The 56,819-nt window shown below is 31.5% G+C and carries 68 protein-coding genes, 1 tRNA gene, 2 rRNA genes and 1 pseudogene (2 of these 72 running past the window's edge); 55 read left to right on the forward strand and 17 right to left on the reverse strand.

From position 1 onward, the window contains the following. From SM9_RS03360 to cgi121, 4 genes are all read left to right on the forward strand, one after another. Positions 1–81: ribosomal RNA gene (locus SM9_RS03360) — 23S ribosomal RNA — on the forward strand; it begins 2,913 nt to the left of the window's first position. Positions 82–219: 138 nt separating this feature from the next. Continuing rightward, positions 220–337: ribosomal RNA gene (rrf, locus tag SM9_RS03365) — 5S ribosomal RNA — on the forward strand. Between the two features lie 80 nt (positions 338–417). Further along, complete coding sequence (locus SM9_RS03370; RefSeq protein ID WP_058738792.1) at positions 418–1,887, forward strand: (R)-citramalate synthase; 1,470 nt, start codon at positions 418–420, stop codon at positions 1,885–1,887. Between the two features lie 8 nt (positions 1,888–1,895). Beyond that, a complete protein-coding gene (gene cgi121 / locus SM9_RS03375; RefSeq protein ID WP_058738793.1) occupies positions 1,896–2,378 on the forward strand; it encodes a KEOPS complex subunit Cgi121 in 483 nt (160 codons plus the stop codon). Here cgi121 and SM9_RS03380 read toward each other — a convergent pair. Genes SM9_RS03380 through SM9_RS03400 form a run of 5 tightly spaced genes read right to left on the reverse strand, consistent with a single transcriptional unit; the run spans position 2,356 to position 6,290 of the window. After that, positions 2,356–3,321 (reverse strand): DegT/DnrJ/EryC1/StrS family aminotransferase, encoded by a 966-nt coding sequence (locus tag SM9_RS03380; protein WP_058738794.1) that lies wholly within the window; start codon positions 3,319–3,321, stop codon positions 2,356–2,358. The genes cgi121 and SM9_RS03380 overlap by 23 nt on opposite strands. A 4-nt stretch (positions 3,322–3,325) precedes the next feature. Beyond that, the gene (locus SM9_RS03385) at positions 3,326–4,495 is read right to left on the reverse strand and encodes an Nre family DNA repair protein (RefSeq protein WP_058738795.1); all 1,170 of its coding nucleotides are present in this window, start codon (positions 4,493–4,495) and stop codon (positions 3,326–3,328) included. Positions 4,496–4,530: 35 nt separating this feature from the next. Then, complete coding sequence (gene guaA, locus SM9_RS03390; protein ID WP_058738796.1) at positions 4,531–5,457, reverse strand: glutamine-hydrolyzing GMP synthase; 927 nt, start codon at positions 5,455–5,457, stop codon at positions 4,531–4,533. A 9-nt stretch (positions 5,458–5,466) separates the two neighbouring features. Next, on the reverse strand, positions 5,467–5,724 hold the full coding sequence (locus SM9_RS03395) for a hypothetical protein (protein ID WP_058738797.1): 258 nt from the start codon (positions 5,722–5,724) through the stop codon (positions 5,467–5,469). A gap of 8 nt (positions 5,725–5,732) precedes the next feature. Continuing rightward, positions 5,733–6,290, reverse strand: a complete 558-nt coding sequence (locus SM9_RS03400; protein WP_058738798.1) for a GMP synthase subunit A — start codon at positions 6,288–6,290, stop codon at positions 5,733–5,735. A 97-nt stretch (positions 6,291–6,387) separates the two neighbouring features. On the opposite strand from SM9_RS03400, the gene SM9_RS12155 reads away from it, so the two are divergent. The 5 genes from SM9_RS12155 to trxB all read left to right on the forward strand — a co-directional run bounded on the left by SM9_RS12155 (position 6,388) and on the right by trxB (position 9,741). Then, entirely contained in the window at positions 6,388–6,537 is a 150-nt protein-coding gene (locus tag SM9_RS12155; protein WP_198144427.1) for a hypothetical protein, read from the forward strand. Positions 6,538–6,638: 101 nt separating this feature from the next. Then, positions 6,639–7,403, forward strand: coding sequence for a 4Fe-4S binding protein (locus SM9_RS03405; RefSeq protein WP_058738799.1), 765 nt, complete (start codon positions 6,639–6,641; stop codon positions 7,401–7,403). Between the two features lie 312 nt (positions 7,404–7,715). Continuing rightward, a complete protein-coding gene (locus SM9_RS03410; RefSeq protein WP_058738800.1) occupies positions 7,716–8,168 on the forward strand; it encodes a MarR family winged helix-turn-helix transcriptional regulator in 453 nt (150 codons plus the stop codon). Positions 8,169–8,253: 85 nt separating this feature from the next. Next, positions 8,254–8,793: a glutathione peroxidase gene (locus tag SM9_RS03415; protein ID WP_058738801.1), complete on the forward strand. Its 540-nt coding sequence runs from the start codon at positions 8,254–8,256 to the stop codon at positions 8,791–8,793. Positions 8,794–8,829: 36 nt separating this feature from the next. Beyond that, positions 8,830–9,741 (forward strand): thioredoxin-disulfide reductase, encoded by a 912-nt coding sequence (gene trxB, locus SM9_RS03420; protein WP_058738802.1) that lies wholly within the window; start codon positions 8,830–8,832, stop codon positions 9,739–9,741. Positions 9,742–9,772: 31 nt separating this feature from the next. On the opposite strand, the gene gatE is transcribed toward trxB, so the two are convergent. The 7 genes from gatE to SM9_RS03455 are packed head-to-tail and all read right to left on the reverse strand — an operon-like array spanning position 9,773 to position 18,082. Continuing rightward, a complete protein-coding gene (gene gatE, locus SM9_RS03425) occupies positions 9,773–11,638 on the reverse strand; it encodes a Glu-tRNA(Gln) amidotransferase subunit GatE (RefSeq protein ID WP_058738803.1) in 1,866 nt (621 codons plus the stop codon). A 9-nt stretch (positions 11,639–11,647) separates the two neighbouring features. Further along, entirely contained in the window at positions 11,648–12,958 is a 1,311-nt protein-coding gene (gatD, locus tag SM9_RS03430) for a Glu-tRNA(Gln) amidotransferase subunit GatD (RefSeq protein WP_058738804.1), read from the reverse strand. Positions 12,959–12,967: 9 nt separating this feature from the next. Further along, the gene (locus SM9_RS03435) at positions 12,968–14,416 is read right to left on the reverse strand and encodes a 2-oxoacid:acceptor oxidoreductase family protein (RefSeq protein ID WP_058738805.1); all 1,449 of its coding nucleotides are present in this window, start codon (positions 14,414–14,416) and stop codon (positions 12,968–12,970) included. A gap of 12 nt (positions 14,417–14,428) precedes the next feature. After that, positions 14,429–15,544, reverse strand: a complete 1,116-nt coding sequence (locus SM9_RS03440; RefSeq protein WP_058738806.1) for a 3-methyl-2-oxobutanoate dehydrogenase subunit VorB — start codon at positions 15,542–15,544, stop codon at positions 14,429–14,431. Then, a complete protein-coding gene (locus SM9_RS03445; RefSeq protein ID WP_058738807.1) occupies positions 15,545–15,832 on the reverse strand; it encodes a 4Fe-4S dicluster domain-containing protein in 288 nt (95 codons plus the stop codon). A 9-nt stretch (positions 15,833–15,841) separates the two neighbouring features. Then, positions 15,842–17,509 carry an AMP-binding protein gene (locus tag SM9_RS03450; protein ID WP_058738808.1) on the reverse strand — a complete coding sequence of 556 codons (1,668 nt, stop codon included), beginning with the start codon at positions 17,507–17,509 and terminating at the stop codon, positions 15,842–15,844. A 12-nt stretch (positions 17,510–17,521) separates the two neighbouring features. Then, positions 17,522–18,082 carry a helix-turn-helix domain-containing protein gene (locus SM9_RS03455; protein ID WP_198144429.1) on the reverse strand — a complete coding sequence of 187 codons (561 nt, stop codon included), beginning with the start codon at positions 18,080–18,082 and terminating at the stop codon, positions 17,522–17,524. Between the two features lie 258 nt (positions 18,083–18,340). Between SM9_RS03455 and SM9_RS03460 the strand changes: the two genes are divergently transcribed. Beyond that, entirely contained in the window at positions 18,341–18,520 is a 180-nt protein-coding gene (locus SM9_RS03460; protein WP_058738810.1) for a hypothetical protein, read from the forward strand. Here SM9_RS03460 and SM9_RS03465 read toward each other — a convergent pair whose 3' ends face one another. Next, positions 18,521–19,486, reverse strand: coding sequence for a tetratricopeptide repeat protein (locus SM9_RS03465; RefSeq protein WP_058738811.1), 966 nt, complete (start codon positions 19,484–19,486; stop codon positions 18,521–18,523). A gap of 333 nt (positions 19,487–19,819) precedes the next feature. On the opposite strand from SM9_RS03465, the gene SM9_RS03470 reads away from it, so the two are divergent. From SM9_RS03470 to SM9_RS03495, 9 genes are all read left to right on the forward strand, one after another. Next, entirely contained in the window at positions 19,820–20,623 is an 804-nt protein-coding gene (locus SM9_RS03470; RefSeq protein ID WP_058738812.1) for an FHA domain-containing protein, read from the forward strand. Positions 20,624–20,720: 97 nt separating this feature from the next. Beyond that, the gene (locus SM9_RS03475; RefSeq protein WP_058738813.1) at positions 20,721–21,524 is read left to right on the forward strand and encodes an FHA domain-containing protein; all 804 of its coding nucleotides are present in this window, start codon (positions 20,721–20,723) and stop codon (positions 21,522–21,524) included. A gap of 29 nt (positions 21,525–21,553) precedes the next feature. Then, a complete protein-coding gene (locus SM9_RS03480) occupies positions 21,554–25,090 on the forward strand; it encodes an Hsp70 family protein (RefSeq protein ID WP_058738814.1) in 3,537 nt (1,178 codons plus the stop codon). 29 nt (positions 25,091–25,119) lie between these two features. Beyond that, complete coding sequence (locus SM9_RS11915; RefSeq protein ID WP_157064651.1) at positions 25,120–25,275, forward strand: hypothetical protein; 156 nt, start codon at positions 25,120–25,122, stop codon at positions 25,273–25,275. 123 nt (positions 25,276–25,398) lie between these two features. Then, entirely contained in the window at positions 25,399–27,639 is a 2,241-nt protein-coding gene (locus tag SM9_RS03485) for a RyR domain-containing protein (RefSeq protein WP_058738815.1), read from the forward strand. Positions 27,640–27,739: 100 nt separating this feature from the next. Then, positions 27,740–30,067 (forward strand): RyR domain-containing protein, encoded by a 2,328-nt coding sequence (locus SM9_RS03490; protein WP_058738816.1) that lies wholly within the window; start codon positions 27,740–27,742, stop codon positions 30,065–30,067. A gap of 434 nt (positions 30,068–30,501) precedes the next feature. Then, the gene (locus tag SM9_RS11920) at positions 30,502–30,699 is read left to right on the forward strand and encodes a hypothetical protein (RefSeq protein ID WP_157064652.1); all 198 of its coding nucleotides are present in this window, start codon (positions 30,502–30,504) and stop codon (positions 30,697–30,699) included. 78 nt (positions 30,700–30,777) lie between these two features. Next, the gene (locus SM9_RS11925) at positions 30,778–30,945 is read left to right on the forward strand and encodes a hypothetical protein (RefSeq protein WP_157064653.1); all 168 of its coding nucleotides are present in this window, start codon (positions 30,778–30,780) and stop codon (positions 30,943–30,945) included. Positions 30,946–31,254: 309 nt separating this feature from the next. After that, the gene (locus SM9_RS03495) at positions 31,255–31,626 is read left to right on the forward strand and encodes a hypothetical protein (RefSeq protein WP_058738817.1); all 372 of its coding nucleotides are present in this window, start codon (positions 31,255–31,257) and stop codon (positions 31,624–31,626) included. On the opposite strand, the gene SM9_RS03500 is transcribed toward SM9_RS03495, so the two are convergent. Then, a complete protein-coding gene (locus SM9_RS03500) occupies positions 31,623–32,561 on the reverse strand; it encodes an NAD-dependent epimerase/dehydratase family protein (RefSeq protein WP_058738818.1) in 939 nt (312 codons plus the stop codon). The genes SM9_RS03495 and SM9_RS03500 overlap by 4 nt on opposite strands. Positions 32,562–32,698: 137 nt before the next feature. Here SM9_RS03500 and ehaA point away from each other — a divergent pair, with 137 nt between their 5' ends. The 31 genes from ehaA (at position 32,699) to SM9_RS03655 (ending at position 52,654) form a co-directional block, all read left to right on the forward strand. Beyond that, complete coding sequence (ehaA, locus tag SM9_RS03505) at positions 32,699–33,073, forward strand: energy-converting NiFe hydrogenase A subunit EhaA (protein ID WP_058738819.1); 375 nt, start codon at positions 32,699–32,701, stop codon at positions 33,071–33,073. After that, positions 33,066–33,563 carry a hypothetical protein gene (locus SM9_RS03510; RefSeq protein ID WP_058738820.1) on the forward strand — a complete coding sequence of 166 codons (498 nt, stop codon included), beginning with the start codon at positions 33,066–33,068 and terminating at the stop codon, positions 33,561–33,563. The genes ehaA and SM9_RS03510 overlap by 8 nt, the downstream gene beginning before the upstream one ends. A gap of 6 nt (positions 33,564–33,569) precedes the next feature. Then, positions 33,570–33,818: a DUF2109 domain-containing protein gene (locus SM9_RS03515; RefSeq protein WP_058738821.1), complete on the forward strand. Its 249-nt coding sequence runs from the start codon at positions 33,570–33,572 to the stop codon at positions 33,816–33,818. Between the two features lie 9 nt (positions 33,819–33,827). Next, the gene (locus tag SM9_RS03520) at positions 33,828–34,097 is read left to right on the forward strand and encodes an EhaD family protein (RefSeq protein ID WP_058738822.1); all 270 of its coding nucleotides are present in this window, start codon (positions 33,828–33,830) and stop codon (positions 34,095–34,097) included. After that, positions 34,090–34,350 (forward strand): EhaE family protein, encoded by a 261-nt coding sequence (locus SM9_RS03525; protein ID WP_058738823.1) that lies wholly within the window; start codon positions 34,090–34,092, stop codon positions 34,348–34,350. The genes SM9_RS03520 and SM9_RS03525 overlap by 8 nt, the downstream gene beginning before the upstream one ends. Further along, a complete protein-coding gene (locus SM9_RS03530) occupies positions 34,347–34,928 on the forward strand; it encodes an EhaF family protein (protein WP_058738824.1) in 582 nt (193 codons plus the stop codon). The genes SM9_RS03525 and SM9_RS03530 overlap by 4 nt, the downstream gene beginning before the upstream one ends. Continuing rightward, a complete protein-coding gene (locus SM9_RS03535) occupies positions 34,928–35,623 on the forward strand; it encodes an EhaG family protein (protein WP_058738825.1) in 696 nt (231 codons plus the stop codon). The genes SM9_RS03530 and SM9_RS03535 overlap by 1 nt, the downstream gene beginning before the upstream one ends. Before the next feature lie 7 nt (positions 35,624–35,630). Beyond that, on the forward strand, positions 35,631–36,302 hold the full coding sequence (locus SM9_RS03540) for a hypothetical protein (RefSeq protein WP_058738826.1): 672 nt from the start codon (positions 35,631–35,633) through the stop codon (positions 36,300–36,302). A gap of 70 nt (positions 36,303–36,372) precedes the next feature. Further along, on the forward strand, positions 36,373–36,522 hold the full coding sequence (locus tag SM9_RS03545; RefSeq protein WP_232299168.1) for a hypothetical protein: 150 nt from the start codon (positions 36,373–36,375) through the stop codon (positions 36,520–36,522). A gap of 7 nt (positions 36,523–36,529) precedes the next feature. Further along, positions 36,530–37,390, forward strand: a complete 861-nt coding sequence (locus tag SM9_RS03550) for a respiratory chain complex I subunit 1 family protein (protein WP_058738828.1) — start codon at positions 36,530–36,532, stop codon at positions 37,388–37,390. Between the two features lie 13 nt (positions 37,391–37,403). Beyond that, positions 37,404–37,661 (forward strand): hypothetical protein, encoded by a 258-nt coding sequence (locus tag SM9_RS03555; RefSeq protein WP_058738829.1) that lies wholly within the window; start codon positions 37,404–37,406, stop codon positions 37,659–37,661. Between the two features lie 9 nt (positions 37,662–37,670). After that, positions 37,671–37,973, forward strand: a complete 303-nt coding sequence (locus SM9_RS03560) for an energy-converting hydrogenase subunit EhaL family protein (RefSeq protein WP_058738830.1) — start codon at positions 37,671–37,673, stop codon at positions 37,971–37,973. A 10-nt stretch (positions 37,974–37,983) separates the two neighbouring features. Continuing rightward, a complete protein-coding gene (locus tag SM9_RS03565; protein WP_058738831.1) occupies positions 37,984–38,370 on the forward strand; it encodes an EhaM family protein in 387 nt (128 codons plus the stop codon). Between the two features lie 11 nt (positions 38,371–38,381). Continuing rightward, complete coding sequence (locus SM9_RS03570; RefSeq protein ID WP_058738832.1) at positions 38,382–38,831, forward strand: NADH-quinone oxidoreductase subunit B family protein; 450 nt, start codon at positions 38,382–38,384, stop codon at positions 38,829–38,831. Next, positions 38,828–39,952: a hydrogenase large subunit gene (locus tag SM9_RS03575; RefSeq protein WP_058738833.1), complete on the forward strand. Its 1,125-nt coding sequence runs from the start codon at positions 38,828–38,830 to the stop codon at positions 39,950–39,952. The genes SM9_RS03570 and SM9_RS03575 overlap by 4 nt, the downstream gene beginning before the upstream one ends. A 1-nt stretch (position 39,953) precedes the next feature. Next, a complete protein-coding gene (locus tag SM9_RS03580; RefSeq protein WP_058738834.1) occupies positions 39,954–40,982 on the forward strand; it encodes a 4Fe-4S binding protein in 1,029 nt (342 codons plus the stop codon). Then, positions 40,979–42,346 carry a 4Fe-4S binding protein gene (locus SM9_RS03585; RefSeq protein WP_058738835.1) on the forward strand — a complete coding sequence of 456 codons (1,368 nt, stop codon included), beginning with the start codon at positions 40,979–40,981 and terminating at the stop codon, positions 42,344–42,346. Before SM9_RS03580 ends, SM9_RS03585 begins: the two co-directional genes overlap by 4 nt. A 4-nt stretch (positions 42,347–42,350) precedes the next feature. Further along, complete coding sequence (locus SM9_RS03590) at positions 42,351–43,397, forward strand: hypothetical protein (RefSeq protein WP_058738836.1); 1,047 nt, start codon at positions 42,351–42,353, stop codon at positions 43,395–43,397. Position 43,398: 1 nt separating this feature from the next. Then, on the forward strand, positions 43,399–44,289 hold the full coding sequence (locus tag SM9_RS03595) for a formylmethanofuran--tetrahydromethanopterin N-formyltransferase (RefSeq protein WP_058738837.1): 891 nt from the start codon (positions 43,399–43,401) through the stop codon (positions 44,287–44,289). Between the two features lie 9 nt (positions 44,290–44,298). Further along, on the forward strand, positions 44,299–45,234 hold the full coding sequence (locus SM9_RS03600) for a carbohydrate kinase family protein (protein ID WP_058738838.1): 936 nt from the start codon (positions 44,299–44,301) through the stop codon (positions 45,232–45,234). Positions 45,235–45,259: 25 nt separating this feature from the next. Beyond that, positions 45,260–46,087 carry a 4Fe-4S binding protein gene (locus SM9_RS03605; RefSeq protein WP_058738839.1) on the forward strand — a complete coding sequence of 276 codons (828 nt, stop codon included), beginning with the start codon at positions 45,260–45,262 and terminating at the stop codon, positions 46,085–46,087. 11 nt (positions 46,088–46,098) lie between these two features. Next, positions 46,099–46,734, forward strand: coding sequence for a CBS domain-containing protein (locus SM9_RS03610; RefSeq protein WP_058738840.1), 636 nt, complete (start codon positions 46,099–46,101; stop codon positions 46,732–46,734). 86 nt (positions 46,735–46,820) lie between these two features. Next, positions 46,821–47,105, forward strand: a complete 285-nt coding sequence (locus SM9_RS03615) for a putative quinol monooxygenase (RefSeq protein WP_232299170.1) — start codon at positions 46,821–46,823, stop codon at positions 47,103–47,105. A 24-nt stretch (positions 47,106–47,129) separates the two neighbouring features. Then, positions 47,130–47,202: transfer RNA gene (locus SM9_RS03620), tRNA-Thr, on the forward strand. 57 nt (positions 47,203–47,259) lie between these two features. Further along, entirely contained in the window at positions 47,260–47,613 is a 354-nt protein-coding gene (locus SM9_RS03625; RefSeq protein WP_058738842.1) for a hypothetical protein, read from the forward strand. 362 nt (positions 47,614–47,975) lie between these two features. After that, a complete protein-coding gene (locus SM9_RS03630) occupies positions 47,976–49,355 on the forward strand; it encodes an MFS transporter (RefSeq protein WP_058738843.1) in 1,380 nt (459 codons plus the stop codon). A gap of 252 nt (positions 49,356–49,607) precedes the next feature. Next, positions 49,608–50,723: a tocopherol cyclase family protein gene (locus SM9_RS03635; protein ID WP_058738844.1), complete on the forward strand. Its 1,116-nt coding sequence runs from the start codon at positions 49,608–49,610 to the stop codon at positions 50,721–50,723. Beyond that, positions 50,723–51,397, forward strand: a complete 675-nt coding sequence (locus SM9_RS03640; RefSeq protein WP_058738845.1) for a diacylglycerol/polyprenol kinase family protein — start codon at positions 50,723–50,725, stop codon at positions 51,395–51,397. The genes SM9_RS03635 and SM9_RS03640 overlap by 1 nt, the downstream gene beginning before the upstream one ends. 124 nt (positions 51,398–51,521) lie before the next feature. Beyond that, positions 51,522–51,788: a 2TM domain-containing protein gene (locus SM9_RS03645; protein ID WP_058738846.1), complete on the forward strand. Its 267-nt coding sequence runs from the start codon at positions 51,522–51,524 to the stop codon at positions 51,786–51,788. Next, on the forward strand, positions 51,785–52,225 hold the full coding sequence (locus SM9_RS03650) for a LytTR family DNA-binding domain-containing protein (protein WP_058738847.1): 441 nt from the start codon (positions 51,785–51,787) through the stop codon (positions 52,223–52,225). The genes SM9_RS03645 and SM9_RS03650 overlap by 4 nt, the downstream gene beginning before the upstream one ends. 9 nt (positions 52,226–52,234) lie before the next feature. Next, the gene (locus tag SM9_RS03655; RefSeq protein WP_058738848.1) at positions 52,235–52,654 is read left to right on the forward strand and encodes a DUF3021 domain-containing protein; all 420 of its coding nucleotides are present in this window, start codon (positions 52,235–52,237) and stop codon (positions 52,652–52,654) included. A 138-nt stretch (positions 52,655–52,792) separates the two neighbouring features. Here the strand turns inward: SM9_RS03655 and SM9_RS03660 are convergent, their stop codons facing one another. After that, positions 52,793–53,197: a DUF3795 domain-containing protein gene (locus SM9_RS03660; RefSeq protein ID WP_058738849.1), complete on the reverse strand. Its 405-nt coding sequence runs from the start codon at positions 53,195–53,197 to the stop codon at positions 52,793–52,795. A 78-nt stretch (positions 53,198–53,275) separates the two neighbouring features. On the opposite strand from SM9_RS03660, the gene SM9_RS03665 reads away from it, so the two are divergent. From SM9_RS03665 to SM9_RS03680, 4 genes are all read left to right on the forward strand, one after another. Then, positions 53,276–54,016, forward strand: a complete 741-nt coding sequence (locus tag SM9_RS03665) for a hypothetical protein (RefSeq protein ID WP_058738850.1) — start codon at positions 53,276–53,278, stop codon at positions 54,014–54,016. Further along, positions 54,017–54,424 carry an HIRAN domain-containing protein gene (locus SM9_RS03670; protein ID WP_058738851.1) on the forward strand — a complete coding sequence of 136 codons (408 nt, stop codon included), beginning with the start codon at positions 54,017–54,019 and terminating at the stop codon, positions 54,422–54,424. It abuts the gene before it with no gap. Between the two features lie 127 nt (positions 54,425–54,551). Then, entirely contained in the window at positions 54,552–55,109 is a 558-nt protein-coding gene (locus SM9_RS03675; protein WP_058738852.1) for a 50S ribosomal protein L15e, read from the forward strand. 33 nt (positions 55,110–55,142) lie between these two features. Next, positions 55,143–55,565: an RNA-binding protein gene (locus tag SM9_RS03680; RefSeq protein ID WP_058738853.1), complete on the forward strand. Its 423-nt coding sequence runs from the start codon at positions 55,143–55,145 to the stop codon at positions 55,563–55,565. Here the strand turns inward: SM9_RS03680 and SM9_RS03685 are convergent. Together SM9_RS03685 and SM9_RS11640 are read right to left on the reverse strand one after the other, a co-directional pair. Beyond that, the gene (locus SM9_RS03685; RefSeq protein ID WP_058738854.1) at positions 55,562–56,131 is read right to left on the reverse strand and encodes a sugar O-acetyltransferase; all 570 of its coding nucleotides are present in this window, start codon (positions 56,129–56,131) and stop codon (positions 55,562–55,564) included. The two genes, SM9_RS03680 and SM9_RS03685, sit on opposite strands and share 4 nt — an antisense overlap. Before the next feature lie 100 nt (positions 56,132–56,231). Beyond that, positions 56,232–56,471 (reverse strand): annotated as a pseudogene (locus tag SM9_RS11640) (acetolactate decarboxylase); the annotation flags it as partial. A gap of 161 nt (positions 56,472–56,632) precedes the next feature. Here SM9_RS11640 and SM9_RS03690 point away from each other — a divergent pair. After that, positions 56,633–56,819, forward strand: partial view of an MATE family efflux transporter gene (locus tag SM9_RS03690; protein ID WP_058738855.1) — the start only. Its footprint extends 1,151 nt past the window's final position; the window shows 187 of its 1,338 coding nt (coding positions 1–187); its start codon is at positions 56,633–56,635; its stop codon lies beyond the right edge, outside the window.

Raw genomic sequence — 56,819 nt, forward strand, 5'->3', positions numbered from 1 at the left:
TGATGGGGTAGGGATGTAAGCTTCGAGGTTTTTTTCCGAGTTGTTTAGTCCGCTACTTCCAATTGTTCGCTTGCATTATTTTAATTGTTAGTAGACTTATACCACTTCTATATTAATGGTATGGTGTAGTAGCAATTTGGTTAGGTGTTAACAGTTTGGGTGAAATTTGCGCTGATAATTATTATCATTATTTTTCATTTTCATGTGTGATAGAGTAAGTATTGCGGTCATAGCATGGGGGTTATACCTGGTCTCGTTTCGATCCCAGTAGTGAAGTCCTTTTGTGTTTTGTTTGTGTACTATGGTTTTCTATGGGAATTTCATTTCGCTGCAAGCTTTCTCTATTACATTAATTACTATTTTTTTTGATTTGTTTTTTTCTTATTTATTATTATTTTTATAATCTTTGGTGATTTTATGCAGATTAAAGTTTTAGATACAACTTTACGAGATGGAGAACAAACACCAGGTGTTTCATTAACTTCTAAAGAGAAATTAAGAATTGCTTCCAAACTTGATGAGATAGGTTTAGATTATATTGAAGCAGGATCTGCAATTACTTCTGAAGGTGAAAGAGAATCTATTAAGGAAATTACTTCTCAAGGTTTTAATGCTGAGATTTTAAGTTTTTCAAGACCATTAACCAGAGATATTGATTACTGTTTGGATTGTGATGTTGATGCTGTCAATCTTGTTGTTCCCACTTCGGATTTACATATTTTTGATAAATTAAAAATCACTAAGGATGAACTTATTGAAATGTCCAATTCTGCAGTTGATTACTGTAAAGATCATGGGCTTACTGTTGAACTTTCCGCTGAGGATGCATCTAGAAGCAGCATTGATTTTTTAAGGAAAGTATTTTTAAATGCTATTGACCAGGGTGCTGATAGGGTTTGTGTATGTGATACTGTCGGAATATTAACTCCAGATACATCTTTTGAACTTTTCAATAATTTGAGAGATATCAATGCACCTATTTCATGTCATTACCATAATGATTTTGGTTTGGCGGTTGCAAATACATTGTCCGCTATTAAGGCAGGTGCATGTGAGTTTCATTCTACAGTAAACGGTATTGGAGAACGTGCAGGAAACACTTCTTTTGAGGAATGTGTTGTTGCAATTAATAGATTACTTCCAGATTTTTCTACTGACATTAAAATTCATGAAATTTATAATATCTCTAAATTAGTGGCTCGTTTAACTGGAGTATATATTCAACCCAATAAGGCAATTGTTGGAGAAAATGCTTTTGCTCATGAATCAGGAATTCATTCTGATGGAATCATCAAAAACTCTGCAACTTATGAACCTATGACTCCTGAGCTTGTTGGCCGTACCCGCAGGTTTATTGTAGGTAAGCATATGGGTACTCATGGGCTTGATTCCAGATTGAAGGAGTTGGGCTTGGATGTCGATAAGGTACAGCTTCAGCAAATTTGCGATAACATCAAGGAACTTGCAGATAAGGGAAAAACAGTCACTGATGTTGATTTGCAGGCAATTGCAGATAATGTTTTGGATATTAATCATGAAGATAGGATTAAACTGGAAGATGTTACTATTGTTTCAGGTAATAGGGTCATGCCTACCGCTTCAGTAAAACTGAATGTTGATGGTGAAGAAATATTAAATGCGGGTGTTGGTATAGGTCCTGTTGATGCTGCAATAAATGCAATAAAATCTCTTGAAATATTCGATGACATAGATTTCATAGAATATCATGTAGATGCAATTACTGGGGGTACTGATGCACTTATTGATGTTATTATCAAACTTCAAAAGGGAGATCGCATTCTTTCCGCTCGCGGTACTGAACCGGATATTATTGATGCCAGTGTTAAAGCATATATTTCAGGAGTTAATAGACTTCTTCAGGAATAGGGTTATTTATGAATTTACAGGTTTTAGGTTTTAAAGGAGAAATCTCTTCTGTTGGTGATACTTTAAGTCAAATCAATTCCATAAAAAAGGATGATGAAATTATTCAATTGCTCAATGCTGATGCCGTTGCAGGCAGGCGCCATATTGAACATGGAGTCAATCAGGCATTTTTAGCATTCAGTCGTGGTGAAAATCTTGCAAATGATTTGAGTGTTGAAATATGTCTAAGATGTTCTGCCCAAAGGCAAATTTCCAAGGCTTTTGATATTCTGGGTTTGAAAGAAGGCCCTATGAATTTATGTGCTGTTTTAATTGATTGTGATGATTATGCTGATGATTTATCTTCAGTATTTGAATTGGATGAAAGTGTTTTAATTCCGAATACTGAAAAATTAAAGGGTATTTATTCTATCAGTGATGATGAGCTGGGTATTATTGATGTTGAAGATATTCTTATTGATCGGATATCTAAACTTGTTGTTGATTATTGATTGCTCTAATTATCTCATCCAAATATTCTTTTTTAAGGCAGTTATAACTTAAGTTTTTAATTTCTATTGAAACTGCTTTTGTTTTTACTCTATTGTAGTTAGGACATCTGTTTATAAATCCGCTCTTATTTATGGGTAGTTGTCTTTTCAGTCCCCATGTTTTTTCCTTTGGATTATCATGAGGTATAATTAAATTGACGCCTCTTTTTTTGCTATGTATTGTTGTTTCTATATGTTTTTTTAAATACTTTGTTGCATTTATTGTATCCTTTAAATTTTCACGAACACATTTAAGTTCTTCATATATACCACTTGATATTATTTCATTAGTTTTGCTTAATTTTAATGGAAGTGATGTTTCTTTAAACAGGTTTTCATCTTTTGTCGCGATGAATCCTCCCATTCCAACATTAATTATTTTTGGCTGTCCTGTAGATGCAATGACAATATTTGAATGATTACAGTTTCCCAATATTCCGTTTTCATCACCAATGCCTGCTGATGCATCTTCAATAGTTAGTATTCCATTATTTTTACAGTATTTGGAAATTGATTTAATATCCTGTTCGGCGGTATAGCCTGCAAAACTAGTAAATATTAATGCCGAATCATCTTTGATTTCTATATTATCCAATTCTTCAGGATTAATGAGTCCCAATTCTGTTTTTATTGTAATGATATTTTTTCCTAAAAATTTAGCAATCTGTTTAAATCCATGCCATCCTCCCTGATCGGGAATTATCACATCACCTTTTATGGAACTCAATGCAACAAAAATGCTGTTGTTTCCGCTGGAAGTTATTTTTACATGTTCTCCATTGGTCAAATCACTGATTTTTTCTTTGCATTTTTCTTCAAAATTGCTGTTTTCTAATTTTCCTGATGCGACATCAGACATTATTTTTAATGTTTCATCTTTTGGTGTTTTGAATTCGAATTGCATAATATCATTTTTTAAAGTACATGTCTAAAGTAGTCTGTTTTGAATGGAGCATTTCATTTAAGAGTGTACCTTGGTTAACAAATTCCTTAATAGGTATTCTAAGTTTTGTCCCGGCATATTTCAAGCAGTCTTCTAATGTTTCAAATTCAAGGTATGGTCTATTCATTGCTTCTTTGATGTTTTCACGAACATTGAAAACGCCTAATGGAACATAGTTTTCATATGCTTCCCTTAAAATTACCAAACCTGATTGTTTTTTAATTTTTGAAAGGTAATCCAGAACAACCATTTTTGCAGTGTAATAGCATCCACCCACTCTAGAATATTCTTTTTTACCTCCATTTGTTTCATAATCTGAAAATATTAGTCTTTCATTTTTTAATATTTTAATAAATGCTTCATACCATTCATACTGCCATTCGCTTGGTGTTAGAATAATGACGTAATAGGTATTCAGTGCGCCAAATTCAAAGACTCTATATGTATCTAGCTGTTCGTATTTTCTTACGTCCTTTAAGAATTCATCTGCAAGTGTTGAATCACAAGCAGTAATTGACCATCGCGTTGGAACTAATTTTCTTTTGTTTTTAGTACCTATAGCTCCAACAGAAAATGCTTTTTGCATTGCAGTAAATGGAACATCCTTGTCATGAAGATTTACAACCGCATCAACTGCTTTCAGGTCAGTGTCATAAAAAGTTTTTTCAAGTTGCTTATCCCATCTTACAGCATCAATATCAAATTTTTCAATGACTGCGCTTGGACCATGTGGTGTGCTGTCTTCAGTAAACATGGATCCTGTTGGAGTTTTCCCGAAGGTGGCTTCACTGTCAATTGATTTTGATGCAAGTGAAATGTCTTGCAATTTTTCTACAAAAGGATTTTCCAAATCATCAATTTTAATCAGCTGCTTTCCGCGAACAAGATTCATTCTATAATTAATAATGTCTTCCTGCTGTTTGTTCTGACCAATCCATGATTCCGGCGAATCCATTATTGATGTGTCTCCGGCTTCGCCTACCATCATAGGTCCTGCATAAACCTTAGGATATGACCATCTTCCGATAAAAACTGATGGGGGTGTGCTTCCTTCAATATTTTTTCCAACTTTAACAGATTTCATTTGAATTTGTTCTGTTAATTTGGCTAAATATGCATTTTTAGTAGTTTTCATAATAAATAAAAAAAGTTAAGAGATTAATCTCTTATTTAACAAAATTCTATAGTTGCAGGCGGTTTGTCACTTATGGACAATGCAACATGAGTTACTTCTGAAATTTCAGAAGTTATTCTTTTTGAGATGGTTTGAACAACTTCCCAAGGTAATTGTGGAACATAAGCAGTCATTGCGTCAACTGAGTTCACGATTCTTACGATAACCAGGTATCCAAAGTCTCTTTGATCTCCTTTAACGCCTGTAGCTTTACTGTCAGTCAATACAGCAAAGTATTGCCATACTTCCTCATCAAGGCCTGCCTTTTCAACTTCATCACAAACAATCTTATTTGCTTTTCTACAGATTTCAACATTTTCTCTTGTTAAATCACCGATGACTCTAACACCAAGCCCTGGTCCTGGGAAAGGTTGTCTGTAAACAGTGGTTTTTGGTAAATCTAGTTCATCACCAATTTCCCTTACTTCATCTTTGTATAAATCACGGATTGGTTCACATAATTCCAATTCCATTCCGCTTGGAAGAGCTAGATTATGGTGTGATTTGATTTTTCCATCACTTTCAATCCAATCAGGTGCAATTGTACCTTGAACTAAAAATTTAGCTCCTGATTTAATTGCTTCTCTTTCGAACACTTCAATGAAAACTCTTCCTATGATTTTTCTTTTTTCTTCAGGGTCTTCAACTCCTGCAAGCTGATCCATAAACTCATCTGAAGCATCAATGAATTTAAAGTTTAATCTGTCTTTAAAAGTATTAGTTACTTGTTCAACTTCACCTTCTCTTAAAAGACCATGGTCAACAAAAACAGCAGTTAAGTTATCGCCGATAGCTTTTTGAACGAGTACTGAACATACTGAACTGTCAACTCCGCCGGAAAGTGCTATTATAGCTTTTTCATCACCAATCTGATCTTTAATTTTTTGGATTGCATCATCAATAAATTCTTTTGGACTTAACATCATAATCACTTATTCTTCATCTTCTTCTTCATAATCTTCAATAATCTGTTTAATCATTGACTCTAAACCATTATCATTACCTGCTTCAATAGCCTCGAATATTTCATCATATTTGACGAATTTTTCTAATTTTACAGATTTAGCTCCAATTCCAGAAATCCTAAATCCATATTCTTCGTCACCAATTGGTATGTTAACATACTGTTTTTTCAAACCTGCTTTATTGTCTTGTGCTTTTTGTGCTAAGTCTTCTGCATTGTCAATCATAATTACACCTATCTTTTACATATTTTATAGAAGTTTTCAAATATCTGTGATCCTTTAGGAGTATGATGTACTTCAGGGTGGAATTGTATTCCATATACATCTTTATCTTTATGTTTAAAGGATTCAATATCACATAATTTTGAATTGGCTAAAATTTCAAATTCATCGGGAACACTTTTAACCTCATCTTTGTGTGAAGACCAAACTGCCATTTCTGGAGCTAGGCCTTCAAATAAGTTTTCATCATTTTGAATATTAATTGTAACTTGAGCATAACTTTCGGTATTTGATGTAGATACTTCTCCACCATATGTCTTAGCAATTAATTGATGGCCTAAACATATTCCTAAAATTGGTATGTCGAAGTGTTTAATGTAGTCTTCACTATTGCCTGCTCCTTCAAGTGAAGGACCTCCACCTAAAATTAAACCTGTTGGGTTTTTAGATTCAATTTCATCAATACTTAATGTATTTGAAACCAGTTCGGATTCAATTTTAAGATACTGCAAACTACGTTGAATTCTATGATTATATTGGCCTTTATTATTAACTACTATAATTGTCATATTATGCTCCAAAATATTATATTATTATTTTTGGTTTTTTTCATTTATTATGTTTTGTATCAAAACTTTATATACTATTGAAAATATAAGATTTTATATGGAACTTAGAGATTTGGCATTCATAATTATTGCGATTTTGGTTGCTGTTGTAATATTTAAGGTATTTATGTGGTTATTGCCACTTATTGTTGTTTTATTGATTGCATTTTTCATTTATATCTTCTTATCTGAAAGATATAATTATTAATACTTTTTTTATTTATTTTTAATAATGAATTCTTTTTGGTTACATTTTAGTTACAAAATCATTAAATATATATTTTTTTAACAGTTAAGCAAGGTGATATAATGTTATCATTTGATAAAGTTTCAAAAATATATTTTAGTCCATCTGGAACTACAAAAAGAATTGTGGATGAAATAGCTCGTAATTTCAATCTTGATAATGAAAATTATGACTTATTGAGTTTTGATGATGATAAATCATTTGAAAATGAGCTTGTTATTGTAGGTGTTCCTGTTTTCGACGGCAGAATTCCTGAAATGGCAAAAAACCGTTTGTTGCAAATGAAAGGTAATGGCACTAAGGTGATTGCTATAATTAACTATGGTAATTTAAGTTATGGAGATGCACTATTGGAATTGGTGGATTTATTAAAAGAAAATAATTTTGATGTTGTTGGAGCAGCTGCTACTGTTAGTAGGCATTCTTTGTTTAATGAAATTGCTCCGTCACGACCGGATAACTTGGATATGAAAATGATTAATGAGTTTTCACATAAAATTATTGAGAAATTGGAATCTGAAAATTCAAATGAAATCTTTGTTGCAGGACAAAAACCTTTCATGGATTATGTAAACCATTCATTTAATGTTAACTGTGATGATGATTTATGCGTTTATTGCAATGATTGTGTTTATACATGCCCTACTGATGCAATAGAAGAGGATAATCCGACTGACACAAATTTAGATTTATGTAACAGTTGTAGTTTATGTATTGCTATTTGTGGTGAAAATGCACGATCTTTTGATGGCATGAATTATTATGATGAAAAGCAGGTTGCATTAGATAATGATATGTCTAGAAAAGAAGTTGAGTTTTTCATGTAAAAAAAGAGATAATATGAGGTGTTTAATTCGCACAGTTAAACACCTTGTACTTTGGAAAATTATTTGGCAGATAATTTTTCCGAGATATTAAATTAGAAAATTGTGGAAAACTAATTTAATATGTTTGAAGAGTTATACGGACAATAATGTATATAAGTAATGTGTTTTTTAGGTTCTCCTAAACTTTACATCACTATTTATAATGTTGTACTTGGTAGTATATAAAGCTTTCTATTTTTTTAGGTACTCCTAAATTTTAAAAAATTTTAAATATCTGATTTGTTAAACTTTTAATTAGTTGGGGGTGTTATTGTGGTTGAAAAAAATTGGAAAGATGATCGGATTGTTCTAACTCCCATAAATCTCTATATGGAATATATTCTTTTGAGTTATAATAATTTTTTAAAAGAAAAACTCGATGATGTTTCCATTACCTATGGTGAGCTAACATATATCTATAATATTAAATATTATCCATCAATTTCTCAGCGGGAGCTTGCAGAAACGTTATTCGTATCTGAAGCAAATGTTGCAAAAATGATTAAAAAGTTGGTGGATAAAGGTTTGGTAAAAAAACAAAAGGATGAAAACAATAAAAGCCGAAATATTCTGACATTGACAGATAAAGGTGAGGATGTTTTTGTTAAGATTAATGTTTTAACATGCGGATGGGAACGTAAAATTACCAAAGATTTGTCTAATGATGATCTTTTTGATTTGAAAGAAAAATTATATCATTTGACTCATGAATCAGCAGATTTGTAAAATGGTAAATTTTATATATGCAATTATTTAATATAATAACAAGTCTTAACCTGGTTAAGTCATAAGAAAGTTAGGAGATAAAACTATGTCAATTTATGATTTTGAAGTAAAAGATGGTGAAGGAAACATGGTTTCCTTAAAAGAATACGAAGGAAAAGTATTGTTGATTGTTAATTCAGCAACAAAATGTGGTTTTACTCCACAATACACGGAATTAAATGAAATTTATGCTGAATTCAATGAACAGGGTTTTGAAATCTTGGATTTCCCATGCAATCAGTTTGGAAGTCAAGCTCCAGGTTCAACTGAAGAAATCACTGAAGTTTGCCGTAACAAATGGTTAGTGCCTTATTCAATCTTTGAAAAAATTGATGTAAATGGTGAAAATGCAGATCCATTATTTGAATATCTTAAAAACGAACAGCCATTTACTGAAATTACTGGAAAAGGTGCAACAAAACTTAAATTAGTTTTAAAAGCAATAGACAGACATTATAAAGATAATAACGACATTAAATGGAACTTCACTAAATTTTTAGTTGACCGAGAGGGTAATGTTGTTCGAAGATTCGAACCGACTGAAGATTTGGGTGATGTAAAATCATCTATTAAAGATTTATTATAATTTTTAATCTTTTTTTTAATTTCAGGTTATGTTAATATGGAAAAATATGACATTGTAATTGTAGGTGCAGGACCTGGCGGTTTAACCGCGGGAATTTATGCAGGCCGTCAGGGCACAAAAAATTTGATAATTGACCGTGATCTTGCAGGAGGAATCGGTCGTGAAGTTCCAGAAATGGAAAACTATCCTGGTTTTGATAATATTTCCGGTTTGGAACTGATTGAAAAAATGAAGGCACAGGCTGTAAAGAACTGTGAACTTCATGAAAATGAAAATGTCCTTGAAATCATAAAAAACGATGATGAATACAGATTCACAATCAAAACAGATAAAGATTCTTATTTAAGTAAAACTGTAATTCTTGCAACAGGAAGCTCCCATAGGGAACTCAATGCCAAAGGCGAAGAAGAGTTTAAAGGAAAAGGAGTAAGTTACTGTGCAACCTGTGATGGATTTTTCTTCCAGGGAAGAGATATCATCATGGTTGGCGGAGGTAACAGCGCTCTGCAGGAAGCATTATACCTGAATAATTTAGGTGCCAATGTTACAGTAGTTCACAGAAGAGATGAATTTAGGGCTCAAAAGCACTTACAAGAACAAATTAATGAAAAAGGCATAAATATTATTTATAATGCTACTGTTGAAGAGATAAAAGGAGACATGCTTGTCGATACTGTTGTTTTAAAAGACACACAAACCGGCGAGCTATCTGAATTGCCTATAAGTGGTATATTTATAAGTGTAGGTTACATTCCACATACTGAACTTGCAGAACAATTGGGCGTTAATTTGGATGAATCAGGACATATAATAATCGATAAAGAACAAAAGACCAATATTGATTATGTATATGCAATCGGTGATGTCTGTGTTGGTCTAAAACAGTGGGTTGTTGCATGTGGCGAAGGTGCAGTTGCTGCAACTTCTGCATATCATGACTTAAAATAAAAATAAGATAATAAAACTCTTTAAAAGAGTTTTATATTAATTTTTGAATTTCTTCACGAACAATTTTGTTAACCATACCACCATCGGCTTTACCTTTAAGTTCTTTCATACACATTCCCATTAAAGGTCCCATAGCTCCCATTTGACGTTCTTTAACCATAGATTCATTGTTTTGAACAATTCCTGCAATGATTTCAGCAACATCACTTTCACTAAGCATGGTTAAATTGTTTTTCTCTGCAATTTCTGATATTTTCATATCTGGGGCTTTGATTGTTTCAACAGCTAATTTACGCACACTGTCCTTTGCAATTTTACCTTCAGATAAAAGAGTGAATATTCCCTTAAGGTGATCTATGGTTAAAACATTGATGTCATATCCTTCTCTTTTGATTTCACGTAAGTCGTATGCAAGAAGTGATGCTACTGGTGTTGCATCTACATCAACATCTGCCAAAACAGCTTCAAACATGTCTGCTTCCTGTCTTTTAACAAGTTGTGTTGCTAAATCTCCACTTAAAGAATATTCTTTTATGATTCTTTCCTGTTTCACATCAGGCAATTCTGGCAAATTGTTCGCTATAGGTTCTATTCTGTCTGATGTAATTTTAAATAATGGAATGTCTGTTTCAAGATACATTCTGTTTGCAGTAGGAAGAGGTCTCATATATTCTGTGTTACCGTCATCCAATGCCTTACGGGTTTCTTCAACAACTCCTTCTAAACCTAAGTTTGCTCTTCTTTTAACTTCTTCTAAAGCGGATACTGCAATGTCTTCATCATGAGCTACGATAATGAATGCATCATCTTCGCCAATATTTAAGAATTCGGATACCTTATCAACTTCATCTTGAGTAATTCCATAAGCAGGCAATTCATCTGAATGGAAAATACCTGAAACGCCACGTTTTTTAGCATAGCTTGCAATTTCAGTACCGAATCTTCTGCCAGGCTGTACTTCACGACCAATCAAACCATTGTATCCTTTTAATACAACTGCCTTAATTGTTTCAGCGGATTTTAGGATTTTTGATTCAGTGTCTTCAAATAATTCATCCAAATCATGGATTTCCTCTAACACTTCAGCATTTCTGTTAATTAATTCTTTTTTAATGTCAATTAAAACTAATTGTCTTTGAACTTCTCTTTCAACAATTTCTGACATTAAATCCAAGTCCTGAACACCTTTAATTTCGACACGTGCTCCTTCAGCAATAGAAATGTTCAAATCCTGTCTAATAGTTCCAAGACCTCTTTTTACATTTGTACTTCTCAATATTTGTCCAAGCATATATGCAACTTCATGGACTTGGGCAGGATCATGCATTGAAGGATCTGTTGTAATTTCGGCTAAAGGAATACCTAATCTGTCTAATCTGAATTCTGTAAATCCATTTTTGGTTTCAATTCTTCTTGCAGCGTCTTCCTCTAAACCTAAACTTTCAATAACAACTCTCCCATATGGTGTATCCAAGTATCCGTCAGTTGCAACCATACCGGTTCTCTGAAATCCTCCGGTGTTACTTCCATCAATAACCTGTTTTCTCATTGTATGGAACTCATCTACAATATGCATATTCATCAAGCATGCAATTGTAATACAAATGTCCAATGCTTCTTCGTTTAAACTGTGTGGTGGTTCATCGTCGTTTTCAACAAGACATGTATGTTTTTCGAAGTTTTCATATTTGAAGTTAAGTCCTCTTAATGATTCCTGGAGAGCTGCACGGTCAATTTCTCCAAGTTCTGACTGTGTTGGCCTTAATTTTCTTTGAACTAATTCACTGTAATCATCATCAACAAGTTCTGTTTTACATGGACAGAATAATTTATGCTCACTGTTTAATTGTTGGTGAATTTCAAGTCCCATTTTTAATCCTAATTTATCATAATCCATGTTATCACCTTAATTCAAGAAATCCTTAATGGAGGATTTTTCTCCAAATTCACCTGCAATGTTTGTTTGCATAATTTCATTTACTTCTTCACGGCTGTCGCTTTGACCTAATGCCCAGCATAATTTAACATACGCTGTTTCGGGAGTCATGTCTAAAGCAGATATTACTCCTGCATCAATGATGTTACGTCCTGTTGAGTAGACATTCATGTTTACTCTTCCGTAGAGACATTGTGATGTCATAACTATTGGGATATTTTCATCAGTTGCTCTTTTGAATGAATCAATTAATTCATTTGGAACATGTCCCAAACCGGTTCCTTCAATAACAAGACCTTTATATCCTTTATCAATATGATATTCAATGAAATCTTTGGAAATTCCGGGGAAACTTTTGATAAATCCGACTTTTTCTTCAATAGCAGTATTCAATTCAAGCTCATTAACTCCTCTTTTGGTGTAGCTGTAGTCAGGATTAATGCTGACTTTCTTGTTTTGGATTTTAGCTATTGGCTGTGCATTTATGCTTCTGAATGTATCTCTTCTTGAAGTATGCATCTTTCTTACTTTTGTACCATTATGCAAGTAAGTATATTCATCATTCAGACTTCCATGCATACAGACACAGACTTCAGCAATATCAGATTTTGCAGCAATAACCGAATCAATTAAATTAATATTAGCATCGCTTGATGGTCTGTCTGAACTTCTTTGAGCTCCGGTAATTATGATTGGTACTGGTGTTTTCAGCATGAAACTGAGTGCGGCTGAAGTATAGTGCATTGTATCAGTTCCATGAGCTATTACAACTCCATCAGCACCATTGGAAATATCATTAGCTATTTCTTCTGCAGCTTTAACCCAGTATTCAGGTTTCATGTCTTCACTTAAAATGTTGTATAATGCTTTAACATTATAATTTGCATAATCCAATAATTCAGGATTAGCCTTCACCAAATCAGATGCAGTAAATGCAGGGTGAACCGCTCCGGTTCTGTAATCTATAACGGATGATACTGTACCTCCTGTTGAAACAATTGAAATGTTTTGTTTGGATGGATCAGTTGGAATTTCAGTTTCTCCAAATCCTATTTTTGGTTTTTCTCCTTTCTCAAGAAGTTCTGCTGTGGTATCTTCAATAGCTATACCAATGTTATAACCACTGGACAATTTCAAAACCAAATATCCGTCATCAGCATCTTCAGGTCTATCAAGTAAGATTCCTGTGTAGGAGATGTCCTCTTTATTAACTTTGATTTTATCTCCTATTCCTAAATTGTAATTTTCTATATATTTTTTTGCATTTTCTTTATATGTCATTAAATCACACTATGAATTGTTTTTAATCCATTCTGCTCCAGCTTTTAATACTTCAATGTTAACATCTATAACTTTTGGTTTTGATGCAAACATTTCTCGGATAGCATTTTCATAGGATTCACGTTTTAAAACATCACCTAATTCTGTTAAAGCACCTAAAAGTGCGGTATTTGCAGTTCTAGCATTTCCATGTTCTTCTGCAATATCCACGCATGGCATTGCAATAACTTTAACGTCCCTATCAGTTTCAAAATCACCAATTTTTGCATCGTAAAGTATAACTCCTCCATCTTTAACATCCTGTGAGAATTGTTCTAATGAAGGTTTGTTCAAAGCAATGAGAATGTCAATATCGTCAACTACGGGAGTTCCTATTGTTTCATTTGAGATTACAACAGAACAATTGGATTTTCCTCCTCTTTGTTCAGGTCCGTAACTAGGATACCAGGACACGTGTTTTCCTTCAGCACATGCAGCCTGAGCTATTGTGAGTCCTGCACTTAAAACTCCTTGACCACCAAATCCAGAGACTTTAATGCTTACAGGTTCAATCTCATCATCAACATAGCCAGAATCATCCTGCCTATTCACGTTAAATATTTTGTCAAGTGATTCTGTAGTAAAGTCACTTTCGGGTCTTTTAACAGGATCTTTTTTGTATAAGTTATTTCTGAAGTTTTTAACAGGGAATTCTTTTTCCATCTGGTTTTCAATAAATTCTTGAGCTCTTTTAACGTCTTGTTTTAGGTTTGTAGGGCAAGGGGATAAAATTTCAACAAAGGAATATCCTTTACCTTCTTTTTGAACGGTTAATGCCTGTTTGATTGCATATTTTGCAAGCCTAATTTTTAATGGATTGGCAAGAGATACTCTTTCAATAAATACAGGTGCTTTTAATGTATTGATTAATTCACACATGTGGGTAGGATGTCCTGCATAATCGGGATCTCTTCCAGTCTGACATGTAACTGTTTTTTCACCTATTAGTGTTGTTGGAGCCATTTGTCCACCAGTCATTCCGTAAACTGTATTGTTTACAAAAAATACTGCTATTTTTTCTCCTCTGTTAGCAGCCTGTAATGTTTCATTCAAACCGATGGATGCTAAATCTCCGTCTCCTTGATAGCTCATTACGATTGCATTATCTTCGGCTCTTGAAATACCTGTAGCTACAGCAGGTGCTCTTCCATGAGCAGTTTGGAAGTTTCCACAGTTAAAGTAGAAATATGCATATACTGAACATCCGACGGGTGAAATCATAACACATCTCTCCTGGATTCCAAGCTCGTCCATACATTCAGCAATTAATTTATGTATAATTCCATGTCCACAACCGGCACAATAATGGGTTGATGTTGTGTTTGTTCCTTTTCTAGGATAATCTTCTAAAAGGGATTGTGGATTTCTACGTATTTGCAATTCATAATCTTTATTGTTTTTTAAATCTTCAATATTCATTTTTCCACATCCTTAATCTATTATATTGGGGCTTGCTTTTTCGTCACTTCTTTTAGATGTATCTATTGTTTCATCTTCAAATCCAGCAATTTCATAAATTTTTGCAAGCACATGCTTTAGCTCAATTAAATTTCCACCCATCCTATTGACGAGGTGTGTGTCTTCTTTTCTTAAAGCTGCAAACTGAACATCAGCTAATAATTGGCCGTTACTCATTTCCACGGATATGAAACTAACTCCTTTATCAGCAAGTTCTTTTACTCTTTCTGCTGGGAATGGGGATAATGTAATAGGTCTTAAAAGTCCAACTTTTAATCCATTTTCACGGCTTTTGTCAACAGCAGATCTTGCAATTCTACTGCTAATACCATATGATACTAATACAATGTCCGCATCTTCAACTTGATACTCATCAACAATAACTTCTTCTGCGTCAATTTTCGCATATTTTTCCTGAAGTTCATAGTTGAAATCTTCCAAATCATTAAAGTCATTGAAAATTGAAGTAATAAGATTTTTCATGGTTTTTTTATTCCCTCTAACTGCCCATGATTCATCAATTTCAGGTTTAATAGCTTTTTTTGGGAATTCTAATGGTTCTGCCATTTGTCCAAGAGTACCGTCTGCTAAAACAACAACAGGGTTTCTCCATTTATCAGCAAGCTCAAATGCTTTCATTGTTAAATCACACATTTCCTGAACACTGTTTGGAGCAAGGACAATGTTTTTGTAGTTTCCATGCCCACCACCTTTAACAATCTGGTTGTAATCTCCTTGTTCAGGTCCGATATTTCCAAGACCCGGTCCAGCTCTCATGATATCAACTATGACTGCAGGTAATTCAGCACCGGCTAAGTAAGTAAAACCCTCTTGCATTAAACTGATACCAGGGCCTGATGAAGCAGTCATAACTCGGTGTCCAGTACCTGATGCACCATAAACCATGTTAATTGAAGCTTCTTCACTTTCAGCTTGAACAAAGTTTCTTCCAACCATTGGGAAATATTTTGATGCTTCGTGCAAGATTTCACTTGCAGGAGTTATCGGGTATCCAAAGAAACAGTCACAGCCAGCATACATTGCACCAATGATAACCGCAGTATTTCCTTTAACCATTTGATTTGTCATTTATTTTCCCCCTTTGTTAGCTACTTTAGCTTTAATCATTTTTCCAACTTTATCATCAACAACTTTTTTAAATTGATGTACTTCAAGCGCTAATGGTTCTGGGCATGTAAAGTAACAATCTTTACATCCGGTACAACCATATCCACTGTAGTAAGCATACTGATATCCTGCATTGTTCATTTCATCACTTAACAGGATTGCATTTTGGGGACATCCAACTATACATCTTTGGCATCCTTTGCATTCTTCTAAGTTAATTACAGGAAAAGATATCTCTTCATCTGCCATTTTAATCTCCTATTGATTTTTGTCTTTATCTCTTATTTCTACTCTTCTTATTTTACCACTGATTGTTTCTGGAATTTCATCCACATATTCAATCATTCTTGGGTATTTATAAGGAGCTGTAACACGTTTAACATGATTTTGTATGTCTTTTGTAAGTTCTTCTGAAGGTTCGAAACCTGGTTGTAATATAATAGTTGCTTTTACAATTTGACCTCTAACTTCATCGGGATATGCTGTAATTGCACAGTTAGAAACTGCTTCATGTGATAAAACTGCACTTTCTACTTCATAAGGTCCAATACGATAACCTGATGATTTGATAATGTCATCATTTCTTCCAACAAAGTGAACATATCCATCTTCATCTATCCATGCTGTATCTCCGCAGTGGTAATATCCATGATGGATTTGTTTTTTGTATTTTTCTTCATCGTTAACATAATCTTTGAACAATCCTGGATTTGGACCATCATTCATTTTAAAACAAAGTTCTCCTTCTTCCCCAATTTCAACTCTGTTGTGATCTTCATCTAGTAATTGTAAATTAAATAATGGGGAAGGTTTTCCGATAGAAGCAACTTTTGCATCTAACCAAATGAATGTACCAATGGATAATGTTGTTTCTGTTTGTCCGAATCCTTCTTTAATTCTAAGACCGGATATGTCATAAAATCTTTCAGATACTTCTGGTGGGAGTGGTTCACCTGCTGTTGTAACATATTTTAAATTTGAAAGGTCATAACCTTCAATGTTCTCTTTAATTATGAATCTGTAAATTGTAGGTGGTGCACAGAAAGTATCTACTTTATATTCAATGATTTTATCAAGTAATTTTATTCCATTGAATCTTTCGTAATCATAAATGAATACTGCGGTTCCGGCAATCCATTGTCCATAAAGGTTTCCCCATACGGCTTTCCCCCAACCTGTATCTGCTGCAGTATGATGAATTCCATCTTCAACAACATTATGCCAGTATTTAGCTGTTGGGATATGTCCTAATGAGTAAGTATGTTTATGTGAAACCATTTTTGGAAGTCCGCTGGTTCCTGATGTGAAGTAAATTAAAAATATTTCTTCCGCATATGTCTTATCTTCTCCAGTTGGCCTTTCAAATACAGGGCTTTGCTCTTCAATTGATTTATTGAAGTTAATCCAACCTTCTCTGTCAGTTTCAATTACTAATTTTTTCAAATCAATATCTAATTCTTTTTGAGCTTCTTCATAATCAGGGAGCAATGAATCTTCTTCTACAGACACTACCATTTTCACATTTGCCTGTTTTAGTCTAAAATCAATATCATGAAGTTTTAACATATGAGTTCCGGGAATAGCTATTGCTCCGATTTTGTGCAATGCCACCATACAGAACCAGAATTCATATCTGTTTTTCAAGGTAAGCATTACACAATCGCCTTTTTTAATTCCTAAACTTTTGAATAGATTTGCGGTTTTATTGGAATATTCTTTCATTTCTTTGAAAGTGAAAATGTGTTCTTCATTATTGTCATTAGTCCAAATTAAAGCGATTTTGTCCGGATCAATTTCAGCATATTTGTCAACTACGTCAAACCCAAAATTATATTCTTCATCATATTTGAGTTTAAAATTCTTGTAAAAATCTTCATATGAGTTAAAATCAACTCTTTCAACAAAATCTCCTATTACAGATGTCATACTTATTACCTTCTACATTAGTACAGCTAAAAATTTAGCGGGTTTGTCATTAAGTGCTACCATTGCATGTCTATGTGTTGAATCAAAAAATATTGAATCACCCTCATTTAAAATAATTTCGTTATTGTGAATGTAAATTTTAACTGTTCCTTCAAGAACATAATTGAATTCTTGTCCTGGATGTGCATTTAATGAAGGAATTGGATTTTTTTCAGGATCTACTGTAACTAAAAAAGTTTCTGCTTTTTTGTGAATAAATTTAGAACATAAATTTTCATGATTATATTCTTTTCTTCTCTCTACTGAAACACCTTTGTTTGCACGTGTGACATCAAAGATGCTCATCCTACTTTCTTCACCAGTTAAAAGTAAACTTAAATCTACTTGGAATTTATTAGCAATTTCGTAAATAAAACTTGCAGGAATGTCAACTTCCCCAGTTTCATATTGGGTGTATGTTTTCGCATCAACATTTAATTCTTGTGCGATATCTTGTACTGAAATATCAGAAAGTTCTCTTAATTCTTTAATTCTATTTCCAATATCTTTGTTATATTCATTCATGATTAACACCTTAAGTCTATAACATATAATAGTTATATATTATATTTTATATAAGTCTTGTTAAAAACGGTTATAATTTACCTAAATTTATTTATTTTTTCCAAAATATGTTTATTTTTATCAAAAATTATTTTTTAATGTATGAAAGTAATGTATTTTGAATAAAGGTGTGATGTATTTATTTGTTTTCAGTGTTATAAACTGTCTATAAATGTATCAAAAAGATATAAATTAAATACATCTGTTAACTATTCAAATGTGATATTTATGAATGATAAAACAAAACGTGCATTGGAAATTATAATGTTGAATTCTGGCAAAAATTTTAAAAAAATTGATAAAATATATTATAAACTTTCTGCTGAAGATTGCAAATTAATCAGACAGGAATTAAAAAAGGAATATCCATATTTTGATTTGATTAAATGGATGAATAATAACAAATAACTAATTTAATTTTTTATTATTTTCTTTTATTTTTTCTAAAATCTCTAGTTTATATGGCTTTATATTAATGGAATTTTCTTCATTTTCTGATAATCTATCAAAGCAATTGAATGATTCCTCTAAATTATTTATTCTTCTTAAAACTAATCCTTTATTAAATAATGCATATTTATAATTTTTCTTCAATTTTAGGCATTTATTGAAGTAATCTATAGATTCATCGTATTTGCTAAATAAAAATAATGTACATGCTTTGTAATTTAAAGTGCTGACGTCATTTTGATTAACGTTTAACAGATTATTCATTAATTTCAATGCTTTTTTTGGATTTTCATTAATCGCTAATTCTTTCAATGCTTGAATTTTTAATTTCTCTTTCATTGTTTTTTTAGATGTGGGTATTTCAAATATAAATTCATTAAATATAATATTATCTATTTCTTTAATCAATGCACGAACTGAATTTTTGCAACGTTCATCTTCAACTATTGCTTTTTCAAAAAATGTTAAAGCATCCCAGATTTTATCTTCATTCTTATAATCCAAACCCTTTTTAATACATCTATTAGCTTTTTTAGAATAATTATTATGCAAAGTATTAATATCTATAAGTTCAAAAATTTCATTTTTAAAAATAGATACAATTTTATTCATTTCACAGTCCATTCCAATGGCTTTATTAAAATAATAAATTGCGTTCTGATAATCCTTTTTATTTTTTAATATTATTCCTTTATTGATTAATGCAGAGGTATTTTCACTAATGGTCAGTGATTTATCAAAACACTTTTCGGCATCATCAAAATTATTTAATTTTATCAATGCTGATCCTTTACCGTTCAATGCATCGATATTATTAGGTTCATTTTCAAGTATTTCATTAAAAATTTTTAATGCTTCTTCACTATTGTTTTGTAATAATAGTATGGCTTTATCAATTTTTTTTTGAATACTTTTGTTAAACATGTTATCAGTGTTTTTATTTTTATAACATGTCGTTATTAAATCACATAAAGGAATTTATTGTAAAGTGTTTACTTTATATTTGATTTTTGATTATTGAAAATAATGTATATTATTTGATATTTTTCTATAAATAAAATTAAATAAAGATTATATATCTATATTTTATTTAATTAATTATTATTTTAATTGAATATATTTTACATATTTTTTTATAAGAAATTCATTTTTTCTAAAAATAATTGGAAATTATTATATATATTTATCATAAATAGATATTATTGTGTTATTTAATTGAGGATAAATATAATATCTTTTTTAATATGGGGTTTTAACATGGAAAATTTAGAAGCCGTTAAATCTGCGATATTGGGGTTGGATGATGAAAATAGCACATCTAGTAAAATAGCTGCTGTTAATAATAAAGTTCGATTGTCAATATTGGAAATTTTAAGAAATTTTTATAATTGTGGTCATTCTGAAAATAATGTCTTTAAAAAAAATCCACTTTATTCACGTGAAATCAATTCAATACTTTTGAATAATTATGGTATTAATATCACCCCACAGATGTTGGGCCAACATATAAAACAGCTTATCGAAGCGGATTTAATTGAAGAAGTCTCTATTAAAAAAGAGGTTCCTAATAAAATTGGTCGAAGAAAGGTGAAAGGATATGTTTTAAAAAATGATGCCTTTGATAATATTTTTTTGGATATAAATTTCCTGTCTGATGAGCTTTTATCATTCTTTGGATTATATAAAATTAATCAAAAATTTAATGATGGTGAACACTGTGTTTTAACAATATTTAATGGTATGGATAAAGGAAAAACATTTAAAATACATAAAAATGAAACAATTTTAGTTGGACGAAAAGGTGATTTTAAAGAATGTGATTTGGCTTCTTTTACAATTCTTTTGGATAATAGTTATAGGAGTGTCTCCAATGTATCCAAACCACATTTAAAACTCTTTTTTAACCATGATTCATGGTGTATTGTGGATAATAATAGTTCAAATGGAACTTTTCTCAATGATAAACTGGTTAAGAAGGGTATTGTTACAAAATTAGAAAAAAATTCCTTTTTAAAATTATCTAAAGGTGATGGTGGAGCTGTTATTTATTGTTCCTATTAATTAAATGTTCATTAACAAAAAAACAGAAAAACTATGTATTTAGATTAATATTAGATTTAACATATCGTGTATATTTTTTAATGGATGGAGGTTTTACATGAGTAAATTGGAAAATATTGAAACAGAACTTGTTGATTTAAATGATTCAAAAATAATATCTACTAAATTGGCTGCAGTAAATAATAATGTTAGATTTTCTATTTTAGAAATTTTACGTGATTTTCAGGTTACATTTAATGAAAAAAATACTAATTTTAAAAAAGAGCCACTTTACTATCGTGAAATAAATAGTTATCTTGCAGATAATTATAATATCAATATTACTCCTCAAATGTTGGGTCAACATTTAAAACAGTTGTTAAAAGCAGATTTGATAGAAGAAGTTAATGTTAAAAAAGAAATTCCTAATAAAGTTGGTCTTAGAACAGTTAAAGCATATAAACTAAAAGAGGATGCATTTGAAGATTTATTTTTGGATATAAATTTTTTATCCGATGAATTGTTATACTTTTTTGATTTGTATTGTGTTAATCAAAAGTTTAAAGATGATGAATGTTGTGTTTTAACAATATTTAATGGTGTCGATAAAGGTAAATCATTTAAAGTTAATAATGATGAAACTGTTTTAATTGGAAGAAAAGACAACTTTGAAAATAGTGATTTTTCTTCTTTGGTGGTTCTTTTGGATAATGATTATGTCAGTGTTTCTAGCATTTCAAAGCCTCATTTAAAAATATTTTATGAAGATGATTTTTGGTATGTTTTGGATGAGGCAAGTACAAATGGAACATTTGTTTCAGGAAAAAAGATTCCGCAAGGTATAGCTACAAAATTAAAAAATAATTCCTTTTTAAAATTATCTCGGGGTAATGGTGGAGTGGTTATTTATTGTTCCTTTTAATTTTGCACATTATTTATTCGGTGAGTTAATTGGATTTTAATGAATCAAAACTAATGGTAGAAGAATTTTTTAATGGACAGTATGAAGTCAAAAAATTCTTGGGAGAAGGATCTTTTGCAGAAGTTTACTTGGTCAAACATGTTTTTTTAGATGACTTACGTGCAATGAAAGTAATTAAACAGCCATTAAATGAAAATTTTGATAATAAAAATGTTTTTAATGAAGTAATGCTTGCAACTCAGTTAAGGCATCAAAATATTATTAGTATTTATGATGCAGGAATAATTTCTCAAGATTCTGGAATAAATAAGGCTTATTTTGTAATGGAATATGTTCCTGGGGGAGATTTACAACAGTATCTTAATTCTTTCATAAATTCAAATCTTTCATTGTCAGTTCATCGATGCTTAAATTTAATGAAACAAATTCTTCAAGGATTAAATGTATTGCATTCATCAAATCCAGTTATTGTTCATAGGGATTTAAAATTAAATAATATTTTATTGAGTTATAACGAATGTGGAGATATTGTAATTAAAATCTCCGATTTGGGTTTTGCAAAAGAAGTAAGTACTGAAATTTCAGATATTGATGTTGCAGGTACACGGCCATATATGGCTCCAGAGTCATTTAGAAAAGTTATTTCAACAGCAACTGATATTTATGCAGTAGGTGTTATTTTTTATCAGTTATTAACTAATAATTATCCTTATGATATTGAGAAATTTAGTTTGGAAGAAATTATTCGGGGAAAGCCTTGGAATGTTTCTTTAAAAGCTCCGAGTGACTATAATGATAATGTTCCTAAGAAATTAGATGAAATTGTCTTTAAATCTTTAGATTCAAATCCTGAAAATAGGTATCAAAATGCATCAGAATTTTTAGATGATATTGAATTAATCATGACTGAATTTTCAGATGATAAAATCCCAATCATTAAAGAGGATTATGTTGATGAAAATTCTGAATATATTATTAATGAAAATCTTAAAAAGGCTTTTAAGCTTGCAAAATGTGAAAATAGATTAAATGATGCTATTGAAATATTGGAAAAGGAAATAATTGGAAATTATGATGTTCGTCAGTGTTATGGTGAAACTTTACGGATGTGGAAATCTAAGCGTCCTGACCTTAAATTAATTTCAAAGGCTTTTAGTATAAACTTGAGGGGCGATAATTATGTGTTATCGTCTAATCTTTTAAAAGAAGCTATTGCATATAATCCTGGGATGAAGAATAAATATGGTCATTATCTTGAATTGTGGAGAATATTCATTGATTTGTCAAAATATGGTAATTTAATAAAAGCAGTAATGTCTCTTGAGGAGCTGATGGATTCAAATAATGAGATTAATGAAGGTTATATTAATATTATTGATATATTGAAAACATTTTCTATAGATGTAATGGTCAATGAATCGATTCGTTTAGTGAATTTAAACAATCTTGATGATGGAAGTAAATTGATGGAGTTTGCGATTGTTTGTGATTCAAGGTTAAAATCAAAATATGCTTATAAACTTTCATTATGGAAACAGAATATGAATTTGCATTTCAAGACAATAAATGATTTTAATAATTGCAATACGGTTGATTATGCAATTGATTTAGGTACTGTTGATTCTACAGTAGCATATTGTAATAATGGTAATCCAATAATTATAAAAAATTATAAAACAGGTAATGAAATTACTCCATCGGCTATTTTAATTGATGAGGAGAATAATCTTAAAGTAGGAGAAATTGCTAGAACTGAAATAATAAATAATTCAAAAAATGCCGTATCTGAATTTAAAGGCAATATGGGGTTTTCCATTCCATTTAAATTTGAAAAATCATCAAGGGTTTTGTTTCCAGAAGAGCTATCTGCAGAAGTTTTAAAAGAATTAAGAGTATCTGTTTTTAATCAATGTCGTGTAAATCTTGAAGATGTTGTTATTTGTTGTCCTGCAAATTCGAATCCTATGAAAACAAAAGCGATTAATGATGCTATAGACCTTGCGGGTTTTAAATCACATAATCTTATTTTGGAGCCAATTGCCGTAGCTTTTGCATATAATTTAAAATCCTCCCATAAAGATAATGGAATATGGATGATTTATGATTTAGGTGGTGGTACATTTAATGTATCTCTTATTGAAGACAACGGGGATGAAATTGAAAAACTTGCAACTACTGGTTTAGATAATTTGGGTGGAAAAACATTAGATTGGAAAGTTGTAGAAGATATTTTCATACCAAAAATTAGTATGGATTTAAATTTAAATGATTTTAATTTGAATAATTCCAAATATTCTGAAATATTTTCAAAACTTAAGACTGCTGCAGAAAAATCTAAAAAAGATTTGTCTATTTCAACAAAATCCAATATATGTATAAATAATCTTTTTGATAATTATGATTTCATATTTACTTTAACTAGGGATGACTTTAAGGAAGTAATTTGTCCTTTGATTAAAGTTACATTAGATTTATGTAAAAACTTATTAAATGAAAAGGATTTTTCAAGCAAGGACATTGATAAAATTATTTTGGTGGGGGGATCTTGTTTAAGTCCTGTTGTTAAGGATTTGATTAAAGAAGAATTTGATATTCCACTTGAATATAGTATTGACCCATTAACAGTTGTTGCAAAAGGTGCAGCTATTTATGCAGGCACTATAGAGAAAACTATAATTGAAACTACTGTAAATGAATTTTCATTGATATTGAACAAAGAAAAAGATATTATTTCGGGCAGAGCATTCGCTTCAGATAATAAATTCTCATTTTTAGGATTTGATATAGAATTTTTAAATCAAAAAACGGCGGAATCTTTAAAAATACCTTTAAACATTGATGGGGAGTTTATGGTAAAATTAAAAGAGGGGGATTATTCAATAAATATTTATGATTCTGGTGATATCGTAAATATTGATGAAAAATCACCTAATCAATTAATATCTGGTGAAATGTTAATTCCATATTTTAAACATACTTTTAGCTTAAAATATAGTGAAATAACCTATAAGAAATTATTTAAGCAATATATTGAATTATTAAAACAGGTTAATTTTTTAAAAGAAAATGATTCATTTAATGAAAATGATATTTTGGAATATATTGAAAGGATGTTTGAAATAGCTCAAAAAGATAAAAGAGCGCTTAATCAAGTAGAAATTTATTTAAATTATATCAAGAAAACATCTTCGGATTTGTTAAATAATCTTAATTTTTCTAATCTTTTGGATAATGTCATTAATAAGATAAATATTGCTAAAAGAGATAGTTTATTTTATGTTGATGATTTGAAAGATAAACTTAAATTGGCTGTTGATGATAAAGATATCAATATTTTAAATGATATTCATTATCAATTGATTGAAAGATATGTTTTGTTAAATAAAAACGATGTAATTAAGGAATGTTTTTTTAATTTAATTTATGATGGTATATACTCCCAATATCCTGATGAATTAATAAAAAGGGCTATTGCTGCTATTAATGATTCAGATTATAATTTATTGAGTGTTTTGGTCAATGAGTTATATGAACTTGATGGTAGAAATTCTCTGTTGGATAAATAAAAAACTTTAATTGACTTATATGTTTTTAAATGGCATATATAGAATATATGATTATTATGACTAAAAAGGATACAAAATCTACAATAATATTAAACAACATTAAATCAGATGATTTTTTAGATTTTAGTTCTTCGTATGATTTAAAACAGATAATTGAAGTATTAAGTAAAATAATGGATGATTGATATTGAATATTATGATAATCTTGGAATTATGTAAATATATGATTTTTGAATGAAATAGTGATTTCGTTGCTTTTAGGTGATTTTATTCCAGATATTTAAAAGATTTAATAATTGGTGCTTAAAATGGATGAGAAAAGTTTAAAAAGTTATGTAAATGATTTTTTTGATGAATTGATTTTATATGATGATTATAATAATAATCATTATTATAAAGATTTGTTAAAGGCAGGAATCGATGTATTTTTGGATAATGAAAATTCATATAATGCATATGAAATTTATAGGACATTTTTCATGATATATCAAATTACTGCAGAAGATAAATCCACTAAAAGCTCAGACAAAATTTCGATTACTAAAGAGCCAAATACTCTTCTTAATTTAGTAAGAATAATGAAAAAATATGAAGAAAATACTGGTGATTTGGTTGAAAAGCAAAGAGATCATTTTATTCACTCGATTAATGTTTTTCTTTTAGGTTTGGCCATTTATTCTCAAAATAAAAATTATAGAAATTACTTTAAACAGTATATTTTGAGAAGTCCATATGAAAAATATTATAAAATAAATGATGAATTTTCTCATGAAGAATTTTTATATCGTTGGGGTATAGCTTCTCTTTTCCATGATATAGGTTATCCTGTTGAAATTATTGGAAAACAATTAAGTAAATTTATTAATGGGGGTATTAAGTCTATTTCAAGCAGTTATGGTGTAGATACCGCAATTGATTTTAAAGATTTCAATGAGTTTAATACTATTATAAAAATAGACCCTGATTTTTCAGATAACTATACTGATGTTTTTCCAAAATCCAAGTTTTTAAACTTATTTAAGCCTACTGACATCATGGCTCATAAAATTGGGACAGATTTTACGGAAATTGATGTAAATGATGTGGCAAAACATCTTGATTCTTTTGTTGATATTATGGGGGAAAACGGATTTTTGGATCATGGGTTTTTCTCATCTATTCTGGTTTTAAACTCATATGGTTATTTAATTCAAAAATATGCTAAAAACCATGATTTTTTCTTTTATCCGATTGTAGATAGTGCAACAGCTATTTTATTGCATAATTACTATAGAAATGTGTTGCAGAAAAAACCTTTTAATTTAAAACAGTTGCATCCTAGTAATTCTCCATTGGCATTCTTATTAATTTTATGTGATGAGCTTCAGGAGTGGAACAGGCAACCATTTGGGGTTATGGATAAAAAGAGAAGTCATGTTAATGATTTGATTTTAACAATTGATGATAGGGGAATGGATGTGGAATATGTTGTTAGGAGTGGTTCTATTGGACTTGGATTTTCTGAAGATAAGTTGGAGTTGCTTAAAAATGTTTTATCAATTTCCAGCATTTTTGAATTAGGTTTAAGGATAATTACAGATATTAAACAAGATGATGTTTTAAGAGAAATTGTTTACTCTGAAGCTGAAGCTCCAGATATTTTGCTTAGAAATGTTGAAAAATTAGCTATTAATATTCATCAGCACTATTTGAACTCTATGGAGGAAGAATATAAACAAAGGGATGCTGATAATAGGCTTGATGATGAATTTCTTAGAAAATATGGAGATTTGTCTTCTTATGATGAATTGTCTCCACAACTTAAAATAGCTAATATACGGCAGGCAAGGTCAATTCCACTTAAATTAAATATTATTGGATGTGAGCTTGCAGACTTGTCTGATGAAAGACTCGCTATTACTGAGTTTTTAGAAGATGAAGTGCTTGATTTGGCTATATTTGAACATAATGAATGGTGTAAGGAGAAAATACGTACCGGATGGGTTTATGGTGAGGTGAGGGATGATTCTAAATTGATTCATGATTGTTTGGTTCCTTGGGAGGATTTAACTCCTGAAATGCAGAAATTGGATATTGATCCAGTTAGGAATATTCCTTCTTTAGTTGATTCATTAGGACTTAAGATTGTACGATCAAAACAGAGATTGCTTACCTTTGAAATGCATAAATTTTATACTCAAAAAGATGATTTTGATGAATTGCCTGATTATATAAAATATTCTAACTATAAACAGACTGACTTTTTAGTTAAAATATTGGCTGAACTTGGTTATGAAATGGTTGATACAGCATCTAAAGAAAATGCCATTGTTTCATTTGATGAAGATGAAATTAATTATTTGGCTAAAAGAGAACATGCTGCTTGGTATAAGCTTAAAATTAATTTAGGTTGGAAATATGGTTCTATTAAAGATGAAAATGAAAAAACTAATCCTAATTTAATTCAATGGGATGAGTTGGATTATAATATTCAAGAACTGAATAAGAAGACATTTAGGGATTTGCCTGTTTTATGCCAAAATGTTGGTTTAAAAATTGTTAAAAACTAATTTTTTTAATTTATTTTTTATTTTTTATATACTTTTCAATTTTTAATGTAAATTTTATTTAATATAATTTGTAAATAGTTTATATAATTGAGGTGGGATTATGAGTATCAAAACAACAAATAATATCAAAGATTATGTTGATGATTTTTTTGATAATTTAGAATTATATGATGATTATAAAAATAATCATGATTATAAAGGTATTTTAAAATCAAGTATTGATGTATTTCTTAATTATGAAAATGATTATACTGCTAAAGAGGTTTACCATAATTTTTTCATGATATATCAAATCACTCCTGAAAGGAAATCTAAGGAAAAATATAATGATAATAAACTTGTAAGTGAACCAAATACTCTTTTGGATTTGGTTGAAACTATGGAAAAATATGAAAAAAATACTGGGATGTTAATTGAAAGGCAAAGGGATCATTTTATTCACTCGGTTAATGTTTTTATTTTAGGTTTGGCTATTTATTCTCAAAATGAAAATTATCGGGAAGTATTTAAAGAGTATATTGAAACAAGCAAATATGGAAAATATTATAAAACTGAGAGTGGAGAATTATCTCATGAAGAGTTCTTATATCGTTGGGGTATAGCTTCTTTGTTCCATGATATAGGTTATCCTTTTGAAATTATTGGAAAGCAGTTAAATAAATTCATTAATGATGGTGTTAAATCAATTTCTAATGCTTATGATGTAAATGTTACTATTGATTTTGAAGATTTTGATGAATTCAATTCTATTGTAAAATTATCTCCTTATTCTTTTGCAGATGATTATCGTGAAGATTATCCTGAATCAAAAGTTTTGGATTTATTCAAGCCTACTGAAATAATGGCTCATAAAATTTCTAGAGATTTTGATTTTGATAAGGAAAAGTTTAAACTATTATTGTCTCACTTAAACAATTTTGTTACTTATATGAAAAAGAATAATTTCATTGACCATGGATTTTATTCTTCAATTCTGGTTTTAAACTCTTATGGTAGTTTAATCCAAAAATATGGTAGAAATAATAGTTATTTTTTCTATCCTATTGTGGATAGTGCAACAGCTATTTTATTGCATAACTATTACAATAAAACATTACAGGAGGAACCTTTTTGTGAAAAAGAATTATCCTGTGAAAAAAATCCTATTGCATATCTATTGATTTTATGCGATGAGCTTCAGGAGTGGAACAGGCAACCATTTGGACTTATAGATTTAAAGAAATCTCATGTCAATGATTTGATTATTGAAATTGATGATGAGATGATAAAGGTTGAATATAAATTAAATAATGGTTCGATGGGTCTTGGATTTTCAAAAGATAAACAGGAATTCATTGAAAGTGTTTTGGATATGGGTGAAGACTCAGTATTTGAAAGAGGAATTTCTATCAAAACTACTGTTAATGATGATGTTGAATTGGCAGTTATGAGGGGCATTGACTTTTCCGATATTGAAACTCCTGATATGTTGATTAGAAATATTGAGTTGTTAGCAAAGAAAATTAATGAGCAATATAATGTCTCACTCAAAGAGGAATATGAAAGAAAATCTAAGACAAATGATGTCGATGAAAATTTACAGAACAGGTATGATGCTTTGTGTGAGTTTAATGAGTTGTCTTCTGATTTAAAATTGTCTAACATCAGACAGGCAAAATCAATTCCTATGAAGTTAAATATGATTGGTTGTGAGATTGTTAATAAATCTGATGAACGAGAACCTATTTTAGAATTTTCAGATAAAGAATTAACGGATTTGGCAATTTTTGAACATAATGAATGGGTAAAAGAAAAAGAGAATACTGGTTGGATTTTGGGTGATAAAAAAGATGAAGAAATGCGCACCACTCCATTTTTAGTTCCTTGGGAGGATCTTTCTGAGGATGATCAAAAATATGATAAGGATGCTATAAGAAACATCCCTGCTCTTTTAGATTCCATTGGTTTAAAAGCCGTGAATAGTAAGATTAAAATTCTCACATTTAAAATGCATGAGGAATATCTTAAAAGGCATAACAACAATATTGGCGAAAATATTGATTCAGCAGAATTATTTGATGAATTGGATGATTATATTAAATTTTCAAATTATAAACAAGCTAAATTCAATATAAAACTTTTAAATGAACGAGGTTATGATTTGGTTCCTAGAACTGGTGAAGATTGGGATGATGAAGTTAAAAGTTTCAGTAAACGTGATTTGGAACATTTTGCAAAAAGAGAACACAAAGCATGGTTTAAACTTAAATCCGATTTGGGATGGAAATATGGGCCTAAAAGAGATGATGAAAATAAGATCAATCCTAATTTGCGCCCTTGGAAAAAATTGGATAAGAAAGTTCAAAATGATAACATGAAAACTTTTGAAGTTCTCCCAAGATTATGTGCTGATCCGGAGGTGAATCTTAAAATAGTAAAAAGTGAGTGATTAATTTTTACTCATTTTCATTTTTTAATGGATTGATTTGTTTTATATATTAAATTTACAATAATTGAGGATATTCATATTTTGATTGTAAAAAATTCTGTATTTTTAAAAAGTTTATTACCATTCCATCATCTTCATAATATTATAGTATTTTCTTAAAGTTTTTACCATTATTTGTGGCACGGATACTTTTCATTTGCTCTATTTGGTTTTATTTAAATATTTTATTTTGATTATATAATTATTGTATTATTTTTTAGGGAATTTTTGTTTTCTAAAATAAATTGATTTAAAAATAAATATCAAAATGGAGCGTAATTTTTTTCACGGTTAATGTTGTAAATAAAGGTTTAAAAGTGGAAATTCTTCCTGATAAAAATATGGCACAGGTATTAAATCAAAATATTGGTAATTAACTATTTATAGGGAATAATATGCTTTCAAGATACAATGATTTATATAAGTTGTTTTCTTGTCATGATTGTCCTTTAAATCTCAATTTAAATGCTATTTTAAAGATGTTAAAACAGGAGCACACATTTTTATGTGAAGGTGAGTTTACAAGTCAACAACACGTAAAAAAATATCGTAAATTATTAAAATCTTCAAAAATCAACAAATATAACCATTAAAAAAGAAAACGGAAAATACTATGCCATAATAAAACATTATTACAAGTGGTAATGAATTAAAACACACTGGAAAAAAATATGGGTATTGATTTAGGAATAAAAAATCTGGCAACACTATCCAACGGCCAAGAAATGGCCAATCTCGACCTAAAACACAAAAATCAGATGATAAAAAAATACCAAAAAAACTATCCAGACAAAAATACATGGGAAAAACTATCAAAAAACACTAAAAAAATACCATGAATAGCTAAACAGAAAAAACAACAAAACACAAAATGCATGACATCAACGCCACAAAAAACATCTTAAAAGAAGGATTAAGAATACAAAAAAACCATACAACTGTGTGAAAAAAATATTTTTCACTGAACCAGTAAGTCAATGGGAGATAGCTTGGTAAATCTTAATACACAAGTATTAACAGTCCAAGAATAATTTTACAAAAATGGTACAAGCATTACGTAAAAGATTATATAGGATAAATTTGCATAAACATTATATAAGATAAAAAACTAACTTTAAGTAATTAAAATATTATGGGGGATAATCATTATGTCAGCATCAGATATTGGTAATAATGTTATTTTCAAAAAACAATTAGGATTAAATTATGAAATTGACCAAAAATATGTTGGTTTAAAAATGAAAGAGAATAATATTTTATCTGTTAATTTCAGAATTCCTGGAGATTTGAAAGATGAAGTGGAAGGGTACTTTAAAAGGTTTAAAATGGGTGAACCAATTTTAGTTGATATCGGTGGAACTGGTGATATCAGATGTGATTTTAAAGGAATTTCTCCAGTGTTAAAAAACAAAAATGAATTGGATCAATATTTCATTTCCGTAACTTTGCAGGAAGACAAAACATATGACCCTATTGAAGAGGAAAAGTGTGAAACCTGCAGTGGATGCGGTTTCCATTAATCATTTAACTCTTTTTTAAACCAATTTATTGTTTCTTTTAGTTGATTTTCAAAGTTTTCACTATCAACTTCATAGTTTATTTTTTTCATTTCGCTTACATCAGCAAGTGAGTGTTTAATATCGCCTTGACGTTCAGGCAGGTATTTGGCTTCAATATCTGTTCCTAATGTTTTTTTGATAATGTTGTACAGTTTATTTATCGTAATTTTTTTGCCTGAAGCCACATTGACTATTCCATTATATTCGCATTTGCATGATTTGATGTTGGCCTTTACAACATCTTTTACATAGATGAAATCTCTTGTTTGCTCACCGTCACCGTAGATTTCCGGCGGGATACCTTCAAGCAGGTCACTTATGAAATTGGGTATTACTGCTGCATATTGTGAATTCTTGTCTTGTCTTGGTCCGAATACATTGAAATATCTTAAGCTAACATAACTTAGGTCGTAGGCTTCGTGATATGTTTTCAGATATAGCTCGCAGCTTGCCTTTGATGCTGCATATGGTGATTTTGGTTGAGGATATTCGTTTTCTTTTAGTGGTATGTTTTCATTGTCCCCATATACTGATGAAGATGAGGAAAATATGATTTTTTTAACATTATTGGCTTTGCATGCATCCAATAGTTTTATTGTTCCAATTAAGTTGTCTCTTGTACATTTTTCAGGATTATCAATACTTAAGGGAACGCTTGCCATAGCCGCAAGGTGAAAGACATAGTCAACATTTTTCAACACTTCATTTAAGTTGACATCATTAATGTCTTTTTCGATAATGGTTAGGTTTTTGTGGTCAGGATTTTCTAAATTATTAACTTTTCCAGAAGACTTGTTGTCTATAATAATAACTTTATTTTCATTGATTAACTCATCTGCAATATGAGAACCGATAAATCCTAGTCCTCCGGTTATTAATACATTTTTATCTTTCATAAGACCACAAAAAATTTTATTTTTTTAATTGACTATTAATTTTGTATTTATTTATTATTTTTAAGTAATAACATTTATATATTTTTTTGATTATAAATTTATATATTATATTATAATATAAAAGAGGGAGTCTTAATATGTTGAATTTAGTTCATTTTACTGTAAACGCATTGGCGGCCGCTAACGTTTATGGTCTTGCTAATATAACAATCGGGTATTCTGATATAATCTTAGCTTATATTGTAGCTATTGTTGTATCCATCATTGTTGCATTGCTTTTAAGAGTTCCGTTATTGCCATCGGATAGGTATTCCTTTGATGTTAGTGCAATTTATCCAACTCCAATTTTTGCAATAGGCATATTGTCATTGTTTTTGGTTTTGAATTACACTTTTGCATTTAACGGACTTTTACTTGCTGCAATAATTGGTGTTTGTTCTGGTTTGTTCGTAAAATATTTATTTTATTATATATTCCCGTCTCCATCACAGGATGGTGATATGAATGAATGAAGTGTTGGGAGTAATACTTGCAGCAATTATCTGTTGGTTGAATTTTGTAATTGTTGATACTTATTTCGGACTTCCTGAACAGCCGGGAGTTAAAGGGGCTCGTATTATAGGTGAATCAATTAAGAAAAGAAATGGAGATATTGCTGGTGGATTTTTCCAAGGAAATATTTTATGTTCTCCGGATGCATCTGCCGGTACATTGTTGGCATCTGTTGGATATTTGGTTTTAGGTATTCCTGGAGGTATCATTGCGGCATTTTTTGTTTTAATTGGAAATAGATTATGTGCTGATCCGGGTTATGCAGGAACTGTTGGTTCATTAACCACTACACTACTTATTTTCATATTTTCATTTGTCGGATTGACTCCGGAAATGTTTATTGTAGGTATGGTTATTGCAATCTTAACTGTCCAAGGTATTGATCAAGTTAGGGCATCTATCATTCTTGGTAAGATAGCTGAAAAATTTAATAGACATGCTAAAGAGTGATATTTTATGTATGTGGAAATTATTGGTGTAATTTTAATATTTGTTTCTTTAAGAGCATTGATAACAAAAAATAGGGCAGAAAGATTATTATATCTGAATGTCATCGGATTTGGTGTATCCGCACTAATTGCTCTTGTAATCAACACACCATTTGCTCTTATAGTTGCAGCAGCATTCTTTATTTGTTCTACAATCAGTGCAAATGCAATTGCATACACCTTAAAAAAATTGGATGAGGAAATCATTTTGGATTGAGGGGATTGTATGGAGTTTGTAGTATCTATAATTGCAATTGCATTAATGATTATTGGTGCTTTAGGTATCATTTTGCTTAAAAAACCTATGGACAAGGTAATAATGTTTTCAATCCTTGATGCAGGTTTTTTATTGACTGTAGTTTTATTCAAATATTTGGATGTAGCTTTATTTATCGCATTGTCTGGTCCTTTATCAACATTAGTATTTATAATGGCTATTGTTAAGATAAAAGAAATCAGGTCTAAAAAAGTAGAAAGTGGTGAGATACATGATTAGTGTTCAGTTATTTTTCTATTTTGGAATATTTTTAGCTATTGTTGGTAGTTTAGCTACTGCATGGGGTCCTGGCGTTAAAGACCCTATAGTAAGAACATTCAATACTGAAGTGGCATCCATCGGTGTCTGTCTGGTATTGTTATCATATAATCATGTTTTAGCTTTATTAACATTAGTTGCAACAACAGTTGTCATTACTTTAATATTATTTAGAGCTATCATTCGTTTAGAAGAAATGGGGGCAGATGTATGAGAATAGGTAAGATTTGGAATAAATTAGCTGATCCGAAAAATGTTCCTCGTTTGTTCGCATTCTGTTTAGGAATCATTTTGGTTGTTGGTTTTGTTGTTCCTATGGCTTTAAATCCTGACCAGTTATACACAAGACCTGCACCTCAAGTTCAGGTTGATGAAGGTCTTGCAATAGCGCCTTATGACAGAGGTGGAGAAGTATTGAGTGAACCTGGAAATATAAAGCCACAATATCCTGACAATTCCAAAGAATTGGGTATGATTACAGGTTATATGTCTCCTCTGGCTGAGTGGATTTCTTCAATATCTCCATATTTCGGTACTTCAATTTATTCATCTCCTGGTGGACTTATTGATGAAGTATTGTATTATACCAGAGGTTTTGATACCATTTTGGAATCTTCCATATTGATGATGGCATTTATCATTGCTTCATGGTTGGCTATTAACTATACGATGAACAGAAGAGACATTGAAAAAGACCTTAAAAAGGCAGCTAACGATTCAGCTAACGTTGCTCGTGAAGTAAAGATTAATGATGAAAAAGCCAGGTCTAAACAGTTAAGGAGGGATAACTGATGGTATTCATACCGTCCTATGTTCCGGCTGAATTCTTATCAATGTATTTGCCGGCTATTTATGCAGGTTTAATCGTTGGTTTCATCGGGTCAATGGCAATAGCAATGAGAAGAGAAGAAATTCATATTCTTATCTTAACTGACTTGATAGGCCTTGCAATGATTTTTGTCGTATCTGCAGTTGGTACTGACTTGGCAGAAGCATTGATTTTGCCTGGTTTGGTTGTTGAACTGGCTGAAACTTTAGCAATTTCTGAAATATTGCTTTCAAGAGAAATGCATAAGATTGATGCAGATCCGCGCAGGAACTTGACAAAGGCGACTTCACTGTTTCCTCAGCCATTTGCGTTGGACATGGAAATCATGACTACTGCTCCTAATTTCATAGCATTGGTATTAATTGCTTATGGAATATTCTTGACCGGATTTACTGGTGGGGCAGTTGCCGGTGGAGGAATAGTATTATATGCATTATCTAAAAAGGCAAGAGGACTTCCTGTTTTAATACTGGATGGAATTGCTGGTGTTTCAGGTATTGCATGGTGTTTATGGATTATCGGATTTGTATTATTCTTTGTTGCTCCAAACATGTGGGTACTTAGTTTATTCTTGGCAGCTTGTGGATTATTATTAAAAGTAGCTTCAAAAGTTGGTTTAATTGGACTACTTATGAGAGAGGACATTGATAAGGAGTAGTGGTAAAATGGATTTTGTTACACTTGGAGGAAATTTATTAGGAACAATACCATTAGGAGACATTGTATTATATGTCACACCACTTAACCTGTTCCTGTTTGCAGTAATGCTTGTATTTACATTGCTTATTGCAATCAGTAAAACTGAAACACAGGTAGAAGCTACATTTATGAAGCTTAATAATACTGATGTTAAAGTTGGTAAAAAGGAATTCAAACAAAGAAGATTTTTGGCAGTTATCTGTGGTATTGCTTCTGCAGGAGCAATGATTACTGGTGATTTGTTTAACTTCACATTATTCATGGCATTAATTGGTATTTTAAATATTGGTATCGTATCAGCTGTAAAGCAAACCAGTGTTTTAAACTCAGCATATCAATATGGTTTGATTGCTATGATGTGCAGTTTACCTTTATTTGGAGGAGCATCTATTATTCTTGCATCCGCAGGAACCTTAAGTCTTGCAGTGTTGTCACAAATGCCTGCAACTCCAATGGTTGTATTTGGTGCAGTTTTGATGTTGCTCGGTATATTGGGTGAAAGTGGAGTAGCACCTTTCTTTGCAAGTAAGGCAGAGATGTTCAGGACACCGGGTTCTCCATTTATTGTAATTATTCACTTAAGTTCTTTGTTTATTATTGTAAGGGCTGTTGAAATATTATTATTGGTATTATGGTAGTGAGAGTATGGTAAATAAAACTTTATGTAGTATATTATTAATTATATCAACAATAGCTATTCTTGCTTGCTTGGTTATAAACTTTGAAGCTTGGATTGTTTATTTGGTAGCTATTATTGGTATTCCTTTTTGGGTTTTATCTATTGGTTTACTTACCATGGCAAAACCTAGACCGGAAGATGAAGAAGAAAGGGTGAAAGAACCGTTTACTGGATATTAGTGGTATTATGAATTTGATGGCAGATATTTTAATTAATGTAATTGTAGCATTCCTTGCAGGTAGTTTGCTTTTAGGACTGCACAGAAAAGTAATGGCACGTGTTCAGAAAAGGCCAGGTCCGCCAATCATACAGCATCTGTTGCATTCTTTAAAATTCTTTTTTAAAGAAACATCTTTTCCAAAAACTGTTTCAATGCCATTTTATATTGGTATAGTATTCATTTTGGCTGCAGTTTGGGTTGTTGGTGTTATTGTAGGTCCGGTTGCTCATGATTCCTTATTGATTTTATTCGGTGTTTATGCAGTATATAAAATTGTGGAACATAATTCAGGGTCTAGTTCTGGTTCACCTTATGGGAAAGCAAGTTGTGTAAGGGCTGTTTTGTCAGCAGCTACTGAACTACCGTTATTTGCAGCAATTGTGCTTGTTTATTTAAAAACAGGGTCAATGAATATAGGAGAAATTATTAGTTATCAGGCGGTTAATGGTCCATTGGCATTTTCAATACCTCTTGCGGCTATAATGTTTTTCTTGTTATTATTATCAAAATCTCCATACTCTCCATTTGGAATAACAAAAGACAAAGCATTAATATCAGGTTTTGAAACAGAACACTTTGGATTTTTAAGAGGATTTATAATGTTTTCAGAATCCATCTCATGGTATGTGATGTTATGGGTTTTCTTAACTATATTCTTCGGACCGTTAAATGCTGTAGGCTATGTTATTGGAATGATTGTAATAACATTCATAACAGGATTTATAAATTCAACGACTCCAATTTTAAATCCGAATCATTCTGTAATGAGTCAGATAACTATGGGAGCAGTATGTTTTATTGGAACAGTTATAATGGTGTTAATTTAAGGATGGGGATAATATGAGTTCACAGAAAGTAATTGTATATTTAACTTCATTGGTTGCAATAGGTATTGTTGTTGTTGGATTACTTGCAACAGTTCTCCATTCCACAATGTTGGCTCCAATCCCAGTTTTGGGCTTGATTTTAGCTGTTCTTGTATTGCTAACTAATAAAGGTCATTTTGCACATACAGTCGAAAATATAGAAAAAGCAATGTTTTTCATAACATTTATAGTAATCATATGTTCATTCATATTGCTTTACAAACCGATTTAAGGTGATATCATGTTAAATTATTTAGTTTATTTACTTACATTTGTTATTGGTTCCATTTTAGGATTATTGTATAGCTATAAGTTGCATGGTGAACCTTATGTCGCTGATAGCAGTATAGATACAAAAACCTGCATAATGTCAATTGTAGGCTGGACATTGGGTATAAATTCAGGAACAATTATCCTTGGAGGAATTGGATTTCTCCTTGCAGGTTTCGTATTGAATGAAAGGCCTGGATATGGAAGAAAGGAAACTGCCATTGGTTTGGCTATAGCTATAATTGTTTATATATTATTACACTTGACAATGTGATGTGATTTCAATGGATGATGAAGCAAAATTAGAATTAATGAAAGATCGTATAGTTAAAACCTATGTTTGTCAAAAGGATATTATAAAACCTTTATCCAAGGATTTTGATTGTACACCCGAAGAATTGGAGCATATCTTTTTTGAGAAATTGGACATGTCCCAATTATTAGCATTTCATGCTACCTTTGAAACTTCACAATATGAATGTTTAATTAATAAGTTACATGCTGATTTAAGGCTTTGTTGGTTTATAGGCACTCTTGAACTGGTTTCTAAAGATGATGCAGATGAACTTAAAGTAAAATTGGCACAAAAAATAATGGATGGTCAAGATTATTCTGATGTTTTAAAAGAAGGTCAAAAAGAATTATTCGAATTGATAAAAAATTCTAAATAAAGAGGGAGAAAATGTTAGATTCAATTAAGGATGTTGTGAGAAAAAGTTCAATTCACGTCTGCATTGTAAATTGTGGAGGATGTAATGGATGTGATGTTGAATGTGTTGCATTATTATCTCCTAGATATGATTTGGAGCAATATGGTATTTATGTTCATAACAATCCTCGTGAGGCTGATGTTCTATTGTTGACTGGTGCTGTTACAGAACAATGGAGAGAAAATTTAAAAAGAGTTTATGATAAAGCTCCTGAACCAAAAATTGTAGTAGCTATTGGAAACTGCCCTCAATCAGGAGATGTATTTAATCAGGAAGGAGGTCATGTTTATGCTCCTGCTTCTGATTTTGTCCCTGTTGATGCTGCAGTTTCAGGATGTCCTCCAAGGCCTAGTGAAATTTTAGAGGCTATTCTGGCTGTTGGTCCTCAAGCTATTGCTGATCGTGGGAGGGAAAAGAGATGATATTGCCTATTGGTCCTATTCACCCTGCTTTAAAAGAACCTATAAGACTCAAACTTCAAACTGAAGGAGAGAAAGTAGTTAAGGCAGAAATTGAATATGGTTATGTGCATAGAGGTATTGAAAAGATTATTGAAGGTCAAACTTGGCAGAGAGGTATTTATTTATCTGAAAGGGTTTGTGGAATCTGTTCATATGAACATACTCAGACTTTTGCAGAAACAATAGAGAATATTTGCGGTGTTCAAGCTCCGCCTAGAGCACAATTTTTAAGAGTAATCACTAATGAATTGGATAGAATTCAAAGTCATTTCCTTGGAAACTCAACCTTTTTCAAATCCATGGATCATGAAACTCTATTTATGCATGTGTTGGAATTAAGGGAATATGCGATGGATTCCATAGAATTGTTAACTGGAAACAGGGTAAATATGGGTTGGAATGTTGTTGGTGGAGTTAGAATGGATGCAGATGAACGTCATTTCAAACCTATTTTGGAGAATCTTGAAAAAATTGAAGAAGGCTTTGAAAGGTCAAGAGAAATCTATGCTGAAGGTCCAGCTTTAGGTCTTCGTTCCAAAGGTGTTGGGGTGATGACCAAAAAAGAAGCTATAAAAGGAAGAGCAGTCGGACCCATAGGCAGGGGTTCCGGAATTAAACATGATTATCGTGAAGACCACTATACTTATAAGGATTATTTTGATTTCAAAACCATTTGGAGAAAAGAGGGAGACAATTATGCAAGGACATTGAACAGGTTTGATGAAATTCCTGAATCCATTAGTTTAATCAGACAAGCTATTGATAATATTCCTAAAGGAGATGTCCGTGTTCCTGTTGAACTTAAATCAGGTTATGCCCAATGGAGAAATGAGGCTCCTCGTGGTGAAGTAACATATACTATTGAAACTAATGGTAATCTGATAAAACATATTTCAATTAGAACTCCAAGTATTGCTAATATGGATTCATGTGCGAAATACATGATTAGAGATGTGCCTTCTGTTTCTGATGCTGTTTCTACTTATGCTTCATGTGATCCTTGTGTTGCATGTGCAGAAAGAGTTGCAGTTACAAATGAATATGGAGAAACTTATTTAACTGATATTGGTGGGGTAAGGTAAAATGTCTTCTTTAATGTGGTATATTTATGATTTTGCAAGAAAAGCATGGGCAGATGCTTTTACCAATGCTCAAAGTTTACCTGAACTTGCTGAAAAGCCTCAGAGGTTTAGGGATTTTCCAAAAGTAAATAAGGAATACTGTATTGGTTGTGGGGCTTGTACGGTTTCATGCCCTTCACCAAATGCAATTAAGATTGTTCGTGAAAAAGATGATGAAACCGGTGAAGGTTTGACTTATCCTGAAATTTTCCCTGGCGCTTGTATCCGCTGCGGTTTTTGTGCTGAAGTATGTCCTACAGATCCGAAGACATTGGAATGTGGTGAAAACCATTTAATAATGCCTGAATTCAATATCATTCCATCCAAAAGACAATACATCGTTGATGATTACTTATGCATCAAATGTAAAAAATGTATGAAAAAATGTCCTGTAAATGCAATATCTCTTGTAAACGATAAATTGCAGGTTGACCAGCTTAATTGTATTGCCTGTGGGGAATGTGTTGATGTCTGCCCGGTTAACGGTGCAATGAAAGGAGTATTTGTTGAAAACCTACAAGACCAAAAAGACCTGATTCTTTTAACCGTTAATTATCTTGAAGATTATATTAACTCTAAAGAATGTGATTTAAGGGCACTTGAAAAAGACCGTCTGCTTCAGTATGACGTTCCTTTGGATGAAATTTGGGATGAGGCTCTTAAGATTATTCCTGATGATGAAGTAAGTTTTGAAATTATTTCCAATGCAGTCAATAGACTTAAAATCAGAATTATCGATTGGGATAAAAGTAAATGTGAAAAATGTCAGTTGTGTATTCCTGAATGTCCGACAGGATGTATTTCTTTTGATGAAGAGAATGATACAATTGTCAGAGATAAAGATAGATGTTTAAGATGCAGTATATGTTACCAAACATGTCCTTTCTCAGTAATTAAATATTTCATTGCTAAATTTTCACTGGAAGATGATAGGATTATCCACACTACTGTGAAGGCATCTAATTTAAATGAGGAGATTTTAATGGAGTGAGTGTTATGATTGACAGTTATACTAAGACTCCAAGGCCATTGAGACATGTAGATGTTGATTACTTGATTAATCAGACAAAATGTCAGGATTGTGATGATAAGCCTTGTCTTAACTCATGTCCTATTGATGCAATTTATATGGATGATGTTGATGGTCTTGTAAAAATTAAAAATACTTGCTTTGGTTGTGTTTTATGTCGTAATGCATGCCCTTATGATGCAATTTCATTAGATGTTCAAATGGATCCTCCAATTAAGGAAGAAGTTCCGAATATTAATATTAAATTATGTAAAGCCTGTGGAGCATGTGTGCAGGCATGTAAAAACGGTTCCATTCATATTAAAAGCGATGGAAAAAATCCTCCACATAGTGAAATAGATAAGGATACCTGCATTCGTTGTGGTTTCTGTTTTAGGGTATGTCCTACGGATGCAATCAAATACGGTCAGTTGCTTCCTAAAACAGTTAAAGGAGGTAAGGCGATTGTCGTCAACCAGGATAAGTGTATTGGCTGTATGACCTGTACAAGGGTTTGTCCTTCTACCGGTGCAATCAATGTTGGAAGAACTAATAAATTGCCTTATATCAATCCAGGATACTGTGCAAGGTGTGAGGAATGTATGCATTCATGTCCTTCAACGGCAATCAAGTACTCTTCACGTAAAAAAGCCTATAAAATGTACAGTGAAATCAAATCATATGATATCGTATCAGGTATTGTAGACAATGACATGAAAAGGCTTTCCCTTGATTTGATAAGTTTGAACTCTGTTTTAAAAAGGGTTGCCAATTCCATATCTTTGGAATTTGACGATTCAAACTTTGAAAACTTTATTGAATGTAAGGTTAATGACCATATGGAAAAAGAGTTGCGTGTCGTTCTGGATTCAAGTATTGATGTTAATAACTTTGATAAATTATTCGGTTCTTATCTGATGGACAGAAACATTGAAGTCTATACCAAAAAGTGCATTGCCTGTGGTGAATGCTACAATGTATGTCCTGTTGATGCAATAGAGCTCAATGGCCCAAATCCAATTTCAATTAATGATAATTGTGTTTTCTGTGGAAAATGTGTTGAACAATGTCAATTTGATGCTATTGGGGCTTATGATGATTATTACTATAGCAAGAACACGGATTTATATTATGCACGTTCCTACTTGTATAAGCAAAGGGAAGGGGATTTCTCACTATCTTCCACAAAATGTCAGGCTTGTGCAATTTGTGTGAGAAACTGTCCGACTGATGCTTTGATCTTAAAGGATGATCATGTTGAATTTGTTGAAGACAACTGTCTTTACTGCAGAACTTGTGAAGCGATTTGTCCTATTGATGCAATAAGGATTATTAACTTTAGGTGAATTGATGTTTGAAAAATCTTTTATTACGGACTGTGAAGGCCCACTTACGCTCAATGATAATGCATTTGAATTATGTGAACATTTCATTGATGATGGTGATAAATTATTTAAGATTTTAAGTCTGTATGATGATTACTTGGTAGATATAGTTAAAAAAGAAGGTTATAAAGCAGGTAATACTTTAAAGTTAATTTTGCCTTTCTTTGTACTTGAAAAACTTACAAATGATGATTTGATTGATTTTTCAAAAAATCATATTTATGCAGTAAGGGATTCAAAATTCCTTTTAAAATACTTGAAGGAAACTATGAATACTTATATAGTCAGCACTAGTTATGGTCAATATATTGAGGCACTGTCCAATTATATGGAATTTCCATTTGAAAATACATATTATACAAAAGTTGATGTGGATGCCTTGTCTTTAAATGAAGATGAATTGTCAAAAATTTCACAATTCAAAGTTCAGATACTGGAAAATCCTGAAGACTATGAATTGTTTGATGAAATTTTCTTTTCTCAAATTCCTGGGATGGGCATTTATGAAACTATCAAAAAAATTGATGTCATAGGTGGTTTGGGAAAAAAATTAGCCATTGATGATATAATTGAAAATGATAAAATCGATATTAAACAGATGCTCTATATCGGAGACAGCATTACAGATGTGGAACCATTGGCATTTGCTCGTGACAATGATGGGATATCCATATCCTTTAATGGTAATGAATATCCTCTAAACGTGGCTGAAATAGCTATTGTATCTCCAAGCGCAGTAACTACTGCAGTAATTGCTAATGTTTATGCAGACAATGATAAAAATAAAGTTTTACAGTTCATTGAAGAATATAACTCCAGTGATGATTTGGAAAAATTATTCAAAGACTATGAAGTTAATCAAGACATTAATGATAAATTCTTTGAAGTCTTTGATAAGGATGAATATCCTATTATTAAAATAATTACTCAAGAAAACTATGATGAAATACTTAAAAAAAGTGTAGATATGCGAAATAATATTCGTGGGGATGACATAGGAGGACTTGGATAAAATGAATTATGATAAAGTTGAAGATACCTTTTTTGAAGCTTTTGAAGGCAAATATGTAAGAGCTTTAATTACTGGCCCGACCGAAAAGATTGTTAAAAGGGCAGCATATGACTCTACTTCAACCCCTAGTGCGGTTATCGGTAGGGTAGAAGGTGGTGTTGAAGGATTTTTAGGTAAAGATGAAACCCCTGATGGACGTTTTGGTGCTGTTGTTCAGTATTGGTTAGGTGGTGACGATAAGGAAAAATTTGCCTTTGAATTATCTTATCGTTTAAGGCAGGATGTATTGGTCAAGCCGTTTACACGCATATTTGACTATTCTGATAGTGAAAGTGATGACTACATTGAAATGATGGATATTGTCGGCCATTGTGGGGATGGCTGGGAATGGATTGTAGAGGAATATGGTCGTCGTATGATTAATGTGCCTATTGCAGTTCCTGATTTTCAAATTGAAGAAAAATTCAGAATTAATGATGGAATAATGGGAGGAAACTTCTGGTACTTATGTGAAACTCCTGAAGCGGTATTAACTGCAGGAGATGCTATTATTGATGCCATTATGGAAGTTGAAGGTGCTACTGCACCATTTGATGTTTGTTCAGCAGCTTCAAAACCTGAAACAAATTATCCGGAAATCGGACCTACTACAAATCATTACTACTGCCCTTCATTAAAAGAGCGTCTAGGTGACGAGTCCAAAGTTCAGGATAATGTAAATTATATTCCTGAAATTGTTATCAATGCTACAAATACTGATGCGATGTTTAAAGCTTTAAAGGCAGGTATTGATGCAGCTATTGATGTTGATGGTGTTATTGGAATATCTGCAGGTAATTTTGATGGTAAACTTGGAGATAAAATTTATAATTTATTGGATATATTGAAATAAGGTTTTAGCATGGAAATATTTGATGATGATTTGAATGCAGAAGTTATAGGGTTTGGAGCTCTGAATGTTGATAAGCTGTACTCTGTAGAAAATATTGCGGGAGCAGATGAAGAAAGTTTTATTAAAACTAGTCAGGATACTCCTGGCGGATCTGCGGCCAATACGATTGTAGGATTATCTAAATTGGGAGTATCCACTTCAATTATCGGTAAGATTGCTGAAGATGATGATGGTGATTTAATTGAATACAATTTGGCAATGAATGGGGTTTTCTCAAATAATCTGATTTATGCCGATAGTGGAAGTACCGGCAAATGCTTAGGCTTCGTTGACTCTGAAGGAAATAGGTGTCTTTATGTTGATCCGGGAGTTAATGATGAAATTGTCATTGATGAAATTAATACATTAAACATTATGAGATGTAAGATAATGCATTATACTTCATTCGTCGGTGATTCATTTAAAACTCAAATTGATTTGCTTGATAATTTGAATAAAAACGTTGTTTTGAGTTTTGATCCGGGAATGTTATATGTTCAAAAGGGAATGGATGAAATTAAACCTATTTTGGATAGATGCGATATTTTACTTATAAATGAATCAGAATTAAGATTATTGTTTAACGATGAGGAATCTCCATATCAGCAATTGGCTAAAAGTCTTTTGGATGATGGAATTGGTACAGTTGTTGTTAAAAGAGGTTCTGATGGTGTTTATGCTTGCAATAATAATGAAGAGTGTGATGTTGGTGTATTTGAATGTGATGTTGTTGATACTACGGGAGCTGGTGACAGTTTCAACAGCGGATTCTTATACTCATATCTAAAAGATTATACTTTAGAAAAATCATGTGAAATTGGTAATTGGGTAGCTAGTAAAGCTATAGAAGGTTTTGGGATGGATAAATTCCCTACGTTAAATGAATTAAATGAATTTATTGGATAAAAAAGTTACATAGGTTGGTATAAAAATGAATGTGTCGTTTATAAAGCAGATGAAGAATTTGGAGCGTGAAGTTCTTTTAAAATCTGTTGAATTAGATGATGATGGCGATGATTTCCAATTTGAATTAGACAGTTTTAATGCGGAGGAAGAAATTATTGCTGTTGCACCAAAATGTGTAAGATGTAATACGTGTGTTGGAACATGTCCGGTAGGTGCTATTGAACCGGCTAATATTTTTAGATTAGCTAAAATTACAGATAAATGTGTCAAATGTGAAATATGTGTTCAAACTTGTCCTGTTGCTGCAATTAAGTTAATTAAAAATACTGTTGCTTATGAAGGAGAAGGTGAAGATGCCTATATGGAGTACAGTTTGAATAATGTTAGTTGTCCTCATAGGGTAGTCAGGATGAATGAAATTGAAATTGATTATTCTCAGGATAACAACTGGCAGGACTGTGCTGATTTATGTCCAACCAATGCATTTACTTTGGAATTTAAAGAATTTTTTGAAAATTTGGGCTTTGATGTGGGTATTGACTTGGATGAAGATACATTATATCCTCATATTAATAAGAAATTATGTATTGGATGCAGTGCCTGTGTTGAAATTTCAAAAAATGAAAATGCTATTGCATTAGATAGAATAATTGGTCCTATAGTTCATTCAAGGAAAATAGATGTTAACCATGATTTATGTGTTAACTGTTACTTGTGTGAAGAGAATTGTCCTGTAGAGGCCATATGGCTAGAAGATGGAGAAGTTGTCTTAGATGATGAAAAGTGTATTCGCTGTGTAGAATGTACTAATCATTGTCCAGTTGGAGCACTACAACGTGTAGAAATTGAATAGGAGGGTTTGTTTTGAAAGCTAAAGAGTTAATGGATAAAGAATTTGTTTATTTAAACTGTGATGATAATGTTGTTGAAGTTTCTAAAGTTATGGAGGAGATAAGGAGATTTACATGTCCTGTTGTCAATGATAACAAACAGTTGGTTGGATGGATAACTTCTTTTGATATAACAAAAGGTTTAAGAGAAGGAAATGAAAAAATCAAAGAGATTATGAGCTCTTATGAAGAAATTACTACTATTCATGAAGATGCTCCTGCAAGACTTGCTGTCGTTTTAACTGCAAATAATAAGTTTGTTACCGTTCCGGTCATCAATGATGACAATCAGGTCATTGGTATGATCCGTTCCTGTGATATTGTTGAATTATTGTCAGAGCTTTATGATATTAAAGTATACAAATTGTATGAAGCAATGCAACATCAATTAAAAGGAGTTACATGGGAAGAATTGATGTCCGCTTCAGCTTTGGTATCTAAAAAGACAACAGGTGTAAAAATATCTCCTGAAGATTATGAAGCAAATATCATGAATGCTACATTTGGTGAAGCCATATGGGCAACTGGAGGATTAGAAAAATTCTTTGCAGGCCTTATTTCTGTTGGTGAAATGGTAATTGCTCGTAAAGTTGGTAAAGCTAGAAGATAATTTATATTTATCCAAATTATTAGTTTAAAGTTGTTCATATTAGTTATGGACAACTGTATTTAATATATGGTAGCATGATAATTGTTTTGGCTAAAGCATTTCCGAAAGATGACAATGCAAAAAATCAAATAATTGAATTTTCAAAATATTTAATAGAAAACTCCAAACTTGAAGAAGGAAATATTGATTATAATTTGCTTGTGGATACTTCCGATGATTTTTTAATGTTTGTTGAAAAATGGGAATCTGTTGAAACTCTACAGAAACACATGCAAACCAAGCATTTCATTGAGTTTGGTGAAAATATTGGAAATTTAGTTTCTGGTGATCTTGAAATTGATGTTTTCGATTCAAAAAAGCTTGAATTTTAAGTTTTTTTATTTAATTAGATTTTTGCTACTGTAACACAATTGGCAGTGTGCCGCCCTCGTAAGGCGGAGGTTGCGGGTTCAAGTCCCGTCAGTAGCTTTCACTATGCAAAAGTTTATTAATATGTATTTGTAAAATTGAATAGGAGGTTGAAATATGAAAATGGAAAATACTATTATTATAATATTGATTATCGTAATTATTTTCGCTACTGGATTTGTTGCTTTGATGAATATGGGTAATTTTTCTATTTCACACCAGGATAATGGAACTAATACAACTAATACACATCCAAATGTGTCTACAAATACTGATAATTCCCATCCTACTCAAAGTACAGATTCTGGAAGTTCTTCTTCTAGTTCTCAAAGTTCAGGCAGTTCTTCTTCTAGTTCTGGAAGTTCTTCTTCTGGTTCAGGTAGTTCATCTTCCGGATCAGGTAGTTCATCACAAGATAGTTTCACACCAGGTCAAGCACCGGGAACTGCAAATAAGGGAGATTTCGATTAATCTCTTTTTTTAAATTTTTATATTTTTTTTAATATTGGATAAAAACCTTATTTTTATTATATAATTCGATTGTTTTCATTTTTAATATTTGAAAATATGGCTTTTTTTGTAATTTTCTATTTAATAATGTTTTTTATTACTGTTTATTGTGTAATTGTTGACCGTGAATTGAATGATAATGGTTATATTATGTCAGGTCTTGGGGATGGGGAGATAGAATTCAGGGAATTAAATAATTAATTTTTCTTCTTTTTTTTAATTAATTTTATATATTATTAAATCATAAATTTAATTATTACAAGTACTTGTAAGAAATTTTTTTAAGATTAAATATTATTTTAAAATAATATCATGGGATTTTTATGGAAAGAAAAGAAACAGTAACGTTAATCATATTTATTATAGCAACAACTCTTTTAAGTACTGCTCAAAGTATTGTTACAACGGGGCTGGCCGGAATAATGGCTGATTTTCATGTATCTTCCACTACTGCTCAATGGGTATACTCATCATTTTTACTTGTTTTGGGAGTAATGATTCCGACTTCAGCCTTTATTGCTCGTAGATTCAATATCCGGACAATTATCGTGTCCTGTTTGGGATTATTTTTGGTAGGTTCTATTTTGGCATATATTGCACCTACAATTGAAGTATTGATTTTTGCAAGGGTAATTCAGGCTGTCGGATCAGGCATATTGTTGCCGATAACTCAAATTGTGCTTCTTAAAATCATTCCTGTTGAAAAATGGCAAGTGTATATGGGATTATTCGGATTTATCATTGGAATCGCTCCTGCTTTAGCGCCAACTGTCGGTGGAGTCATCATAGACTCTGTAGGTTGGAGAGAAATTTTCCTATTGTTTGCAGTCATAACCTTTGTATTGATGGTAATATCTGCAATAGGAGTTAAATTGGAATTTGAAACTTCAGATTATTCTTTGGATATCTCTTCACTGTTTCTCTGTGTAGTTGCATGTGTTGGAATAATGCTAGGATTTTCAAATATTGCAGCAAACGGATTTGACTTGATATATGTTATCCTGCCGATTGTCATTGGTTTTATAGCATTAGTCATATTCTCACATCGCCAGTTCAATATAAAATATCCTCTTTTGGACTTGAGAATATTAAAGCACAAGTATTTCTTCTTCGGAACATTATTTTCCGCAATATTGTATTTCACAATGTGTGGTTTGAATGTTATAATGCCTTTATTTGTTCAAAATGTTGCCTATCACTCTGCAACAGAATCTGGATTGGTATTGCTTCCTGCAACGATTATAATGATTGTCTTTAATTTCATTGGTCCTGTTTTGGCAAATAGAATTGGTGTTAGAAAAGTATTGATTGCTTCATGTATATTTTCAATTGTCGGTTATTTGGTAATGATGACCTATGATGTTAATTCAAGCATCAACTATATGATACTCACTCAGGTACTGAGGGCTATTGGTGCAGGTTTAGGTTTAATGCCTGCTGTAACATGGACTATCAGTGTCGTGTCCGGTAACGTTGAGGATGCTACTGCCATTAACAATACCGTAAGACAAATCATTGGTGCAATAGGTTCTGCACTTGCGGTTGTATTGATGGCTGTATTTGCCGGAGGAAATGTTGACCACAATGCAATATCCGTTACTGCATTTGGCGAAACATCTATTGTCATGTCAATTTTGGCTGTTGTGATGTTGGTCATAGTCATTTTATTTGTGCATGACGACGTTGAAAAAGTGGAAGTTTAACAAATTTCCATTTTTTATTTTTTTAATATATATTCTATTTTATTGATAATGTGATTTTCACTTCTTTTTCAATTATTTTGTTTTCAGGATAAATATTTATTATAGTCAACATATAATGTTTCATTTTTTTTAAGCATTATTTTAAGTATTCAGTACCTTAATTTTTGGTGAGATTTTGTTTTTTTAAATCAAATAATAACTTATTTATTATATTTTTAATATATAAAATATTATCTCACTGGAGGATTTTTAATGAACAAGAGTGATTTAGAAAGAGATTACTATATGCTTAAAGGACCACTCGCAAAGAAAGGTTATGACTGGTGGTGGCATTCTTTAACTGCATATAATAAGGAAACTGGGGAAGCAAAACCATTTTTCATTGAATATTTTGTATGCAACCCTGCATTGGCTGAGGATGAACCTACTTTAGGTCAGGATCCTGAAAATCAAAGATTAGGTAAAAGGCCTTCTTATTTCATGATGAAGGTCGGAACATGGGGTAAAAATCCAAAACAGATACATAATTTTTACTCAATGAAACAGTTCCAGTGTCCTGATGATAAATTGGATATCCGTGTAGGAGACTGCGCATTGACTGAAACCCATATGAAAGGGTCATGTACAGTAACTGAGGAAGATGCTAAAAATCACCCAGAATATATGTCTGATGCAGGAGACATGAGATGGGATTTGGATATCGATAAGCAGATTACATTTAATGTAGGTTATGGTGCAAACAAGTTATTCAGAAAATTAAACTCATTTGAAATGTTTTGGCATGCTGAAGGAATCAAGACCCAATATAGCGGTACTATCTGGTTGGATGGAGTTGAATATGAAGTTATTCCTGAAAAATCCTATGGATATGCCGATAAGAATTGGGGAGGAGACTTTACCTCACCATGGCTTTGGATTTCATCATGTAACATAACCAGTCTTAAAACAGGCAAGAAATTAAATAACTCTGCTTTTGAAGCGGGTGGTGGAAGGCCAAAAGCATTTGGTATTGAAATTCCGCGTAAGTTATTGATTGGTTTTTATTATGAAGGAACAATGTATGAATATAACTTTGCCAGATTCTGGAATCTTGTCAAAATTGATTTTGACTTTGAAGAAGGTGATGATGTCCATACATGGCATATTAATGCATCAAATAAGAATTCACGAATGGAACTTGTATTGTACTGCAAACGTGAAGAAATGATGCTGTTCAATTATGAAGCGCCTGACGGCCAAAAACGTCACAACCGCTTATGGAATGGTGGAAACGGTTGGGGTGAAATCAAGCTTTATAAAAAAGATGGTACCTTAATTGACCATGTGAAAATCGAAAATGCGGGCTGTGAATATGGAGAGTATTGCTGATGATATTCTCTGATATTGTAGCTTTAATTATTGTTTATGCTTATGTTGCAGTAATATTTGTTGTAGCTGAAAAAGTTTTAAAAACAAAACCTGAGGTTTCACGTAAATTTCTGCATATTATGGTAGGTAATATGATTTTTGCCATGCCATTTTTCTCAGATCCTTGGGTTATGGTTTGGTTTTTAACTTTGCCGATTACAGTAGTGCTGTTCTTCCTTACTGAATATTCACCTATTAAAATTGATAATAGCGTAACCGAATCAGGTCATGCATTGGGATTGTTCTTCTATGCGGGAATCTGGACAGTATTGATTGCAGTATTTTCAAACTACTTGTGGATTGTTGCTTTGGCTATTGTTCCTATGGTTTATGGTGATGGATTTGCAGCTTTAATTGGTCAAAAGTTCGGCAGAATAAAATACAAAGTATTCGGAGGTACAAAATCTCTTGAAGGATCACTTACAATGTTTGTTGTTACAACTGTTATGAGTGTGTTCGTATGGATGGTTTTTACAACTATCGGTTATCCAATGCCAAATTTTAATTTACTAGCTATTTTAGGTATTTCTGCTATTGCTACAATCTGTGAAGCTTTAAGTTATGGTGGAATTGATAATTTAACGGTTCCTGCCTTGACTGCAATTTTATATTATTTGGTAACTATCACATTATAGTTACTTTCACTTTCTATTTTTTGCATTTTGATTTATTGTTTTTGCACTTCATCAACTTCGATAATTATCTCTTTATAAGTAATTAATCTTACTATTATTAACGAAAGTTACAGAGGTAATTAAAATGAATGATTATGATAGGGCAGCAGAAAGAGTTGATAAAAAAATTAAATTTTACAATGAACTTAAGGCTTATGTAGTCGTCAATGCTGTATTGGCGATAATAAACTTTTTTGTATCACCGTTCTTCTGGTGGGTATTGTTTCCGGTATTTTTCTGGGGAATAGGTATTTTGGTTGATTTTTTCAAAGCATTTATATTTGTTGACAATTATAGTGAAGAATATAGAAAAAGAAAAATAACCGAAGAAATGGAGAAAATGAAATTATGAGGGTAGATTTATTTTTTTCAAGAGACATAACTGAGCCGCATGCTGAAATTCATACAAATGAATTAACTGAAAATATTCAGCATGCAATTAATCTTTTGGAGGATGACTCAAAAAGCAATATGCTTGCTGTTAAAAAAGGCAAGGACATTACCTTTTTGGATTTTGATGAAATATTCATGATTCGTGTTGAAGACAAGCAAGTGAAGGTTTACACAGAAAATAATGAATATCAAGTGAAAAAAGCATTATATCAGGTTGAAGAATCCTTAAATCAAAATTTTGTTCGAATTTCAAAAACAACCCTTGTCAATATTAAAAAAATTGACCGTGTTGCACCTTCACTTAAGGGGATGATGTTCATAATGCTAAAAAACGGTTTGAAGGATAATATTTCAAGAAAATATTTGCCTGATTTTAAAAGGACTTTGGATTTGTGAGGTGTTAATATGCAAATTTCAAATTTGATTGAAAGAATTGCTTTAGGAGCTTTTGTAGGTTGTTTTATTGTCAGTTTGGTTGAAGTATTGATTGCTCTTCAGTCAGGACCACAAAATGTTAGTTTTTCAGGCTATGATGTCATCAATGCATTTTTAGGATCAATTGTTATTGGATGGGGATTTTCATTAAGTGGATTCATATATGAAAATGACTGGCCGTTGCCTGCTCAGGTTCTATTCCAGATGGGGATTGGTTTTGCAGTGTTGTTCTCTGTTGCAATATACTTGACATGGCTTCCAATAACTTTGGGCGTTGGTGTAATCATAGAATGGGTAACTATTGCAGTTATTTTTGCAGTTATGTTCTGGTTAGGATTTTATATATATTATTATTTGCAAGCTCGTGATATAAATAAAAAATTAGATTAATAGAGAGGTTATAGGGGAATTAATCCCCTTATCTCTTTAATATATACAAATGGGTGAGTAATATGAATTGTTAAATTCATTGTGAATTTAATAACAATAGTTAATATTCACAATTAAGACTATTGTTATATTAATTATTTAAATATTTTGCTTGAATCCACATTCACTGCAGACTTTCGTTTGAAAATGAATTACTCCACCACATTCAGGACACACCCATTTTTCCCTATCTTGCATCATCATTTTTCCAATACCTGTGGTTTTAATTCTTTTTGCACTATTTAATGTGTTTAAATCATGTCTTTTGACATACTTTTTTGAATGCTTTTTCATTAACGGACATGGAAACTCACTGCATCGTCCACAGTAGCTGAAGTTTTTAGTATCAAAACAAGTTTTGATTTTACATTTTAAACTAGCTTTATTTTTACCATCGTCTCCAATTAAACAACCGACACAGGGGTTTTGATATCTCTCACAACTAATACAGTTAACTCCGCATGGAGCAAATAATTTTGAATCAATAGTATCTGGCATTTTCATAGTTTCTACTCTCTTTACAAAAATTATATTAATTTAAAAATAAATATTTTTTTATACAAAAGGTTAAAACTGATTTAGATGTCATTGATTATTCATCCAGAAGTAAATAAACTGAAAGAGCAATTAACCCAGAGGATTTATGAATATGATAATTTGGTTAATCATGTATGTCCTGAAATTGAAAGAAGATATGTTCTGGAATTTGGCCTGCATGAGTATAAACTCTATTCTCTAGAGCTTGAAATAGACAAATTAAGAAGAAAACTTCATTTGATACAAATAGAAATCAATCATGAAAATGAAATTAATATGGATGTGATTGATAAAATCATTGCAAAAGAGTTTGAGGAATATGACAAACAGGTGCAGGCTCAGATTGATGAGATCAATTTCATAAATGAAAATAACCCTGAAAAGTTATCTGAAAGCGATTCCAAAAAACTGAAAAAGATTTATCGCTGTCTTGTTAAAAGATTGCATCCTGATTTAAATCCTAATCAGTCACTCTTTGAATTGGGTTTGTTTTATAAGGCAGTAAAGTCATTTCAACAGGGTGATTTAAGGGGATTGGAATCTGTTGTAGCTATACTTCCTGATGAAAATGCTGAAGAAGCATGTGAAATTGACAATCTTAAAAAGTTAATTAATGACTATGAAGAATTGATTGATAAAGTTAAGAAGGATTATCCGTACAATAAAAAGAATCTTCTTGATAACAGAGAGGACCATGACAAATATATGTCAATGCTTCTGGAACTGATTCGCGATAGGGAAAATGATATTGAAAAACTTGAAAATAATATTAATGGCTTGATTTAAATGTCAAACATTCAAAAGCCCGATTCGGACATTACAAATTTCGTTGGTTTTATCCAAAAAGGAGGTAAACTCAAATCTTTTGGTAAAGACATATTTTTAATTGAAGTACATGTTGCCGGCCTTGACTATATTGATGATATCGATGAGATTTTCAATGAATTGGAGGTCAATGCCAGATTAGAGTTATTCCGCGAAGCTAAAAATGAATATGACAAACATGCAATTCTAGTCAAGTACAACGGTCAAAAAATTGGTTATGTGCCAAGAAAGGATAATTATGTTCTCTCAAAGTTGATGGATGGTGGAAAGCAGCTGTATGGTGTTGTTGAAAGCTTTGGCATTGATGAAGTTTATGAAGGATATCCATTTAAATTTGTAAATTTCAAAATCTTTCTTAAAGACCATTAAAAACATTAACTTTATATGTATATAAAACAAATATTTTATTACTGTTAAAATTTTAGCAGTTTACTTTTTTTGGGATAATTCCCATTGGATGTGGCTTTTATAGCTGAACAAAAAAAAGGTGAAATTTATGTATAAATATATTAGAGATGCTTGGAAAAACCCAGATGAGTCCTACGTGCGTGAACTCATGTGGCAAAGAGCTCCAAAATGGAGACGTCAAAAAGTAGTACAAAGAATCGACAGACCTACAAGGTTAGACAGAGCTAGAAGCTTAGGTTACAGAGCTAAAAAAGGTTTCGTTTTAGTAAGAACCAGAGTAAGACGTGGTGGAAGAAGGAAATCACGTTTCAAAGGCGGTCGTAAACCTAAAAGAATGGGTGTAAACAAAATCACTCAAGCAAAATCTATTCAAAGAATCGCTGAAGAAAGAGTAGGTAAAAAATACCCTAACTTAGAAGTATTGAACTCCTACTGGGTATGGTCTGACGGAAAATACAAATACTACGAAGTTATCTTAGTAGATCCACAAAGTCCTTCTATCATTAACGATAAAAAAATCAATTGGATTTGTTCTAAAAAACACACTAACAGAGCTTTAAGAGGCTTAACCAGTGCTGGTAACAAAGGACGTGGAATAAAATCTAAAGGAAAAGGTAGTGAACAAGCAAGAAGAAGAGATTTATAATCTCTCTTTTTTTACTACTCTTTTTTGATTTTCATGATACATAACATTAAATTCAGAGTCTTCGTTTACGAAAATGAAGATGTTGATGAATTATCTCAAGCTATTTTGAACATTTTACCCGAAGCTGAAATAGAAGCTGAAGAGGCTGAAGGTTTGACTGAAGATAAAATAATAATTTTATCAGGCACTGTTTCTAAAAAAAGATATACTAAAGAATTTTTCAACTTGCTTTTGGAATCCGTTGATTTGGATAAATTAAATGATGATTTAGAGAGAAAAATGGATGAAAAGGGGAACTGGTTTTTAAGATTTGACAAGGAAGATGCCATTGATGAAAAGATGACCATCAAGGATTCCGGAGATTCCATTCACTTGAAAATTAAAATAGCAGCATATCCTGCTAAAAAGGAGATTGCAGTTGATAAAGTTCGTGAAGCTATTTTTGATAAAAATTAATCTATTTTTTTAATGAATTTTGCGGGAACACCACCGACAACTGTTTTTTCCTCAACATCTTTTGTTACAACGGCTCCTGCTGCAATGATTGCACCATCTCCAATAGTGATTCCTGGCAATATTGTTGCATTTGATCCAATCCAAACCTTGTCTCCTATTTTTATTGATGAAGGACATAGGTTTCCTCTCTTTTCAGGGTCTTCTTCATGATTAAGCGTTGCCAGAACAACATTGTGTCCAATAAGCACATCATCACCTATGTATATGCCTCCCTGATCCTGGAATTTGCAGTCAGAGTTGATGAAAACATTTTTTCCTAAATGAATATTTTTACCAAAATCTGTATAAAATGGTGGAAAAACTCTGAATTCATCATCAACTTCTTTCCCAATCAATTTTGAGAATAGTTTTTTTGTTTCTTCAAATTCATGGTATTGATAATTTATTTCACATGTTATCTTTTGTGCTTCTCTTGAATAATAATTGCATGCTTCAGCAGCTTCTTCATCCATTTCTAATGTTTCGCCAGCATTGAAAATTTTTAGTAATTCTTCTAGTTCTAACATATTAATTATTTTTTTAATTTGAAATATAATAATTTTTACATTTAAATAAAAAAAGAGAATAACTTAAATAGAGAGTTATTCCTACTGTTGATTTTGTTTGTCACGTTTTCGGTGAATTCATTTTTGCAAATGAATCGTCGGTTGGGAGTATCATGTTGAATTCATGGATTTCATCAATTTGACCTGATTCACTAAAATTTGTGAAATTTAAAACATAACTTCCTTTTGTTTTATCATCAGACAGAAAATGAGGATGCCAAACAGGCATGTTCAATTCATTCATGTATTTTGGAAAGTATGCTGTTACTATTGTTCCTGTTTGGTCTGTGTGGTTGAATACCTTTGGTTTACTGCAGCAACTTCAGTGAATTATTTATAGGGTTTTCTTCTGATTGAATAGTGTAACTAATGAGGAATTGTGGCCTATGGCACTCCTGCTAAAATAGCTACTATGACAACTTCAAGCCATATATTATATGTTTAATTAAACAGAATATTATTATGGCAGATAATGTAGATTTTATTTCAAATCCTAAAAATGCTTTCTGGCAGTTTACCACGCCACTGCTTTTGCTTACTCTTTTTGAAGCGGGTTACTCATTTGTTGATGTTTTTTGGGTGTCTCAGATGAATCCTGAATCATTTTTCGCAATAGGGGTGACAGTTCCAATACTCACGCTTATTGTAA

Origin of the sequence: Methanobrevibacter millerae (assembly GCF_001477655.1) — an archaeon.
Lineage (GTDB): Archaea > Methanobacteriota > Methanobacteria > Methanobacteriales > Methanobacteriaceae > Methanocatella > Methanocatella millerae_A.

Excerpts from the sequence above, each read along its gene's own strand:
- SM9_RS03645 (WP_058738846.1), top strand. The coding sequence starts at position 51,522 with ATGAATGATTATGATAGGGCAGCAGAAAGAGTTGATAAAAAAATTAAA.
- SM9_RS03650 (WP_058738847.1), top strand. The coding sequence starts at position 51,785 with ATGAGGGTAGATTTATTTTTTTCAAGAGACATAACTGAGCCGCATGCT.
- SM9_RS03565 (WP_058738831.1), top strand. The coding sequence starts at position 37,984 with ATGGATGATGAAGCAAAATTAGAATTAATGAAAGATCGTATAGTTAAA.
- SM9_RS12155 (WP_198144427.1), top strand. The coding sequence starts at position 6,388 with ATGGAACTTAGAGATTTGGCATTCATAATTATTGCGATTTTGGTTGCT.
- SM9_RS03630 (WP_058738843.1), top strand. The coding sequence starts at position 47,976 with ATGGAAAGAAAAGAAACAGTAACGTTAATCATATTTATTATAGCAACA.
- SM9_RS03510 (WP_058738820.1), top strand. The coding sequence starts at position 33,066 with ATGAATGAAGTGTTGGGAGTAATACTTGCAGCAATTATCTGTTGGTTG.
- SM9_RS03550 (WP_058738828.1), top strand. The coding sequence starts at position 36,530 with ATGAATTTGATGGCAGATATTTTAATTAATGTAATTGTAGCATTCCTT.
- SM9_RS03435 (WP_058738805.1), bottom strand. The coding sequence starts at position 14,416 with ATGAATATTGAAGATTTAAAAAACAATAAAGATTATGAATTGCAAATA.
- SM9_RS03520 (WP_058738822.1), top strand. The coding sequence starts at position 33,828 with ATGGAGTTTGTAGTATCTATAATTGCAATTGCATTAATGATTATTGGT.
- SM9_RS03445 (WP_058738807.1), bottom strand. The coding sequence starts at position 15,832 with ATGGCAGATGAAGAGATATCTTTTCCTGTAATTAACTTAGAAGAATGC.
- SM9_RS03525 (WP_058738823.1), top strand. The coding sequence starts at position 34,090 with ATGATTAGTGTTCAGTTATTTTTCTATTTTGGAATATTTTTAGCTATT.
- SM9_RS03535 (WP_058738825.1), top strand. The coding sequence starts at position 34,928 with ATGGTATTCATACCGTCCTATGTTCCGGCTGAATTCTTATCAATGTAT.
- SM9_RS03665 (WP_058738850.1), top strand. The coding sequence starts at position 53,276 with ATGTCATTGATTATTCATCCAGAAGTAAATAAACTGAAAGAGCAATTA.
- SM9_RS03580 (WP_058738834.1), top strand. The coding sequence starts at position 39,954 with ATGTCTTCTTTAATGTGGTATATTTATGATTTTGCAAGAAAAGCATGG.
- SM9_RS03450 (WP_058738808.1), bottom strand. The coding sequence starts at position 17,509 with ATGACATCTGTAATAGGAGATTTTGTTGAAAGAGTTGATTTTAACTCA.
- gatE (WP_058738803.1), bottom strand. The coding sequence starts at position 11,638 with ATGGATTATGATAAATTAGGATTAAAAATGGGACTTGAAATTCACCAA.
- SM9_RS03660 (WP_058738849.1), bottom strand. The coding sequence starts at position 53,197 with ATGAAAATGCCAGATACTATTGATTCAAAATTATTTGCTCCATGCGGA.
- SM9_RS03600 (WP_058738838.1), top strand. The coding sequence starts at position 44,299 with ATGGAAATATTTGATGATGATTTGAATGCAGAAGTTATAGGGTTTGGA.
- SM9_RS03540 (WP_058738826.1), top strand. The coding sequence starts at position 35,631 with ATGGATTTTGTTACACTTGGAGGAAATTTATTAGGAACAATACCATTA.
- SM9_RS03555 (WP_058738829.1), top strand. The coding sequence starts at position 37,404 with ATGAGTTCACAGAAAGTAATTGTATATTTAACTTCATTGGTTGCAATA.
- SM9_RS03475 (WP_058738813.1), top strand. The coding sequence starts at position 20,721 with ATGAGTAAATTGGAAAATATTGAAACAGAACTTGTTGATTTAAATGAT.
- SM9_RS11915 (WP_157064651.1), top strand. The coding sequence starts at position 25,120 with ATGGCATATATAGAATATATGATTATTATGACTAAAAAGGATACAAAA.
- SM9_RS03635 (WP_058738844.1), top strand. The coding sequence starts at position 49,608 with ATGAACAAGAGTGATTTAGAAAGAGATTACTATATGCTTAAAGGACCA.
- gatD (WP_058738804.1), bottom strand. The coding sequence starts at position 12,958 with ATGACATATAAAGAAAATGCAAAAAAATATATAGAAAATTACAATTTA.
- SM9_RS03590 (WP_058738836.1), top strand. The coding sequence starts at position 42,351 with ATGTTTGAAAAATCTTTTATTACGGACTGTGAAGGCCCACTTACGCTC.
- SM9_RS03675 (WP_058738852.1), top strand. The coding sequence starts at position 54,552 with ATGTATAAATATATTAGAGATGCTTGGAAAAACCCAGATGAGTCCTAC.
- SM9_RS11925 (WP_157064653.1), top strand. The coding sequence starts at position 30,778 with ATGGGTATTGATTTAGGAATAAAAAATCTGGCAACACTATCCAACGGC.
- SM9_RS03570 (WP_058738832.1), top strand. The coding sequence starts at position 38,382 with ATGTTAGATTCAATTAAGGATGTTGTGAGAAAAAGTTCAATTCACGTC.
- SM9_RS03380 (WP_058738794.1), bottom strand. The coding sequence starts at position 3,321 with ATGCAATTCGAATTCAAAACACCAAAAGATGAAACATTAAAAATAATG.
- SM9_RS03485 (WP_058738815.1), top strand. The coding sequence starts at position 25,399 with ATGGATGAGAAAAGTTTAAAAAGTTATGTAAATGATTTTTTTGATGAA.
- SM9_RS03470 (WP_058738812.1), top strand. The coding sequence starts at position 19,820 with ATGGAAAATTTAGAAGCCGTTAAATCTGCGATATTGGGGTTGGATGAT.
- SM9_RS03405 (WP_058738799.1), top strand. The coding sequence starts at position 6,639 with ATGTTATCATTTGATAAAGTTTCAAAAATATATTTTAGTCCATCTGGA.
- SM9_RS03595 (WP_058738837.1), top strand. The coding sequence starts at position 43,399 with ATGAATTATGATAAAGTTGAAGATACCTTTTTTGAAGCTTTTGAAGGC.
- SM9_RS03655 (WP_058738848.1), top strand. The coding sequence starts at position 52,235 with ATGCAAATTTCAAATTTGATTGAAAGAATTGCTTTAGGAGCTTTTGTA.
- SM9_RS03395 (WP_058738797.1), bottom strand. The coding sequence starts at position 5,724 with ATGATTGACAATGCAGAAGACTTAGCACAAAAAGCACAAGACAATAAA.
- SM9_RS03415 (WP_058738801.1), top strand. The coding sequence starts at position 8,254 with ATGTCAATTTATGATTTTGAAGTAAAAGATGGTGAAGGAAACATGGTT.
- SM9_RS03530 (WP_058738824.1), top strand. The coding sequence starts at position 34,347 with ATGAGAATAGGTAAGATTTGGAATAAATTAGCTGATCCGAAAAATGTT.
- SM9_RS03385 (WP_058738795.1), bottom strand. The coding sequence starts at position 4,495 with ATGAAAACTACTAAAAATGCATATTTAGCCAAATTAACAGAACAAATT.
- SM9_RS03680 (WP_058738853.1), top strand. The coding sequence starts at position 55,143 with ATGATACATAACATTAAATTCAGAGTCTTCGTTTACGAAAATGAAGAT.
- SM9_RS03370 (WP_058738792.1), top strand. The coding sequence starts at position 418 with ATGCAGATTAAAGTTTTAGATACAACTTTACGAGATGGAGAACAAACA.
- SM9_RS03560 (WP_058738830.1), top strand. The coding sequence starts at position 37,671 with ATGTTAAATTATTTAGTTTATTTACTTACATTTGTTATTGGTTCCATT.
- SM9_RS03575 (WP_058738833.1), top strand. The coding sequence starts at position 38,828 with ATGATATTGCCTATTGGTCCTATTCACCCTGCTTTAAAAGAACCTATA.
- SM9_RS03605 (WP_058738839.1), top strand. The coding sequence starts at position 45,260 with ATGAATGTGTCGTTTATAAAGCAGATGAAGAATTTGGAGCGTGAAGTT.
- SM9_RS03495 (WP_058738817.1), top strand. The coding sequence starts at position 31,255 with ATGTCAGCATCAGATATTGGTAATAATGTTATTTTCAAAAAACAATTA.
- SM9_RS03460 (WP_058738810.1), top strand. The coding sequence starts at position 18,341 with ATGAATGATAAAACAAAACGTGCATTGGAAATTATAATGTTGAATTCT.
- SM9_RS03440 (WP_058738806.1), bottom strand. The coding sequence starts at position 15,544 with ATGACAAATCAAATGGTTAAAGGAAATACTGCGGTTATCATTGGTGCA.
- SM9_RS03400 (WP_058738798.1), bottom strand. The coding sequence starts at position 6,290 with ATGACAATTATAGTAGTTAATAATAAAGGCCAATATAATCATAGAATT.
- cgi121 (WP_058738793.1), top strand. The coding sequence starts at position 1,896 with ATGAATTTACAGGTTTTAGGTTTTAAAGGAGAAATCTCTTCTGTTGGT.
- ehaA (WP_058738819.1), top strand. The coding sequence starts at position 32,699 with ATGTTGAATTTAGTTCATTTTACTGTAAACGCATTGGCGGCCGCTAAC.
- SM9_RS03515 (WP_058738821.1), top strand. The coding sequence starts at position 33,570 with ATGTATGTGGAAATTATTGGTGTAATTTTAATATTTGTTTCTTTAAGA.
- SM9_RS11920 (WP_157064652.1), top strand. The coding sequence starts at position 30,502 with ATGCTTTCAAGATACAATGATTTATATAAGTTGTTTTCTTGTCATGAT.
- SM9_RS03500 (WP_058738818.1), bottom strand. The coding sequence starts at position 32,561 with ATGAAAGATAAAAATGTATTAATAACCGGAGGACTAGGATTTATCGGT.
- trxB (WP_058738802.1), top strand. The coding sequence starts at position 8,830 with ATGGAAAAATATGACATTGTAATTGTAGGTGCAGGACCTGGCGGTTTA.
- SM9_RS03465 (WP_058738811.1), bottom strand. The coding sequence starts at position 19,486 with ATGTTTAACAAAAGTATTCAAAAAAAAATTGATAAAGCCATACTATTA.
- guaA (WP_058738796.1), bottom strand. The coding sequence starts at position 5,457 with ATGTTAAGTCCAAAAGAATTTATTGATGATGCAATCCAAAAAATTAAA.
- SM9_RS03640 (WP_058738845.1), top strand. The coding sequence starts at position 50,723 with ATGATATTCTCTGATATTGTAGCTTTAATTATTGTTTATGCTTATGTT.
- SM9_RS03490 (WP_058738816.1), top strand. The coding sequence starts at position 27,740 with ATGAGTATCAAAACAACAAATAATATCAAAGATTATGTTGATGATTTT.
- SM9_RS03670 (WP_058738851.1), top strand. The coding sequence starts at position 54,017 with ATGTCAAACATTCAAAAGCCCGATTCGGACATTACAAATTTCGTTGGT.
- SM9_RS03625 (WP_058738842.1), top strand. The coding sequence starts at position 47,260 with ATGAAAATGGAAAATACTATTATTATAATATTGATTATCGTAATTATT.
- SM9_RS03685 (WP_058738854.1), bottom strand. The coding sequence starts at position 56,131 with ATGTTAGAACTAGAAGAATTACTAAAAATTTTCAATGCTGGCGAAACA.